General features: G+C 62.9%; 54 protein-coding genes and 1 tRNA gene. 28 read left to right on the forward strand and 27 right to left on the reverse strand.

Features of this window, described 5'->3' with window-relative positions; genetic code table 11:
- Window positions 1–199, reverse strand: a 199-nt coding sequence (locus QTL95_RS14690) for a hypothetical protein (protein WP_289720705.1), incomplete at its 3' end; no start/stop codon positions are given.
- A gap of 111 nt (window positions 200–310) precedes the next feature.
- Between QTL95_RS14690 and QTL95_RS14695 the strand changes: the two genes are divergently transcribed.
- Window positions 311–2251 carry a M23 family metallopeptidase gene (locus QTL95_RS14695; RefSeq protein WP_289720706.1) on the forward strand — a complete coding sequence of 647 codons (1941 nt, stop codon included), beginning with the start codon at window positions 311–313 and terminating at the stop codon, window positions 2249–2251.
- 266 nt (window positions 2252–2517) lie between these two features.
- Here QTL95_RS14695 and clpB read toward each other — a convergent pair whose 3' ends face one another.
- The 7 genes from clpB to QTL95_RS14730 form a co-directional block, all read right to left on the reverse strand.
- Window positions 2518–5115: an ATP-dependent chaperone ClpB gene (clpB, locus tag QTL95_RS14700; RefSeq protein WP_289720707.1), complete on the reverse strand. Its 2598-nt coding sequence runs from the start codon at window positions 5113–5115 to the stop codon at window positions 2518–2520.
- Between the two features lie 307 nt (window positions 5116–5422).
- Window positions 5423–6262, reverse strand: a complete 840-nt coding sequence (locus QTL95_RS14705) for a DUF4167 domain-containing protein (RefSeq protein ID WP_289720708.1) — start codon at window positions 6260–6262, stop codon at window positions 5423–5425.
- Window positions 6263–6606: 344 nt separating this feature from the next.
- The gene (gene prmC / locus QTL95_RS14710; protein ID WP_289720709.1) at window positions 6607–7488 is read right to left on the reverse strand and encodes a peptide chain release factor N(5)-glutamine methyltransferase; all 882 of its coding nucleotides are present in this window, start codon (window positions 7486–7488) and stop codon (window positions 6607–6609) included.
- The gene (prfA, locus tag QTL95_RS14715; protein ID WP_289720710.1) at window positions 7485–8567 is read right to left on the reverse strand and encodes a peptide chain release factor 1; all 1083 of its coding nucleotides are present in this window, start codon (window positions 8565–8567) and stop codon (window positions 7485–7487) included. Before prfA ends, prmC begins: the two co-directional genes overlap by 4 nt.
- 27 nt (window positions 8568–8594) lie before the next feature.
- Window positions 8595–10862, reverse strand: coding sequence for a phosphoenolpyruvate--protein phosphotransferase (gene ptsP, locus QTL95_RS14720; RefSeq protein WP_289720711.1), 2268 nt, complete (start codon window positions 10860–10862; stop codon window positions 8595–8597).
- Window positions 10863–10950: 88 nt separating this feature from the next.
- Entirely contained in the window at window positions 10951–12225 is a 1275-nt protein-coding gene (locus QTL95_RS14725; RefSeq protein WP_289720712.1) for an aspartate kinase, read from the reverse strand.
- Window positions 12226–12231: 6 nt separating this feature from the next.
- A complete protein-coding gene (locus QTL95_RS14730) occupies window positions 12232–12636 on the reverse strand; it encodes a hypothetical protein (protein WP_289720713.1) in 405 nt (134 codons plus the stop codon).
- Between QTL95_RS14730 and QTL95_RS14735 the strand changes: the two genes are divergently transcribed.
- Complete coding sequence (locus QTL95_RS14735; protein WP_289720714.1) at window positions 12605–14806, forward strand: CHASE2 domain-containing protein; 2202 nt, start codon at window positions 12605–12607, stop codon at window positions 14804–14806. The genes QTL95_RS14730 and QTL95_RS14735 overlap by 32 nt on opposite strands.
- Before the next feature lie 3 nt (window positions 14807–14809).
- Here the strand turns inward: QTL95_RS14735 and QTL95_RS14740 are convergent, their stop codons facing one another.
- Window positions 14810–15739, reverse strand: coding sequence for a FecR family protein (locus QTL95_RS14740; protein ID WP_289720715.1), 930 nt, complete (start codon window positions 15737–15739; stop codon window positions 14810–14812).
- A gap of 194 nt (window positions 15740–15933) precedes the next feature.
- On the opposite strand from QTL95_RS14740, the gene ubiG reads away from it, so the two are divergent.
- Window positions 15934–16680: a bifunctional 2-polyprenyl-6-hydroxyphenol methylase/3-demethylubiquinol 3-O-methyltransferase UbiG gene (gene ubiG / locus QTL95_RS14745; RefSeq protein WP_289720716.1), complete on the forward strand. Its 747-nt coding sequence runs from the start codon at window positions 15934–15936 to the stop codon at window positions 16678–16680.
- A 21-nt stretch (window positions 16681–16701) separates the two neighbouring features.
- Here ubiG and QTL95_RS14750 read toward each other — a convergent pair whose 3' ends face one another.
- From QTL95_RS14750 to QTL95_RS14770, 5 genes are read right to left on the reverse strand one after another with little or no spacing between them, the layout of a single operon-like run.
- Complete coding sequence (locus QTL95_RS14750) at window positions 16702–17283, reverse strand: DUF3291 domain-containing protein (RefSeq protein WP_289720717.1); 582 nt, start codon at window positions 17281–17283, stop codon at window positions 16702–16704.
- 1 nt (window position 17284) lies between these two features.
- Window positions 17285–17713 (reverse strand): DUF1178 family protein, encoded by a 429-nt coding sequence (locus QTL95_RS14755; protein ID WP_289720718.1) that lies wholly within the window; start codon window positions 17711–17713, stop codon window positions 17285–17287.
- Complete coding sequence (locus QTL95_RS14760; RefSeq protein WP_289720719.1) at window positions 17710–18567, reverse strand: carbon-nitrogen hydrolase family protein; 858 nt, start codon at window positions 18565–18567, stop codon at window positions 17710–17712. The genes QTL95_RS14755 and QTL95_RS14760 overlap by 4 nt, the downstream gene beginning before the upstream one ends.
- A gap of 10 nt (window positions 18568–18577) precedes the next feature.
- Window positions 18578–18835 (reverse strand): glutaredoxin 3, encoded by a 258-nt coding sequence (gene grxC, locus QTL95_RS14765; RefSeq protein ID WP_289720720.1) that lies wholly within the window; start codon window positions 18833–18835, stop codon window positions 18578–18580.
- Between the two features lie 31 nt (window positions 18836–18866).
- On the reverse strand, window positions 18867–19643 hold the full coding sequence (locus QTL95_RS14770) for a ComF family protein (protein WP_289720867.1): 777 nt from the start codon (window positions 19641–19643) through the stop codon (window positions 18867–18869).
- Between the two features lie 76 nt (window positions 19644–19719).
- On the opposite strand from QTL95_RS14770, the gene QTL95_RS14775 reads away from it, so the two are divergent.
- Window positions 19720–20604, forward strand: coding sequence for a methyltransferase domain-containing protein (locus tag QTL95_RS14775; protein WP_289720721.1), 885 nt, complete (start codon window positions 19720–19722; stop codon window positions 20602–20604).
- 8 nt (window positions 20605–20612) lie between these two features.
- Here the strand turns inward: QTL95_RS14775 and QTL95_RS14780 are convergent, their stop codons facing one another.
- From QTL95_RS14780 to QTL95_RS14805, 6 genes are all read right to left on the reverse strand, one after another.
- Entirely contained in the window at window positions 20613–20777 is a 165-nt protein-coding gene (locus tag QTL95_RS14780; protein ID WP_289720722.1) for a Flp family type IVb pilin, read from the reverse strand.
- A gap of 64 nt (window positions 20778–20841) precedes the next feature.
- A complete protein-coding gene (locus QTL95_RS14785; RefSeq protein WP_112536941.1) occupies window positions 20842–21159 on the reverse strand; it encodes a hypothetical protein in 318 nt (105 codons plus the stop codon).
- Window positions 21160–21282: 123 nt separating this feature from the next.
- A complete protein-coding gene (gene mutT, locus QTL95_RS14790) occupies window positions 21283–21696 on the reverse strand; it encodes an 8-oxo-dGTP diphosphatase MutT (protein ID WP_289720723.1) in 414 nt (137 codons plus the stop codon).
- A 3-nt stretch (window positions 21697–21699) separates the two neighbouring features.
- A complete protein-coding gene (locus tag QTL95_RS14795; protein WP_289720724.1) occupies window positions 21700–22476 on the reverse strand; it encodes a GNAT family N-acetyltransferase in 777 nt (258 codons plus the stop codon).
- 8 nt (window positions 22477–22484) lie between these two features.
- Window positions 22485–23726, reverse strand: a complete 1242-nt coding sequence (argJ, locus tag QTL95_RS14800; protein ID WP_289720725.1) for a bifunctional glutamate N-acetyltransferase/amino-acid acetyltransferase ArgJ — start codon at window positions 23724–23726, stop codon at window positions 22485–22487.
- A 66-nt stretch (window positions 23727–23792) separates the two neighbouring features.
- Window positions 23793–24683 carry a peptidylprolyl isomerase gene (locus QTL95_RS14805; RefSeq protein ID WP_289720726.1) on the reverse strand — a complete coding sequence of 297 codons (891 nt, stop codon included), beginning with the start codon at window positions 24681–24683 and terminating at the stop codon, window positions 23793–23795.
- A gap of 245 nt (window positions 24684–24928) precedes the next feature.
- Between QTL95_RS14805 and secA the strand changes: the two genes are divergently transcribed.
- The 7 genes from secA (at window position 24929) to QTL95_RS14840 (ending at window position 34017) form a co-directional block, all read left to right on the forward strand.
- Window positions 24929–27637 carry a preprotein translocase subunit SecA gene (secA, locus tag QTL95_RS14810; protein WP_289720727.1) on the forward strand — a complete coding sequence of 903 codons (2709 nt, stop codon included), beginning with the start codon at window positions 24929–24931 and terminating at the stop codon, window positions 27635–27637.
- Between the two features lie 198 nt (window positions 27638–27835).
- Entirely contained in the window at window positions 27836–28951 is a 1116-nt protein-coding gene (locus QTL95_RS14815; RefSeq protein ID WP_289720728.1) for a D-alanine--D-alanine ligase family protein, read from the forward strand.
- Window positions 28944–29138 carry a hypothetical protein gene (locus tag QTL95_RS14820; protein ID WP_289720871.1) on the forward strand — a complete coding sequence of 65 codons (195 nt, stop codon included), beginning with the start codon at window positions 28944–28946 and terminating at the stop codon, window positions 29136–29138. Before QTL95_RS14815 ends, QTL95_RS14820 begins: the two co-directional genes overlap by 8 nt.
- 124 nt (window positions 29139–29262) lie before the next feature.
- Window positions 29263–30675, forward strand: coding sequence for a lipopolysaccharide biosynthesis protein (locus QTL95_RS14825; RefSeq protein ID WP_289720868.1), 1413 nt, complete (start codon window positions 29263–29265; stop codon window positions 30673–30675).
- Between the two features lie 4 nt (window positions 30676–30679).
- Entirely contained in the window at window positions 30680–31957 is a 1278-nt protein-coding gene (locus QTL95_RS14830) for a GNAT family N-acetyltransferase (RefSeq protein ID WP_289720729.1), read from the forward strand.
- A gap of 81 nt (window positions 31958–32038) precedes the next feature.
- Window positions 32039–33265 carry a three-Cys-motif partner protein TcmP gene (locus QTL95_RS14835; protein ID WP_289720730.1) on the forward strand — a complete coding sequence of 409 codons (1227 nt, stop codon included), beginning with the start codon at window positions 32039–32041 and terminating at the stop codon, window positions 33263–33265.
- On the forward strand, window positions 33265–34017 hold the full coding sequence (locus tag QTL95_RS14840; protein WP_289720731.1) for a DUF5131 family protein: 753 nt from the start codon (window positions 33265–33267) through the stop codon (window positions 34015–34017). The genes QTL95_RS14835 and QTL95_RS14840 overlap by 1 nt, the downstream gene beginning before the upstream one ends.
- Here the strand turns inward: QTL95_RS14840 and QTL95_RS14845 are convergent.
- Window positions 34014–35660, reverse strand: coding sequence for an AMP-binding protein (locus QTL95_RS14845; protein ID WP_289720732.1), 1647 nt, complete (start codon window positions 35658–35660; stop codon window positions 34014–34016). The two genes, QTL95_RS14840 and QTL95_RS14845, sit on opposite strands and share 4 nt — an antisense overlap.
- 159 nt (window positions 35661–35819) lie before the next feature.
- Here QTL95_RS14845 and QTL95_RS14850 point away from each other — a divergent pair, with 159 nt between their 5' ends.
- Window positions 35820–36800: an aldo/keto reductase gene (locus QTL95_RS14850; protein ID WP_289720733.1), complete on the forward strand. Its 981-nt coding sequence runs from the start codon at window positions 35820–35822 to the stop codon at window positions 36798–36800.
- Window positions 36801–36805: 5 nt separating this feature from the next.
- Here the strand turns inward: QTL95_RS14850 and QTL95_RS14855 are convergent, their stop codons facing one another.
- The gene (locus QTL95_RS14855) at window positions 36806–37384 is read right to left on the reverse strand and encodes a TetR/AcrR family transcriptional regulator (protein WP_289720734.1); all 579 of its coding nucleotides are present in this window, start codon (window positions 37382–37384) and stop codon (window positions 36806–36808) included.
- Between the two features lie 126 nt (window positions 37385–37510).
- On the opposite strand from QTL95_RS14855, the gene QTL95_RS14860 reads away from it, so the two are divergent.
- Together QTL95_RS14860 and QTL95_RS14865 are read left to right on the forward strand one after the other, a co-directional pair.
- Entirely contained in the window at window positions 37511–38809 is a 1299-nt protein-coding gene (locus QTL95_RS14860) for an MFS transporter (RefSeq protein ID WP_289720735.1), read from the forward strand.
- 122 nt (window positions 38810–38931) lie between these two features.
- Window positions 38932–39016, forward strand: a tRNA-Leu gene (locus QTL95_RS14865).
- A 52-nt stretch (window positions 39017–39068) separates the two neighbouring features.
- Here the strand turns inward: QTL95_RS14865 and QTL95_RS14870 are convergent.
- A complete protein-coding gene (locus QTL95_RS14870; protein ID WP_289720736.1) occupies window positions 39069–39806 on the reverse strand; it encodes a hypothetical protein in 738 nt (245 codons plus the stop codon).
- 808 nt (window positions 39807–40614) lie between these two features.
- Here QTL95_RS14870 and QTL95_RS14875 point away from each other — a divergent pair.
- The 3 genes from QTL95_RS14875 (at window position 40615) to QTL95_RS14885 (ending at window position 43630) form a co-directional block, all read left to right on the forward strand.
- Window positions 40615–42357: a cation:proton antiporter domain-containing protein gene (locus QTL95_RS14875; RefSeq protein WP_289720737.1), complete on the forward strand. Its 1743-nt coding sequence runs from the start codon at window positions 40615–40617 to the stop codon at window positions 42355–42357.
- A 119-nt stretch (window positions 42358–42476) separates the two neighbouring features.
- Entirely contained in the window at window positions 42477–43073 is a 597-nt protein-coding gene (locus QTL95_RS14880) for a YqaA family protein (RefSeq protein WP_289720738.1), read from the forward strand.
- Window positions 43074–43117: 44 nt separating this feature from the next.
- Window positions 43118–43630, forward strand: a complete 513-nt coding sequence (locus QTL95_RS14885; RefSeq protein ID WP_289720739.1) for a disulfide bond formation protein B — start codon at window positions 43118–43120, stop codon at window positions 43628–43630.
- 49 nt (window positions 43631–43679) lie between these two features.
- Here the strand turns inward: QTL95_RS14885 and QTL95_RS14890 are convergent, their stop codons facing one another.
- Together QTL95_RS14890 and QTL95_RS14895 are read right to left on the reverse strand one after the other, a co-directional pair.
- Window positions 43680–44237, reverse strand: coding sequence for an HNH endonuclease (locus QTL95_RS14890; protein WP_018901511.1), 558 nt, complete (start codon window positions 44235–44237; stop codon window positions 43680–43682).
- Window positions 44238–44348: 111 nt separating this feature from the next.
- Window positions 44349–44993, reverse strand: a complete 645-nt coding sequence (locus QTL95_RS14895) for a DNA-3-methyladenine glycosylase family protein (protein WP_289720740.1) — start codon at window positions 44991–44993, stop codon at window positions 44349–44351.
- 143 nt (window positions 44994–45136) lie between these two features.
- Here QTL95_RS14895 and gluQRS point away from each other — a divergent pair, with 143 nt between their 5' ends.
- Window positions 45137–46018 (forward strand): tRNA glutamyl-Q(34) synthetase GluQRS, encoded by an 882-nt coding sequence (gene gluQRS, locus QTL95_RS14900; RefSeq protein ID WP_289720741.1) that lies wholly within the window; start codon window positions 45137–45139, stop codon window positions 46016–46018.
- Here gluQRS and QTL95_RS14905 read toward each other — a convergent pair.
- Window positions 45965–46897 carry a YihY/virulence factor BrkB family protein gene (locus QTL95_RS14905; protein ID WP_289720742.1) on the reverse strand — a complete coding sequence of 311 codons (933 nt, stop codon included), beginning with the start codon at window positions 46895–46897 and terminating at the stop codon, window positions 45965–45967. The genes gluQRS and QTL95_RS14905 overlap by 54 nt on opposite strands.
- A gap of 77 nt (window positions 46898–46974) precedes the next feature.
- Here QTL95_RS14905 and QTL95_RS14910 point away from each other — a divergent pair, with 77 nt between their 5' ends.
- The 7 genes from QTL95_RS14910 to QTL95_RS14940 all read left to right on the forward strand — a co-directional run bounded on the left by QTL95_RS14910 (window position 46975) and on the right by QTL95_RS14940 (window position 52476).
- Window positions 46975–47808, forward strand: a complete 834-nt coding sequence (locus tag QTL95_RS14910) for an SDR family oxidoreductase (protein WP_289720743.1) — start codon at window positions 46975–46977, stop codon at window positions 47806–47808.
- Between the two features lie 18 nt (window positions 47809–47826).
- The gene (locus tag QTL95_RS14915) at window positions 47827–48030 is read left to right on the forward strand and encodes a twin transmembrane helix small protein (RefSeq protein WP_037182265.1); all 204 of its coding nucleotides are present in this window, start codon (window positions 47827–47829) and stop codon (window positions 48028–48030) included.
- A gap of 19 nt (window positions 48031–48049) precedes the next feature.
- A complete protein-coding gene (locus QTL95_RS14920; RefSeq protein ID WP_289720744.1) occupies window positions 48050–48628 on the forward strand; it encodes a cob(I)yrinic acid a,c-diamide adenosyltransferase in 579 nt (192 codons plus the stop codon).
- 140 nt (window positions 48629–48768) lie between these two features.
- Window positions 48769–49557 (forward strand): rhomboid family intramembrane serine protease, encoded by a 789-nt coding sequence (locus tag QTL95_RS14925; RefSeq protein WP_289720745.1) that lies wholly within the window; start codon window positions 48769–48771, stop codon window positions 49555–49557.
- A gap of 171 nt (window positions 49558–49728) precedes the next feature.
- Complete coding sequence (locus QTL95_RS14930; protein ID WP_289720746.1) at window positions 49729–50475, forward strand: electron transfer flavoprotein subunit beta/FixA family protein; 747 nt, start codon at window positions 49729–49731, stop codon at window positions 50473–50475.
- Between the two features lie 23 nt (window positions 50476–50498).
- Window positions 50499–51428, forward strand: a complete 930-nt coding sequence (locus tag QTL95_RS14935) for an electron transfer flavoprotein subunit alpha/FixB family protein (protein WP_289720747.1) — start codon at window positions 50499–50501, stop codon at window positions 51426–51428.
- Between the two features lie 169 nt (window positions 51429–51597).
- A complete protein-coding gene (locus QTL95_RS14940) occupies window positions 51598–52476 on the forward strand; it encodes a 3-hydroxybutyryl-CoA dehydrogenase (protein WP_289720748.1) in 879 nt (292 codons plus the stop codon).
- Window positions 52477–52708: 232 nt separating this feature from the next.
- On the opposite strand, the gene tlpA is transcribed toward QTL95_RS14940, so the two are convergent.
- On the reverse strand, window positions 52709–53371 hold the full coding sequence (gene tlpA, locus QTL95_RS14945) for a thiol:disulfide interchange protein TlpA (RefSeq protein WP_289720749.1): 663 nt from the start codon (window positions 53369–53371) through the stop codon (window positions 52709–52711).
- A gap of 42 nt (window positions 53372–53413) precedes the next feature.
- Between tlpA and argH the strand changes: the two genes are divergently transcribed.
- The 3 genes from argH (at window position 53414) to lysA (ending at window position 56577) form a co-directional block, all read left to right on the forward strand.
- Entirely contained in the window at window positions 53414–54814 is a 1401-nt protein-coding gene (gene argH, locus QTL95_RS14950) for an argininosuccinate lyase (protein WP_289720750.1), read from the forward strand.
- A 287-nt stretch (window positions 54815–55101) separates the two neighbouring features.
- Window positions 55102–55296, forward strand: a complete 195-nt coding sequence (gene lptM / locus QTL95_RS14955) for an LPS translocon maturation chaperone LptM (protein WP_037182240.1) — start codon at window positions 55102–55104, stop codon at window positions 55294–55296.
- A 12-nt stretch (window positions 55297–55308) separates the two neighbouring features.
- Window positions 55309–56577, forward strand: a complete 1269-nt coding sequence (gene lysA, locus QTL95_RS14960) for a diaminopimelate decarboxylase (protein WP_289720751.1) — start codon at window positions 55309–55311, stop codon at window positions 56575–56577.
- Window positions 56578–56829 lie beyond the last annotated feature (252 nt).

The following is a 56829-nucleotide window of genomic DNA, read 5'->3' on the forward strand; positions in this document are numbered from 1 at the left end:
CGTTTGCGAAAAACTCGAAGTTTCTACTATCCAACTGAAAGGACTGCGGAATTTTCAGTCGCAGCTCATCGCCTGTTGAAATCAACGCAAATCCGGATGCTTCGCCTGTCGGCCACGCACGGGTTATTCTATAGATAGGTCGATAAATGCCCGTTACCACCCCTCTTGCCTTCACATCATCATAATCGGGTGGTCTCAAGGACCGGGATTTCGATCGGCGGCTTCTGCCGATTTGACTTCCTTCGGCAAACTATGCACTTTTCCGGCCAGCCGCCGAGGGGCCATCATAAAGGATGCGGACACGACTGCCATGATGACGGAGAAGATGATGATCCGCTCGTTCGGCAACGAGCCGCCGCTTCTCGCCGATGGCAGGCGCGCCCCCGATCGCCGCGAGATCTCGCTGCGCTGGCTTTCCGGCACATTCCTGACGGGCATCACCTCGAGCGTATTGATGGGCGTGGCGCTGTTTGCCGCGCTCGACGGCCGCCAGCAGCTGGCGATCCCGGCCGAAGCCTATGCCAATATCAACGAGCACGCCAATGACGACGACCAGGTCACCCGCGGCAGCCGCCTGATCGCACCCGCCATCGCCGCCAAGCCCTCCGACCGCAAGATCATGGAAGTCTCTACCGTCGTGCACGAGGGCGAGAAGGAAGTGGTGCGCCGCCAGCCCTTCGCCCGCGTGAAGATGACGCTCGCCGCCAACCACGTCGCGCCCGAGGATTATCCGAGCTTCAACCCGCTGACGATCTTCTCCGCCGACGAGGGCGAGCCGGCACCGGCTGCCCGCACCGGCCAGATCTACGGCTCCGACGTCGAATCCGAAGTCAGCCTGAAGACCGTCGCCTATCCGGCCGACCGTTCCGATCTCAAGGTCGCCGCCGGCATGACGCTCGACGAGGTCGAGGAGAACGTCCGCTCCAACGGGTCTGTGCTGACGGATGGCGCCGCCCAGGTGGCCGCGCTTTACTACGTCGACCCCCGCCGCTTTTCCAACGACGACAACGACGTCGACCTGACGTCGGGCCTGACCGCCCGCGTGCTCGAGCAGAACATGACGGTCTCGGCGCCGGAGCAGATCACGCCGCAAACCGAAGAGTTCGCCGACGACATCATCCCGGCCCGCCAGCCGACGCCGATCACCAAGGCGATGATGGATTCGGGCTATCCCGAGCCGCAGGCAAAGAACCTCGCCGGCAACCTCACCCCGCTTCTCGGCACGGACGCGCTTTCTAAGGGCGACGTGCTGCGCATCGGCATCCTGCAGAAGGGCGAACAGGCGAAGATCATTCGCGCCAGTGTCTATCGCGGCACCCGGCACCTGGTGACCGTGGCGCTCGACGACACCGATCATTTCGTTTCAGCCAGCGCGCCGCCCGAGCTCGACGCGGTCGCCACCGCCTTCGACGACACCGCGATGTCGGCGCCGTCGAACCAGAACCTGCCGCGCGTCTATGACGGCATCTATCGCGCGGCACTTTCCTACGGCATGACCAAGGACATGACGGCGCTGATCATCAAGCTGCTCGCCAGCAATGTCGACTTCCAGGCCGAGCTGCGCCCGACCGACACGCTGGAGGCTTTCTTCTCGGTGGCCGACAGCAGTGGCCAGGCAACCGCCGATTCCCAGCTGCTCTACGTCAACGCCCGTTTCGGCGACACGCAGACGCGCTTCTACCGCTATCAGGATCCCGAAGACGGTTCGGTCGACTATTTCGACCAGGACGGCAAGAGCATCCGCCAGTTCCTGCTGCGCAACCCGGTGCCGAACGGCATCTTCCGCTCCGGCTTCGGCATGCGCCGCCACCCGATCCTCGGCTTTGCCCGCATGCACACCGGCGTCGACTGGGCCGCCCCGCGCGGAACCGCGATCATCGCCGTCGGCAACGGCACGGTGGAAAAGGCCGGCTGGGACAGTGGCGGCTACGGCAACCAGACGATCGTGCGCCACGCCAACGGCTACGAATCTTCCTACAACCACCAGAGCGCCATCGCCAAGGGCGTGGTTCCCGGCGCCAAGGTCCGCCAGGGCCAGGTGATCGGCTGGGTTGGCACCACGGGTGAATCGACCGGCCCGCATCTGCATTACGAGATGATCGTCAACGGCACCAAGGTCGATCCGCTGCGCGTGCGCCTGCCGGGCGGCAAGTCTCTGTCGGGACCGGCGCTCGCCAAGTTCGAAGACGAGCGCAAGCGCATCGACGCGCTGCTCGGCAACCAGCCGCCGGCGCAGGTGGCGAGCAAGTAGGGCTTCTCCTCGGCCGCCGACTGCAAGAATAAAGTCCCCTCCCCAACCCCTTCCCACAAGGGGGAGGGGCTTGCTGGGCGCACTCTCTCCGCCAGACTGAAGCCTCTCAACGATCGCCAACGAGAAGAGCGTGGTGCAAAGAACGCCACGGATTAGCCCCTCCCCCTTGTGGGGAGGGGTTGGGGAGGGGTTTTCATGCGGGAACGCCACCCAAAAACAAAAACGGCGACCGAAGCCGCCGTTTCCACTCTCACATCTCGCGTCCGTTAAGCCGCTTCGCTGACACCAGCGCTCTTCGTGCGGAACAACAGCCGATCGGTGCCGCCTGATATCTTCACCGTCGATCCGTCAGGCACCTTGCCACCGAGAATATCCTCGGCCAGCGGGTCCTGGACGTACTTCTGGATCACCCGTTTCAGCGGTCGCGCGCCATAGACGGGATCATAGCCCTTGTTGGCGAGCCAGTGCGTGGCCTCGTCGTCGAGCTCGATCGTGATCTTGCGCTCGGCCAAGAGCTTGACCAGCCGCTGCAGCTGGATGTCGACGATCGCGCCCATCTCGTCCCGCTTGAGGCGGTGGAAGAGGATGATCTCGTCGATGCGGTTCAGGAACTCCGGCCGGAAGTGGCCGCGCACGACGTCGAGGACCTGCTCGCGGATTTCGTCCGTGTCATGACCGTCGGGAAGCTCCGTCAGCATGGTCGCACCGAGGTTCGACGTCATGATGATCATCGTGTTGCGGAAGTCGACGGTGCGGCCCTGGCCATCGGTCAGGCGGCCGTCATCGAGCACCTGCAGCAGCACGTTGAAGACATCCGGATGCGCCTTTTCGATCTCGTCGAACAGCACGACCTGGTAGGGCCTACGACGCACCGCTTCCGTCAGCGAACCACCTTCCTCATAGCCGACATAGCCGGGAGGGGCGCCGATCAGCCGGGCGACGGAGTGCTTCTCCATGTATTCCGACATGTCCATGCGCACCATCGCGGTCTCGTCGTCGAAGAGGAAACGGGCCAATGCCTTGGTCAGCTCCGTCTTGCCGACGCCGGTCGGGCCGAGGAAGATGAACGAGCCGAGCGGCCGGTTCGGATCCTGCAGGCCGGCGCGCGCGCGGCGCACCGCCCGCGACACGGCCTGAACCGCGTCCCCCTGGCCGATCACCGATTTCGCCAGCTCGTCTTCCATCCGCAGCAGCTTCTCGCGGTCGCCTTCCAGCATCTTTTCGACAGGAATGCCGGTCCAGCGGGAAACGACATGCGCGATGTTATCGGGGGTCACGACCTCCTGGACCATGGCGCTGCGATCATTGTCCTGCGCTTCGGCTTCCGAAAGCTTCTTTTCAAGCTCCGGAATGACACCGTAGGTCAGCTCGCCGGCGCGCTGGAATTCACCCTTGCGCTGGGCGATCGCCAGATCGTTGCGGGCGTCGTCGAGTTCCTTCTTCAGATCAGCGGCAAGGCCGAGCTTCTGCTTTTCCGCCTGCCAGCGGGCCGTCAGCGCATCGGCGCTCTCTTCCAGATCGGTGAGCTCGGTTTCGAGCCGCACCAGCCGGTCGGCCGAGGCGACGTCGGTTTCCTTCTTCAGCGCCTCGCGCTCGATCTTCAGCTGCATGATGCGGCGATCGAGTTCGTCGAGCTCCTCGGGCTTGGAATCGACCTGCATGCGCAGGCGCGCGGCCGCCTCGTCCATCAGGTCGATCGCCTTGTCGGGGAGAAAGCGATCGGTGATGTAGCGGTTCGACAGCGTGGCCGCCGCCACCAGGGCCGAATCCGAGATGCGGACCTTGTGGTGCTGCTCGTATTTTTCCTTCAGGCCGCGCAGGATCGAGATGGTGTCCTCGACCGTCGGCTCGTCGACGACCACGGGCTGGAACCGACGGGCCAGCGCCGGGTCCTTTTCGACGTGCTTGCGGTATTCGTCGAGCGTGGTCGCGCCGACGCAGTGCAGCTCGCCGCGCGCCAGCGCCGGCTTCAGGAGGTTCGACGCGTCCATCGCGCCATCGCCCTTGCCGGCGCCGACGAGCGTGTGCATCTCGTCGATGAAGAGGATGATCTCGCCGTTTTCGGACTGCACTTCGTTCAGGACGCTCTTCAGCCGCTCTTCGAACTCGCCGCGATATTTCGCGCCAGCGATCAGCGCGCCCATGTCGAGCGCCATCAGCTTCTTGTCCTTGAGAGACTCGGGCACATCGCCGTTGACGATACGCAGCGCCAGGCCTTCGACGATCGCCGTCTTGCCGACGCCGGGTTCGCCTATCAATACAGGGTTGTTCTTGGTGCGGCGCGACAGCACCTGGATGGTGCGGCGGATTTCGTCGTCGCGGCCGATGACAGGATCGAGCCGGCCATCGCGGGCTTCCGCCGTCAGGTCGCGGGCGAACTTCTTCAGCGCGTCGAAGCCCTGTTCGGCATTGGCGCTGTCGGCGGTGCGGCCCTTGCGGATCTCGTTGATGACCTGGTTGAGCGCAACGGCGGTGACGCCGGCGTTCTTCAAGGTCGTCGCGGTCGACGATTCCATCGCCAGCGCCTGCAGCAGGCGCTCGACGGTAACGAAACTGTCGTTGGATTTCTTCGCGGCTTCTTCCGCCGTCGAGAGAACCTTGGCGAGCGGCGCGGCGAGATAGATCTGTCCGTTGCCGCCGGAGACCTTCGGCATCTTCGCAAGGGCGGCGTCATTGGCAAGACGCGCCGCCTTTGCGTCGCCGCCGGCGCGCTCGATGAGCGAAGCGGCCATGCCCTGATCGTCGTCGAGCAGCACCTTCAGCACATGCTCGGGAGCGAACTGCTGGTGACCCTGCGCCAGCGCGTAGGTCTGCGCCGACTGGATGAAACCGCGCACCCGCTCGGAGTATTTTTCGATATTCATGAATGGACCTCCTTAAATCGCCCTGCCCTTATAAGGCACAGGCCGATGACCGAGATTGAGCTCCCTCAAGAGGCGAGCCCTTTTTCCGGCGGGCTTGACGATTTGCACCGCCGGAACATGCGCTGGATATGGTGGAGGATTTGCGGAGTTTAAAGGGGCGGCGAGCCGAAAAACGGACAGCCGGAGCGCGCCCGAAAATGCCGGCTGCGATCTCGGAATTGAAGCCGGAAACGCACAAGGGCCGCCCCATCGGAGCGGCCCTTGATCTTTGTCCTGCCCTTGCGGGCCAAAACCTTAGTAGGCAGCCTTATTCGGAAGCGGCATCCGCGAGAGCCGGAGCCTCGCTTGCGGCTTCGCCTTCGCCTGCCGCCTCGCCTTCGGCGCGACGCGGACGGCGCGGGCGGGCGGTGGTGCTGCGGCGGCGCGGCTGGCGCTCGCGCGGCTGGGCGCTTTCTTCGTCCATGGAAACCTCGGCCGGAATGCCTTCGATTTCCGGCTGCGGACCGGTTCCATCCATCACTTCCGGCTGCGTCGCGGCGGCGACAGGAGCAGGCTGTTCCTGCGGCTGGCGGCGCGGCTGGCGGACAGACTGATCTTCATTGCGCGGCTGGCGGGCCGGCTGCTCTTCGCCACGCGGCTGATCTTCGCTGCGGCGCGGCTGCTCGTCATTGCGACGCGGCTGGTCATCGTTGTTGCGGCGCGGCTGTTCGTTCGAACGGCGCTGCTGATGCTCCTGCTGGCGCGGCGGCTGCACGACGACGACATCGTCGTTCTCGTTGCCGTCGATGTCGTCACCGTCACGCTCGCCACCTTCGCCGAACTCACCACGGTCGTCGCGCTGGAAGCGTTCCTGCATCTGCGCCTGTGCGGCGGCAATGATGCGGTTGTAGTGTTCGGCGTGCTGCAGGTAGTTCTCGGCGATAACGCGGTCGCCGGAGCTCTGGGCGTCACGAGCGAGCTGCGCGTATTTCTCGGCGATGTGCTGGGCAGTGCCACGGATCTTTACGTCTGGGCCGGAGCTGTCGTAGCTCCGCGTCAGCGGATTGCCACCCTTGCGGTTGAAATTATTGTTGTTATTTCCGCCGCCGCCGCCGTTATTGTTACTGCCACGCCCGCGACCGCGCTTGTTCTGCTGTCCTGGCCTCATCGATCGTTCACCTGAATTCTCTGTTTGTGTGGAGTTATGGCATCGACCGCCGTAGCCGGTCCAACCGGCTCAGGGCTATCGTGCCGCAAGCATAATGCGCCTTTGCGCCGACCTGCCGCTTGTCATCAAGTCAGTTTGACTGATTCACGCATTGGGTCGTGTTCAACCTTTGAAACTCTCGTTTGAAAGAGCAGACCCCCGAGGCCGAGCTAGTATCGAACGAATCGTCGTTCTGTCCCATCTCTCCAACGCGTGGGGGCAACCTATATTGCTTCCCGTGGAAAACCAAGCCTTTTCTTCGCAATGACACCTGTGTTCCAACCCGTGTGGTAAACCGTCGCCCGTTACGGACGACTGAAGATCAGCACCCGGTCATTCTGGCCGTAATCCTTCACCGATTCTTGGAATTTGAAGCCTTCCTTCTCGAAGACGTCGGTTACAGCGATCCGCTGATCGTAGCCTATCTCAACTCCAATAATGCCATTGGGCTGCATGAACCTTGCGGCATCTTTGGCGATGGCTTTGTAAGCGTCAAGCCCATCCATGCCACCATCCAGTGCGGCGGCCGGATCAAATTTCGTTACTTCGGGCGCGAGACCGAGAACGATATTGGATGCGATATAGGGCGGATTTGAGACGATTGCATGAAACGAGCCCTGGATATTGTCAAACCAGTTCGATTGCACGGCCTGAAACCGTTCCTGCAATCCGTTTCTTTCCGCGTTTGATAGTGCCGTCTTCAATGCATCGGCCGATATGTCGCTGCCGATACCCGACGCTTCCGGACATTCGCTCAAGAGCGCCAGGCATATCGCCCCGGTTCCGGTTCCCATGTCGAGAATATGGATATGCCCTCCCGTATTTGCAAGATCGCGCAGATAAGGAAGCATGGTATCGACGAGGATTTCCGTGTCCGGCCTCGGCTCCAGCGTGTCCGATGAGAGCGACAGCGGCAGGCCGTAGAACTCGCGCTCGCCGAGGATCCGGTGGACCGGCTCATGCGCAAGACGGCGAAGGATCGCCGCCTCGACGGCATCGGCCTCCTCGGGCGTGACCGTTTCTCCGCCCTTGGTCAGCATCTCGGTATTGCTCAGGCCGAGCAGGCCGGAGATCAGGACGCGCGCATCGGCGGCAGGATCGGCGATGCCGGCAGCACTGAAGCGGCGCCGGGCTTCCGCCGCGAGCTGGGAAACCGTGGGCTCCGCCCGTTTCCCGCTCTCGGTCATGGCTGCTGTTCGCCGAGCTGCGCCAGCCGGCTTGCCTGGTAATCCGCCATCAGCGCATCGACGATCTCGTCGATCTCGCCGACCATCATCCGGTCGAGCTTGTAAAGCGTCAGGTTGATGCGGTGGTCGGTGACGCGGCCCTGCGGGAAATTGTAGGTGCGGATGCGTTCCGAACGGTCGCCGGAGCCGACCTGGCTCTTGCGGTCGGCGGAGCGCTCGCTGTCGGCGCGCTGGCGCTCGGCGTCGTAGAGACGCGACCGCAGAACCTGCATCGCCTTGGCGCGGTTCTGGTGCTGCGACTTTTCCGAACTGGTGACCACGATACCTGTCGGCAGGTGGGTGATGCGCACCGCCGAGTCCGTCGTGTTGACGTGCTGGCCGCCGGCGCCCGACGAGCGCATCGTATCGATGCGGATATCTTCCGCCCGGATCTCGATGTCGATCTCCTCGGCCTCGGGAAGAACGGCTACGGTCGCGGCCGACGTATGGATACGCCCGCCCGCCTCCGTCTCCGGCACGCGCTGCACGCGGTGCACGCCGGATTCGAACTTCAGCTTGGCGAACACGCCCTTGCCGGTGATGGTCGCGATAATTTCCTTGAAGCCGCCGGCTTCACCTTCGCTGGAAGAGAGAACCTCGACCTTCCAGCCATGCACGGCGGCGTAGCGCTCGTACATGCGAAACAGGTCGCCGGCAAACAGCGCCGCTTCCGAACCGCCTGTGCCGGCGCGGATTTCGAGGATGGCGCTCTTCTCGTCGGCCGCGTCCTTGGGCAGCAGCAGGATCTGAATTTCCTGCTCCAGCGCCTCGATGCGCTCCTTCACCTCGGGCAGTTCCATCTCGGCCATATCGCGCATCTCGCGATCGACCGACTTGTCTTCAAGGAGAGATTCCAGATCCGAAAGCTCGGCGAGCGCCTTCTCGTAAGCGCGGATCTTGCCCACGACCGGCTGCAGCTCGGCATATTCGGAGGCGAGCTTGACGTAAACATCGGCCGCGGGACCGGCCGACATGCGCGCTTCGATCTCGCCGAAGCGGCGTTCCAGCTCGCGCATCTTTTCAACGGGAAGCTTCGCCACCCTCACTCCAATTCTGTTTGTCTCTGGCTACAGAGGGATATTGTGGGTTTCGGCGAAATGGGCAAGCAGCTCGCGCATCGAGGTCGCCGTCTTGGTATCGTCGAGCGCCTCGTTCATCACCTTCGCCAGCGCCCCGACATCCAGCCCGAGCAGCATCGCCTTAACAGGACCGATGGAGGCAGGCGACATGGAGACCGAGCGGAAGCCGATGCCGAGCAAGGCCATCGCGGAGATCGGCTTGCCCGCCAGTTCGCCGCACAGCGTCACCGGCGTATTGTTGCGCTCGCCTGCGCGCACGATGTCGCGCAGGATGCGCAGGAACGGTTTGCCCAGCGTGTCGAAACGGTCCGAGACCCGCGCATTGCCGCGATCGACCGCCATCGAGAACTGGAACAGGTCGTTGGAACCGACCGAGACGAAATCGACGGCGGCCATCAGCTCGTCCAGCTGCCACAGAAGCGCCGGCACTTCCAGCATGGCGCCGAACTGCAGCTTGCGCGGCAGGCCGTGGCCGAAGCGGGAGAGATGCTGCACTTCCTTCTGCAACAGGTCGCGCACCGCGGCGATTTCCGAGACTTCGGTCACCATCGGCACCATCATCTTCAATTCGCCGCCGGCCGCCGCCTTCAGCATGGCGCGAAGTTGCGTGCGCAACAGGCCCGGCCGATCCAGAGACAGGCGGATTGCCCGCCAGCCGAGCGCCGGGTTTTCTTCCTCGTGGCCGCGGAAATAGGGAACGACCTTATCGCCGCCGATATCAAGCGTCCGGAAGGTCACCACGCGGCCGCCCGACTGCTTCAAGACGTTGCGGTAAAACTGTTCCTGCTCGTCCGCCTTCGGAAGCGTCGAGGCGATCATGAACTGCAGCTCGGTGCGGAACAGGCCGATGCCCTCGGCGCCGGATTCGGCAAGCTGAGGCAGATCGACGAGAAGGCCGGCATTCATCTGCAGCGACACGCGCTGCCCGTCCTTGGTCAGCGGCTCGACGGCGCGGAGCGCCCGGAACTGCTCCTGCCGGCGGGCACGGAAACGCACCTTCTCCTCGTAGGAGCGCTGATGCTCCGGCAGCGGCCGCAGGTGCACATGGCCGCCATCGCTGTCGATGATCACGGCATCGCCGTTTTCGGCGAGCGCCACGATCCCGGCCGCCTGGCCGATGACCGGAATACCCATGGCGCGCGCCACGATGACGACATGGCTGGTGACGGCGCCCTCTTCGAGCACCAGGCCGCGCACATTGGCGCGCGGATAATCGAGAAGTTCGGCGGCGCCCATGGCGCGCGCCAGAATGATCGCGTCGGTCGGGAAGCCGTCGCCGGAGGTGCGCCCGGTATAGCCGGTCAGCTGCCGGAGCAACCGGTTCGCCAGGTCCTCGAAATCGTGCATCCGCTCGCGCAGGTAAGGATCGGTCAGGCGCATCATCCGCGCCTTGGTGTCGCTCTGCACCTTCTCGACCGCGGCTTCCGCCGTCAGGCCGTTGCGGATCGCCTCTTCCAGCTTGCGCACCCATCCCTGGTCGTGCGCGAACATGCGGTAGGTCTCGAGCACCTCGCGATGCTCGCCCTCCATCGACATGTCGCGCTGCGACAAGAGATCGTCGATCGAGATGCGCAGCGAACCCAGCGCTTCGGCAAGCCGGCGGATTTCCTTGTCGGAATCCTCGTTGAGCAGATTGGTGACGACGATGCGCGGCTCGTGCAGCACGACATAGCCGAGGCCGATGCCCTCGTTATAGGTATCGCCGTCGATGGTGACGGAGCGGGTGAGGTCGAGTTCGAGGCCGGGCTTGGTGAGCTTCTTCAGCTCGCCGGTGGCGATCATCTCGGCCAGAACCATGGCCGTCGTTTCGAGCGCTTCCAGTTCCTCGTCGCGATAGTTGCGGCTGGCCTTGTTCTGCACAACGAGAACGCCGAGCGACCGGCCGGCGCGCAGGATCGGCACGCCGAGGAAGGAATGATAAATTTCTTCGCCGGTTTCCGGCAGGTAGCGGAAGGCCGGATGCGACTGCGCGTCGGAGAGGTTGAGCGGCTGGGCGGAGGCAGCGATGGTACCGACGAGGCCCTGGCCCATCTTCAATTGCGCCAGGTGGACCGCTTCGCGGTTCAGACCTTCGGTCGCGTAGAGCTCGAGCACGCCGTCGGAGCGCAGCACGTAGGCGGAGCAGACCTCCGCCACCATGTTGCTGGCAATCTGGCGAACGATCCGGTCAAGACGCTCCTGTGGCTCCAGCGGCTCCGCCATCAACTCGCGCAGCCGCTTGAGCAGCACGCGCGGACCGCCGGAAAGGTCTCTCATTGCGTCTCAAGCTCCAAAAACAAAGCAAAGTGGCCCGGCAGATGCCGCGCCACCTCTCAACTTGTACGCGGCGCGGGCCTGCTGGGAATCAATTCTTATCCAGACCGTAGCAGGAATGCAAAGTCCTGACAGCGAGTTCCGCATAAGGACCGTCGATCAGGATGGAAATCTTGATTTCCGAGGTGGTGATCGCCTTGATGTTGATCCCCTTGTCGGCCAGCGCCTTGAAGGCAGTGGCGGCAACGCCCGCGTGGCTGCGCATGCCGATGCCGATGACCGACACCTTGACCAGGCCCGCCTCGTTCTGCACGACGTCGTAACCGATCGAATCCTTGTGCTCGCCGAGCACCTTGATCGCCTTTTCGACGTCGCCCGACGGCACGGTGAAGGTCATGTCGGTCTTCGAGCCGTCTTCCGAGATGTTCTGGACGATCATGTCGACATTGATGTGGTTCTCGGCCAGCGGTCCGAAGATCGCGGCGGAGACGCCCGGCCGGTCGGCGAGACGGCGAAGCGAGATCTGCGCTTCATCCTTGGCATAGGCGATGCCGGTGACTACTTCCTGTTCCACGATTTCTTCCTCGTCACAAATCAGCGTTCCGGGCGGGTTCAAGAAATCACCCATGCCCGGAGCATCGGGATCTTCAAAAGACGAACGCACGAAGGTGCGCACCTTGTGCACCATGGCAAGCTCGACCGAGCGAACCTGCAGCACCTTAGCGCCGAGCGATGCCATTTCGAGCATTTCCTCGAAAGCGATCTTCTTCAGGCGGCGCGCCTGCGGCACGATGCGCGGATCGGTCGTGTAGACGCCGTCGACATCGGTATAGATGTCGCAACGGTCTGCCTTGACGGCTGCGGCGATTGCGACCGCCGACGTATCCGAGCCACCACGGCCGAGCGTCGCGATGCGGTTGTCAGGGCCGAGACCCTGGAAGCCGGCGATGACGGCCACCTGGCCCTCGCCCATCCGCTTGATCATCTCGGAGCCGTCGATCTCGAGGATGCGGGCGGCGCCGTGGGCGTTGTCGGTGCGGATCGGGATCTGCCAGCCCTGCCAGGAGCGGGCGTTGACGTCCATCGCCTGCAGCGCGATCGCCAGAAGACCGGATGTCACCTGCTCGCCGGAGGCGACGATAGCGTCATATTCGCGGGCGTCGTAGAAGGGAGAGCTGGCGCCGACGACCTTCGGCGTGTTCTGCACCCAGCCGACCAGCTCGTTTGTCTTGCCCGACATGGCGGAAACGACGACGGCCACTTCGTGACCGGCATCGACCTCGCGTTTGACGTGGCGTGCAACGTTCTTGATGCGGTCCAGATCAGCGACGGATGTTCCGCCGAACTTCATTACGATGCGTGCCATAAGCCTCTACCACAGCAAACCGCCGGGAGAGACGAACGCCAGACCCGGCACGACGAAGCCCTGAAAGCCGCAGGCCGAAGAGCCGGAATTGGGAGTTTCTGGAACCCTTCTAAAGCCCTGCGCCCAAGGGCTCAAGTTGCGGCGTCTCTTAGCGAGTTTGTCGGGGGGTGGCAAGGTGCGGAAAAGAGATTGGGAGCGCGCGCCGGCCGAAATATGACAGACGGGCCCGGCTGCCACGCGCGCCTTCGAAGTGCCCAAAAGGCTCAGTTGCCTCGCACTCCGGAAAGAGGCAATTTCATTCGGCCCGAAGACGCCGATCCCGGCACCATCGGGCACGCCGGCAAGCCGGCCATATCCAAATCGCTGGACCGATTGCATCATGACGAATGCGCAGAAAATCGGCGTCATCATCGGCCTCGCCATCGTCGCGGGGTTGACGCTTCTGCGCGCCAGCGATCCGCCGCTGATGCAGCAGCTGCGCGACATCACCTTCGACGAATACCAGCGCATCACGCCCCGCCCCTTCGAGGCGACGCCGGTAAGGATCATCGACATCGACGAGGCGTCGCTGAAGGAATTCGGCCAGTGGCCATGGCCCCGGGACCGGCTGGCGCTTCTGGTCGACCGGCTCTCCGATATGGGCGCGGCGGCCATCGCCTTCGACGTGCTCTTCGCCGAGCCCGACCGCCTCTCGCCGCGCACCGTCATGCGCGATGTCGCCGGTGTCGACCCGACGCTGGTCAGCCGCCTGCCGGACAATGACGAACTCTTCGCCAAGGCGATATCAGGACGCCCCGTTATCCTCGGCTTCGGCCTCTCGACCGAAGGCGATTACCGCCCGCCGATCAAGAGCGGCTTCGCCTTCACCGGAGAAACACCGCTCAATGCTCCGCCGCGCCTGACGGCGGCAACCCCGATCCGGCCGCAGCTGCAGATGAGCGCATCTGGCATCGGCCACATCAGCCTCAATCCCGGCAACAGCTCATCCGTGGTGCGCCGGATTCCGCTCTTCCTGACCGATGGCGAGCAACTTTACCCGAACCTCGCCATCGAGGCGCTGCGGGTGGCGCAGGGCGCCTCGACCTACGTGCTGGCTGCCGCCCCCGACGCGCCGGATACGCTGACCTCGGCGAAGATCGGCGGCTTCGTCGTACCGCTCACCAAAAGCGGCGAGCTCTGGCTCTACACCAGTCCCGATATTGCCGAGCGCTACATTTCCGCTTCGAGGATCCTTGCACCCGAAGGCGTCGCCCCCGAGGTCGCGGCGGCCATCGACGGTAGCATCGTCTTCGTCGGCACCTCGTCGGCCGGCCTCCAGGATATCCGCACCACCGCGCTCGGCCAGAACGTGCCCGGCGTTTCTATGCATGCCCAGACCGTCGAGCAGATCCTGACGGGCCACTTCCTCTCCCGTCCGGACTGGGCGAACGGCATGGAAATCCTCGCCATCGCCGTGCTCGGCACCGTCCTCGTCCTGCTGACGACCTTCGTCAGCCCGGCCGTCGCCCTCTTCTGCGGTCTTCTGATCACCGTGCTCGCGGTCGCGGCCTCGTGGTTCGCCTTCTCCCGCTGGGGCCTGCTCTTCGATCCGCTGGCGCCGATCATCGCCGGCACAATCACGCACTTTGCCGCCACCTCGTTCCGCATCCTGGTGATCGACCGGGAAAGGCGAGAGGTCCGCCGCGCCTTTGGGCAATATCTCTCGCCGTCGCTGCTCTACCGCATCGAGCATACGCGCAATGCGCTGAGACTCGGCGGCGACGATCGGGAACTGACGGTGATGTTCGTCGACGTGCGCGGGTTTACCGAGCTCAGCGAGCGCCTGCCGCCCGCCGAAGTCGTCCGTTTCCTTAACACGCTGCTCGACGCGCTGAGCCGCCACGTCACCGCCAACGAGGGAACGCTCGACAAGTTCATCGGCGATTCCATCATGGCCTTCTGGAATGCTCCGCTCGACGTCGCCAACCATCCGGCAAAGGCGGTGAAGGCGGCGCTCGCCATGCGCGAAACGCTCTCCGGGCTCAACACGGGCAACGCCTTCGGCTTCGGCCCGGAGTACCAGGTAGGGATCGGCATCGGCATCCACACCGGCCTTGCCTGCGTCGGCAACATGGGCGCCGAGACGCGCTTCAACTATTCGGCGGTCGGCGATGCGGTCAACGTCGCCGCCCGCATCGAATCCGCCTGCAAGGAGGTCGGCTTCGACATTCTCGTTTCGGAGGCGACGGCCGCCGAACTGCCGCACTTCGCGCTGCTCGACGCCGGCTCGCTCGGCCTGAAGGGCAAGAGTTCGAGGGCGCGGCTCTACGCCGTGATAGGTGGCGAGGAGATCAGGCAGTCGAGCGCCTTCGCAGAGATGCAGCATCTGCATGCAGACCTGACCGCCGCGCTGCGCAGCCGCGCCGAAGACATCACCGAGATTCTCACGGCAGCAAGAAGCAAGGCCGCGTCCCTGACGCCGGGCCTGCCGCGCTTCTACAAGAAGATGCCGCGCCGCGCCGAACATTTCCGGGATCTGGCGCCGCAGACGACCGACGCCGTCACGACGGACAGCGATGCACCATCACGATCCCCGGTTTAGGCTCTACCGATTATAGTGTTGCCAACCGCCGCGCGGCCCCTGCCAGCCCGGCGGGTTGCCGTTGCCGAAACCACCCGGATTCCAGCCACCGGGATGCCAGCCGCCCGGGTAGTGCCCCCAATGATGCGGATGGTGGTGGTGATGTGGCTTGTGCGGCTTCGGCGGCTCGGGCGGTTCCGGTGGCTGCTGTGGCGGCGGAGGCGGCGAAGGCGGTTCCGCCGCGCGTGGCGTGACGCGCTCGCGTCGCTCGATGCGCGCCGCCTGGAGGCCGCAGGTGGTTCGGATATTGCCGAGCGCGCCGGAAAGCTGCTGGTTGCCCGAAAGGAACGGCAGGGCGCGGTTGTTGCCGAGCTCGCGCAGCGTGGCGCGGTCGACGGGCGCCACATCCGACACCCCCCGGCGCGGCGTGGCGATTACGCAATCGCATTGCTGGCGCAGCTGCCGGCAGCCGCCGGCGCCGCAGAACTGCGCCGAGCCGTTGAGCAGCACCATCGCCGTCACCCCGTTCGGCGCCACATAGAAGTCGAACGCCGTGCCGCGCACGCCGATCGTGCCGGCCGGCGTGACGATCTGGTAGGCGAAGGAAGCGGAATTGCCGCTGATCCAGCGGAAGGTGCCCTTCGCCGCCTTGATCGAGAGCCGCTTGACCGTGTCCTCGTCGTCATAGACGAACTTGTCGATGGTCACGGACGATCCCGCTCCGACCGCGAGCTTCGTCCCGTCGCGAAACAGGAACTGGCCGAGCCCGGATGGCGATGTGCGGATGCGCTCGTCGCGGTGAACCGGCGCCTTGACGACCAGCGGGCCGTCTTCGCCCGTCACCTGCGTCTTGATCAGGGTCGCCTGACCCACGGGTTCGGCCGCGAAGACCGGCGTCCCGCCAAGGCATGCAACGATGGCACCAGCGGCTGCAGCGCCGCGCACGCGAGACATCACGCCCTCTCCCTCATAGAGAATTAGAACATTAACATATTGCTATGCGTCACGTCTGCTTATCCTCTTGATGTACAATCGGGGCGTTAGACTAATCGTTTTGGATGAAATCAGAAATTGCCGCGTCATTGCGCGCCCTTGACTTCGGCGCCGCTTCGTCCGACTTCACTGCTGACGAAGCAAGGAGCCTGACCATGACCGAAGCGGCAAAGAGCACCATCGACCAGAGCGAAGTAGACCGCTTCTCGGCCATGGCCGCGGAATGGTGGAGCCCGACAGGCAAGTTCAAGCCGCTGCACAAGTTCAACCCCGTTCGCCTCGCCTATATCAGGGACAAGGCGGCCGAGAACTTCGGGCGCGACCCGCGCGCCGCGCGACCGCTTGAAGGCCTGCGCGTGCTCGACATCGGCTGCGGCGGCGGCCTGCTGTCGGAGCCGATCGCCCGCATGGGCGCGACGGTGGTGGGCGCAGATCCCTCCGAAAAGAACATCGGCATCGCCTCCACCCACGCGCGGGCATCCGGCGTTTCCGTCGACTACCGCGCGGTGACCGCCGAACAGCTCGCCGAGGCGGGCGAGACCTTCGATATCGTGCTCAACATGGAAGTCGTGGAGCACGTAGCCGACGTCGAATTCTTCATGACCACCTGCGCGAAAATGGTGCGCCCTGGCGGCCTGATGTTCGTGGCCACGATCAACCGCACCGTGAAGGCGGCGGCCCTCGCCATCTTCGCCGCGGAAAACATCCTGCGCTGGCTGCCGCGCGGCACCCATCAATACGAAAAGCTGGTCCGCCCGGAAGAAATCGAAAAGCCGGTCACCGAAAACGGCCTCGGCATCATCGACCGCACGGGCGTCTTCTTCAACCCGCTGTCCAACCAGTGGAACCTGTCGAAGGACATGGACGTGAACTACATGCTGCTAGCCAGACGCGAGGCGTAGGGCCCTCGCCAAAGCTCGTCGCTACACCTTCAACGTCAGCACATGCGCGAGAAGATCACGCTGCGTCTCGGCGTTCTCCGCCGCCAGCGTCTTCACGCGTTCGCGGTCGATCCCGACCTCTGCGCCATCGGCGTCGAAAGGCTGCTTGAAGGTGAAGGCGCGCGGTGAAGGTCCGTTGCCCGCCAGATATTCGAGACGCTCGACCGCCTCGCTCCAGTCGGGCCGGTGATGGGGACCGACCCACCAGAGCACCAGCGGCGGCCATGACGGCCTGACGTTCCAGTTGCGGGCATGTTTCAGCGCATCGGCATGCACACCGTTGTAGCTGAAGGCCATCAGGGATTCGATATCCGCCCAGAGCGACAAAGACGACGGCGCGCTGTCGAAGCCGCTGCCCTTTATGAAGCGTGGAAAGACCTGCGGACCCCAGCTGCGCGTGCCGGGCTCGCCGGCATAGCCGGAACGGCCGATGAAGCCGCGGGCGCCCGCCGCCGCCTGGAAGTTGGCGGGCTCGCGGAGCCGGAAGCCCTCGACCGCATCGCTTTCGAAGGGCGCCACGTGCAAACCGAAGTTATACATCGCAAGGCGCGGCTTCGGTTCCATGTCAGTTCACATTGTCGGGGAGCACGGGCAGTGCCGCGATCTCGATGCCCTCGTCGATCAGTTCCTGCGCCTCGTCGATCGTCGCCTGGCCGATGATCCCGCGCGCATCGGCCTCGCCGTAATGGATCTTGCGGGCTTCTTCCGGAAACTTCTCGCCGACATCCTCGGAATTCGCCTTGATGCTGGCGACGGCTTCCTTGAGCTTCTCGAAGGCGTCGCGGCGAAGCGCATCCATCGCCACCGTCTTCATCTCGTCCTTCTTGCGGGCGGTCGAGACGGAGGGTGCCATCAGCGTCTTCGAGATTGCGGCGGAATGACAGACGGGACAGGTGAGGAAACCGGACGAGACCTGCCGGTCGAAATCGGCACTCTCGGAAAACCAGCCTTCGAATTCATGCGCACTGTCGCAGATAAGGGAATAGCGGATCAAGCGGCCACGCCTCCCGTCACCGCCCCCGGCACGGTCTCGATGGAGAATTCGCGGCCGTTCTTCAGGTTCGGAATCTTGTCGTGCGCCGCCTTCACGGCGGCGGGATCGATCTCGGCGACGACGATCGCCTCGCCGGTCGCACCTGCCGATGCCAGCACGCGCCCCCAGGGATCGATGATCATTGAATGACCGAAGGTCTCGCGGCCATCCTCATGCACGCCGGCCTGCGCCGCAGCGATCACGAACATGCCGTTCTCGATGGCGCGGGCCCTGAGCAGGATTTCCCAATGCGCCTCGCCGGTCTGCCGGGTAAAGGCCGCCGGCACCGTCATCACCTCGGCCCCGGCCACCGCTTGGGCGCGGAACAGCGCCGGGAAGCGCACGTCGTAGCAGATCGCAAAGCCCATCTGCGCGAAAGGCAGCGACACCACCCGCGCCTCCGATCCCGGCCGGTAGGCGGCGCTCTCGCGCCAGCTCTCGCCATTGTCGAGATCGACGTCGAACATGTGGATCTTGTCGTAACGGTTGAGAATCTTGCCGTCGGGGCCGAAGAGGTAGCCGCGATTGGCCATCTTGCCGTCCTCGAGCGCGATTGCCGTCGAGCCGACATGCATATGGATGCCGAGCTCGCGGGCGAGCTCTGAGGCGGTCTGCACAATAATATCGTTGCTCTCGTCGCGGAGCACGGCCTTGGCCGCCGTCCGGTCGCGCTGCAGCATGCCGGTCATCTCCGGCGTCTGCACGTAGGTCGCACCCTTGGCCGCCGCCTCGCGCACGAGGCGCGCCATCGCCTCGGCGTTCCCTTGCGGATCGACACCGGAGCACATCTGGATAGCGGCAGCCTTGAACGTCATCGTCGCTTCCTCAGGCGGCAAGCAGCGGGTCGAGCTTGCCCGCGCGGTCGAGTGCAAAGAGATCGTCGCAGCCGCCGACGTGCTTCTCGCCGATGAAGATCTGCGGGAAGGTCGAACCGCCGTTCGACTTGGCGATCATCTCCTGGCGTGCCTCGGGCTTGAAGGTGGCGTTGTGTTCGACGAAATCGACGCCTTTCTGGGAGAGAAGGGACTTGGCGCGGCTGCAATAACCGCAGCCTTCGCGGGTATAGATGGTGACGGGTACCATGGAGACTCCAGACTAAGCTTTCTTCTTCCTGTCATATAGTTTCGGCCAGGGCCATTGCAAAGGTCAAAACGGTGATGTCGGCGGCACCCGCCTTGCGCAGTGCCCGCGTCGCGGCCGCCACCGTCGCCCCCGTCGTATAGACGTCGTCGACCAGCACCACCCGTTTTCCCGCCACATCCGTCTCGCGGCCGGCCATGACGGCAAAGGCGCCGCGCACATTGTCCTCTCGCGCCCAGGCGCCGAGCCCGACCTGCTGCCGCGTGCGGCGGGTGCGAAGCAGCGTCGCCGGAAGCAGTGGCCGCCCGGAGAGCCTCGCCAGATGTCGCGCCAGCTCCGCCGACTGGTTGAACCGGCGTGAAAACATCCGGCTGCGGTGCAGCGGCACCGGCAGGATCGCGTCGCAGCGCTCGACCAGCCCGTCGCCGGCCCGCAGCATCCACCGCGCCATCATCGGCGCCAGATCCGTGCGATCGCGGTATTTCAGCCCGTGCACCAGCATCCGCACTGCCTCGTCATGCAACGCCACCGCACGCAACCGGTCAAAAGGGGGCGGATTGGCGATCGCCTCGGCCGAGAGGATGCCGCCGCCGAGATCGTGCGAGAACGGCACGCCGAGCACCTCGCAATAGGGCCGCTCGATGATGCGGAGACCGGACCAGCATTTCGGGCAAAGCCCCCGGTGTCCGCCGGTCGAAACCCCGCAGACGGCGCAGGCCGGCGGAAAGACCAGATCGAGCGCGTAGGCAAGCGGCCGCCTGAGCAACCTCTCCTGCACAGTCTTCAATGGCCCGACCAAGTGCAACCCCATGGCGAGACGATAGCCGGTTTCGCGCCAAAGGAAAATCGCCTTGCCGGTGAGGCCATGCGGGACTATGGACATCGCCATGGATATCATCTTCGATACGGCCCGGATCGAGGCCAACAGGCATCGCGCGCTGCGCAACAACGATCCGAAGGCGGCCTTCCTGCTCGATATCGCAGCCGAGGAACTGGGCGAGCGCCTCGCCGTCGTCGAGCGCACCTTCGAGAGCGCCGTCGAGCTGCACGGCGCCACCGGCGCCGCCGCCCGCGCCGCCAAGGCGACCGGCAAGATCGGCAGCCTGACGCGCGTCGAGAGCGAGAGCGCCTACTCCTCGGGCGACGATGCCTTTATCGAGGCGCCGCTGGAAGACGTGCCGCTGGAGCCACAATCGGCCAATCTGGTGCTGGCGCCGCTCAGCCTGCATCTCACCAACGACACGCCAGGTGTCTTCATCCGCATCCGCCGGGCGCTGAAGCCGGATGGACTGTTCCTTGCGGCCATTCCCGGCTCCGGCACCCTGCAGGAACTGCGCGAGGTCCTGCTTGCCACCGAGATCGAGATGACCGGCGGCGCCAGCCCGCGCGTCATTCCCTTCGCCGATGTGCGCGATGTCGGCGGCCTGATGCAGCGCGCCGGCTTCGCGCTGCCCGTGATCGACGCCGAAACCTATACGGTGCGCTACGATTCGATCTTTCCGCTGATGCGCGACCTGCGCGCCATGGGCATGACCAATCCGCTGGTTGCCCGCAGCCGCAAGCCGCTGAACCGCGCCTTCTTCATGCGCGCCGCCGAAATCTATGCCGAGCGCTATTCCGATCCGGATGGCCGGATCAGGGCGACGTTCTCGATCATCTATGTGTCAGGATGGGCGCCGCACGAAAGCCAGCAGAAGCCGCTGCGGCCCGGCTCCGCCAAGGTCAGGCTCGCCGACGCATTGAAGGTCGAGGAGCACAAGCTGAAGCAGTAAGGAGCGGTTCAGTTCGGGAAATGGCTGGAGACGCCGTTGAACAGCCCGCCGATATTGCCGCCGAGCGCCTGCACCGCACCCATGATGGCGACCGAGATGACGGCCGCGAGCAGGCCGTATTCGACGGCCGTCGCGCCGCGAACATCCGCTATGAACTGCTTGAATGCCTTCATTGCCCCACCTCAGCACTCGCGGCAGTGATCGATGCTTGCGGCAGCCGCGTCCGCAAGGCTTGTCTCAGCAGCCGGCGCCGCTCCCATAACCCTGAACGACGCACACCGAACCCGGCGTCTCCTGCAGCACGCTGCGGCGGATCGTATAGCGCTTGCCGTTCTCGGCCTTGGGAATGGAGCCGGTCGTGATTGTATCGTAATCGGACGGCGCGCTTGCGAAGACGCTGGACTTCGACTTGTCGGCCAGCATCGGCGTCAGGATCAACGTCAGCGCAACGACGGCCGTGCCGAACAAGAGCGCGATGTTGAGCACTCCCGTCCTGCTCGAGGCAGCCGAAGTCTGTTCCTTTTCCCGAACAGCTTTCCAGAAATCATCGTCCATGCGTCAAGCCTTCTACACACACGCCAGTTGCTTGATTGAGGCCGATATTTGGCAGAAGGTGTTAAACGATCGATTAATATCCACAGCCAAAATTACTTCGTCACGAATAATAATCAGCTATTTCTAAAGTAAGCCTTGGAGAATGGGGATCAGCGGCTCGTCGGCCGGCGGCATCGGGTAATCGCGCAGCGCCTGCGGCTTCACCCACTTCACCGCCTGCCCTTCCCTGCCGTGCGGAATGCCCTCGTAGCGACGGCAGACATAGAGCGGCATCAAGAGGTGGAACTTCTCGTAGGTATGGCTGGCGAAGGTCAGCGGCGCGAGGCATGCCACCTTGGTGGTGATACCGAGCTCTTCGTGAAGCTCGCGCACCAGCGTCTCCTCCGGCGTCTCGCCGGGCTCCATCTTGCCGCCGGGAAACTCCCAGAGGCCGGCTAGAGACTTCCCCTCGGGCCGCTGCGCCAAAAGGATCCGGCCGTCGGCATCGATAAGCGCGCAGGCGACCACAAGCAGGATGTTCCTCGGCGCATCGCTCATCGCCTACGTGTCCTGCCGCCAGTAGGAATAGCGATAGACTTCCTGGAACCCGAAGCGATCGTAGAGCTTCAGCGCGCCCTCATTCGTCGCCTTGACCTGCAGCCAGGCGGTGCGTGCGCTGCGCATCCGCGCCCAGCGCAGCGCCGAGGTCAGGATTTCAAGGCCCAGGCCCTCGCGGCGGCGCGACGGCGTGACCGACAGCGACATGATGCCGGCGAGATCGTTGTCCTGCACGCAGAGCACGGTCGCAACCGGTCCAGCCTTCTGGTCGTCGATCATGAACAGGCCAGACGGCGGCTTGATCGCGTTGATGATCTCGGCAAGCGCCGGCTTCAGCTTGGCGGAAACCTGGTCGGTCGCAAGGTTCGCGTCGACGAAGCGACCGATATCATGCGTCGGCAGGTGATCGAGCGTATCGGGCAGTTCGGCATGCGTGAGGTCGCAGGTCATCACGATCGTCTCGTCGAACGACTGCCAGCCCTCGGCGCGCACCAGGTCGATGAGGACAGGGGATGCCAGCGGCGTCTGCCTGAGCACGGCCGGGCGGCCATAGGCCTCGAACTTGCGGCTGGCCTTGGCAAGGCGGATCTCGACGTCGCGATGGTCGGACGGGTCGAGCGGCACGATCGAGTTCAGCCGGTTCGACGGGTGCCCTGCGGTCAGCCGCACCTGCCAGCTGCCGTCATAGACGACGGACGATGCCGGCCATGCCCTGAAACCAACGGCTTCGAGCCTGCGAACAAGCGGCAGATTTGCCTTCTTGGGGAATGCTTCGGTCAATGGAAAAATCAGCTCCGGTAGTCACCGTTGATGGCGACATACTCCTTTGTGAGGTCGCACGTCCATACCGTTGCCGTGCCGTTTCCGAGGCCGATTTCGACCTTGACCGGAATATCCTGCTTTTTCATGACGTTGGAGGCGGCCTCTTCCGAGTAGCTCGCGTCGCGTTCGCCGTTGACGGCAACGCGCACGTCGCCGAACCAGATGGCGAGGCGGTCGCGATCGGCCATTTCGCCGGACTTGCCGACGGCCATGACGATGCGACCCCAGTTGGCGTCCTCGCCGGCGGCCGCGGTCTTGACCAGCGGCGAATTGGCGATCGACAGAGCGATCGTCTTGGCGGCGGCGTCGCTTTCAGCGCCTGTCACGGTGATCTCGAGCATCTTGGTGGCGCCTTCGCCGTCGCGCACGACCTGCAGCGCCAGATCCTTGAGGAGATCGTTGAGCGCGGCACGGAACGATGAGAGACGCGGATCGTCGGCGGTCTCGACACGAACCTGCCCGTCTTCGGCGGCGGCACCCGTGGCAAACAGCATCAGCGTGTCCGAGGTCGAGGTGTCGCTGTCGACGGTCATCGAGTTGAAGGTCGGGTCGACGCCTTCAGACAGCATCGCCTGCAGGGCAGCCGGCGCGATGTCGGCGTCGGTGACGACGAAGGAGAGCATCGTCGCCATATCGGGCGCGATCATGCCGGCGCCCTTGGCGATGCCGTTTATCGAGACTTTGACACCACCGATCTCGGCCGTGCGGGTCGCGACCTTCGGGTAGGTGTCGGTGGTCATGATCGCCTTGGCGGCCTCGAACCAGAAATCGCCGGTGGCGTCCGAATAGAGGGTGTCGAGCACGCCGGAAAACTTGGTGGCGTCGAGCGGTTCGCCGATCACGCCGGTCGAGGCGAGGAAGATCTCGCTTTCGCTGCAGCCGACGGCGGCGGCGGCGGACTTGGCGGTGAGCGCGGTCGCTTCACGGCCCTTTTTGCCGGTAAAGGCGTTGGCATTGCCGGAATTGACGACCACGGCGCGCGCCACGCCGCCGGGCAGGTTGGCGCGGCAGAAATCGACGGGAGCCGACGGGCACTTGGAACGGGTGAAGACACCGGCGACGCTCGCCGGCTTGTCGAACACCATCATCAGCACATCGGTACGGTTCTTGTACTTGATCCCCGCCGAAGCGGTCGCCATGCGCACGCCGCGCAGCGCGGGCATCGATACGAAGGATTTGGGAGCGAGCGGGGAGACGGAACCGGACATGATCATCGACCTGGCATGGAAGGGATATGGAAGGGCCCGGAAAAACCGGGCCCTCGATGGATGCTGTTACTGCTGAGCCGGAGCTGCCGCGGGCGCATCGCCCGGCTGCGGCTGCTTGTTGGCGTCGTCATAGCCCTTGCGGAGCGCCTCGTCGGTGATCTCGACCTTCGACTTGTCCTTGGCGGCTGCGAGCAGCGCAAGATACTTGTCGCGCATGACGAGCTGACGAACCTGATCCTTGACCTGGTCGAAAGCCGGAGGAGCGGCATCGCGCTTGTCCTCGACGAGGATGACGTGATAGCCGAAATCGGTCTTCACAGGGGTCTTGGTGTAGGCACCCTTGTCGAGGGCGAAAGCCGCGTCCTCGAATTCCTTGACCATGCGGCCCTTGGTGAAATAGCCGAGGTCGCCGCCGTCAGCCTTGTTCGGGTCGGTGGACTTTTCCTTGGCCAGATCGGCGAAATTCTTGCCGGCGTCGAGCTGCTTGATGATGTCCTGGGCTTCCGCCTCGGTCTTCACCAGGATGTGGCGGGCATGAACTTCTTCCTGCTTCGGAAGCGCTGCGACTTCCTTGTCGTAGCGAGCCTTCACTTCATCGTCGGTCACGGTGTCGACGACGTGCTTCTTGAAGTAGGCGTTGTGCAGCTCGCGATCGGCGAGGTACTGCATGCGCTTCTTGAACTCGGCGGTCTGGTCGAGCTTTTCGGCGGTTGCGTCCTGTGCCAGAAGCTTGACGTCGATGGCGGCAGAAAGTGCCGCGACCTTCTTCTGGTCGTCGGGCAGCTGTGCCAGCTGCGGATCCAGGTTGGCGACGGCAAGATCAAGCTCGGACTGATGAATCTCGAGATCGCCGACCTTGGCAACGACCGCATCTGCGGTGTCCTGTGCCCGGACAGGCACCTGGAACGCAACGAAGGTTGCGAGTGCCATCACGGCGATTTTGTTGTAGTTCAACATCAAATAACCCTTCACAGTTAAACCAGCGGCTTCAACTTCGCGAATCCAGCCTGAAACAGGCAACAACACTGGAATGTGGCCTTTCTATATCGGCCAAATCCGTTGACATCATTCGACCCCCCTCTTATCTGTCACGCAACCTCGCGTCCAGAACAGTTTCCTGGCGTTTCGAGGCGTACGCCTGAAATTCGGCCGGGCGACGCAGCTGAAATGTCGTGGAGTAATCTTGAGAAAGGGCCAGTCATATGGTCAGCTTTGGCGGCATTGCCCGCAAACTTTTTGGCTCTGCCAATGATCGCCGCGTGCGGTCCTTCACGCCGAACGTCGCCGCAATCAATGCGATTGAAGAAAAGACCAAGGCCCTCTCCGACGAACAGCTCGCCGCCCAGACGGTCGAGTTCCGCAAGCTGCTGGCCGAAGGCAAGACGCTGGACGATATCCTCGTTCCCGCCTTCGCCGTCGTTCGCGAGGCATCGCGCCGCGTTCTCGGCATGCGACCTTTTGACGTGCAGCTGATCGGCGGCATGATCCTGCATTCGAACGCGATCGCGGAAATGAAGACGGGTGAAGGCAAGACGCTGGTCGCCACCCTTCCCGTCTATCTGAACGCGCTGTCTGGCAAGGGCGTCCACGTCGTCACCGTCAACGACTACCTCGCCCAGCGCGACGCGGCCACCATGTCGCGCCTTTACGGCTTCCTCGGCCTGACCACGGGTGTCATCGTCCACGGTCTCTCCGACGAGGAGCGCGCCGCCGCCTACAATTGCGACATCACCTACGCGACCAACAACGAGCTCGGCTTCGATTATCTGCGCGATAACATGAAGTACGAGAAGAACCAGATGGTCCAGCGCGGCCATAACTTCGCGATCGTCGACGAAGTCGACTCCATTCTGGTCGACGAAGCCCGCACGCCGCTGATCATCTCCGGCCCGCTCGACGACCGCTCCGATCTCTACAACACGATCGACGCCTTCATCCCGCTGCTCGTCGAGAGCGACTATGAAATCGACGAAAAGCAGCGCTCGGCCAACTTCTCCGAAGAGGGCACCGAGAAGCTGGAAAACCTGCTGCGTGACGCCGGCCTTCTGAAGGGCACCGGCCTCTACGACATCGAGAACGTCGCGATCGTCCACCATGTCAACAACGCGCTGAAGGCCCACAAGCTCTTCACCCGCGACAAGGACTACATCGTCCGCAACGACGAGATCGTCATCATCGACGAATTCACAGGCCGCATGATGCCGGGCCGCCGTTATTCGGAAGGCCAGCACCAGGCGCTGGAAGCCAAGGAACATGTGAAGATCCAGCCTGAGAACCAGACGCTGGCGCAGATCACCTTCCAGAACTACTTCCGCATGTACGACAAGCTCGGCGGCATGACCGGTACCGCGCAAACGGAAGCGGAAGAGTTCGGCAACATCTACGGTCTCGACGTCGTCGAGGTCCCGACCAACCTGCCGATCAAGCGCATCGACGAGGACGACGAGGTCTACCGGACCTTCGAGGAGAAGTACAAGGCGATCATCGCCGAGATCGCCGACGCGCAGAAGCGCGGCCAGCCGGTTCTCGTTGGCACGACCTCGATCGAAAAGTCCGAGCTGCTCGCCGAGCTGATGCGCAAGCAGGGCTTCAACAACTTCCAGGTCCTGAACGCCCGCTACCACGAGCAGGAAGCCTATATCGTCGCGCAGGCCGGCGTTCCCGGCGCCGTCACCATCGCCACCAACATGGCGGGCCGCGGTACCGACATCCAGCTCGGCGGCAACCTCGAAATGCGTGTCGAGCGCGAGCTCGGCGAAGTCGAGGAAGGTCCCGAGCGTGATGCAAAGATCGAGGCTATCCGCGAAGAGATCAAGCAGCTCAAGGAACAGGCGCTGGCCGCCGGCGGTCTCTACGTCATCGCCACGGAACGCCACGAAAGCCGCCGTATCGACAACCAGCTGCGCGGCCGTTCCGGCCGTCAGGGCGACCCGGGCCGCTCGAAGTTCTACCTGTCGCTCCAGGACGACCTGATGCGCATCTTCGGCTCGGACCGCATGGATTCGATGCTGACCAAGCTCGGTCTCAAGGAAGGCGAGGCAATCGTCCATCCCTGGATCAACAAGGCTCTGGAACGCGCGCAGAAGAAGGTCGAAGCCCGCAACTTCGATATCCGCAAGAACCTCTTGAAGTACGACGACGTCCTGAACGACCAGCGCAAGGTGGTCTTCGAACAGCGCCTCGAGCTGATGGAAGCGGCCAACATTTCCGAGACCGTTTCCGACATGCGCCGCGAGGTCATCGAGGATCTGGTCCAGAAGCACATTCCCGAGCGCGCCTATGCCGAGCAGTGGGATGCCGCCGGCCTCAAGGAGCAGACCAACGCGCTCCTCAATCTCGATCTGCCGATCGAGGACTGGGTCAAGGAAGAAGGCATCGGCGAAGACGACATCCGCGAGCGCCTGACGGAAGCGGCCAACGCCGCCTTCACCGAGAAGGCCGAGCGCTTCGGCGACGACATCATGCATTACGTCGAGCGTTCGATCGTCATGCAGACGCTGGACGCACTGTGGCGCGAGCACATCGTCAACCTCGACCACCTGCGCTCAGTCGTCGGTTTCCGCGGCTACGCCCAGCGCGACCCGCTGCAGGAATACAAGTCGGAAGCCTTCGAGCTCTTCACCTCGCTGCTCAACAACCTCCGCCAGGCGGTCACCGCCCAGCTGATGCGTGTCGAGCTGGTGCAGCAGGAGCAGCCGGAACCGCCCGCCATGCAGGCGCACCACTTCGACCCGAACACCGGCGAAGACGAATTCGGCTCGGTCTATCAGGCGTCCGAAGTCATCGTGGCCCCGGAAAACCGCAACCCCGACGACCCCGCAACCTGGGGCAAGGTCGGCCGCAACGAGGTTTGCCCCTGCGGCTCCGGAAAGAAGTACAAGCACTGCCACGGCGCTTTCGAGCAGGCCTGAGAGCGGTAGCACAAGATAAGAAGCCCTCGCGATGGAAGCATCGCGAGGGCTTTTTCTTGTTTGCAACGCTGCGCCGCCGGCGCCAAACCCCTGAACGTTGCCGACCCATCCGGTCCAGCCGCAAAACCGTCGTTTTGTTCGCGAAGCTTGCCGCGATATTCAACGCGATTGCCGCACCTGCTAGGGGATAATTCCATCATGCCGACCACGCCAGCCGTCAAGCCCGACGCTTCCACCGCCTCCCGCCTACGCGTTGCCGTGCTCTTCGGCGGCCGCTCGCCCGAACATGATGTCTCGATCCTCTCGGCCACCAATGTGGTCAACGCCCTCGACCCCGACCGCTACGACGTCCTTCCCGTCTTCGTGACGAAGGAAGGACAATGGCGACTGCTGTCTCGGGAAGCGGATCTGGCCGCGGCGGCGACCGCAGCCAATGCGCCAGAGGTGGTGCTGCTGCCCGGCGGTCGCGGCAGGCTGCTGGCGATCCCCGGCGACGCCCCGCCCTACGAACTGCCCGCCATCGATATCCTGTTTCCCGTCCTGCACGGCATGCACGGCGAGGACGGCTCGGTGCAGGGCCTGGCGGCAGTCGCCCGCGTGCCGCTTGCCGGCTGCGGCATCCTCGGCTCGGCCACCGCGATCGACAAGGACATCGCCAAGCGCCTGCTGCGCGACGCCGCGATCCCGGTGGCCAAGGGCCTCTGCATCGAGGACGGCGCAGCGCCCGCCTTCGACGCTGTCGTCAAGGAACTCGGCCTCCCGCTCTTCGTCAAGCCGGCCCGCCAGGGCTCGTCGGTCGGCGTCAGCAAGGTCGGCGATGCCGAAAGTTTCGCGAGGGCACTCGAAGAAGGCTTCAGGCACGACAGCAAGCTCGTCGCGGAAGAATTCATCGCCGGCCGCGAGATCGAGTTCAGCGTGCTAGAACAGGCCGACGGTTCGCTCTTCGTCTCGCTGCCGGGCGAGATCGCGCCGGCCGAAACCCATGGCTTCTACAGCTACGAGGCCAAGTACGTCGACGAGAACGGCGCCGCGCTCCGCGTCCCGGCACAGCTGCCGAAAGAGATCGAGGAAGAGCTGCGCCGCACCGCCGCCAGTGCCTTCAAGGCGCTCGGCTGCGACGGCATGGCGCGCGTCGATTTCTTCGTGGCGCCGGATATGTCCTTCGTCGTCAACGAACTCAACACCATCCCCGGCTTCACCAACATCAGCATGTACGCCAAGGCCATGGCGGCATCAGGCATCGGCTATGCCGAGGTTCTCGACCGGCTGATCGAACGCGCGCTTTCCGTCGCTCGTCTGCGTCAACATGGCTGATGTTGTGCCGGGCGATTTTGCGGTAGTGCTCCCTCACGACAGAGTGCCGAGTAACAGCCTGGAAATATTCAAGACGATGGACTGGTTCATTTTAGTTTTCCTCCCGTTCAAGCTACTCGTGTTGGCCACGGGCATGTTCTTCGCCATCAAGTGGCATCACGATCAAGAGAAGCAGAAGAAGAAGTAACGCAGCCGGCGGGCCGCAGGCGCCCGCGCGCCGGTTAAGCCCGGCAGCGCCGTCACAACCGTTTCTTAACGCTGTTCTGTCACAACCAAAGGCACGATTTGCCTGAGAGTTTTGCGTGTTCATGATGGCGGTCATCGAGACAGCGGAGAAGATGCTGCCGGCGAGGTTGCGCCTGGCGGGCGGCCGCGCCTTGCGCGCTTTCGCCTCGATTCTTGCCGCGCGCGGCGAGAAAGCCGTCGCCCAGCGCATGGCGTTGACGGCGTTTGCCATACGCATCGTCAGCGCAGCACTTGCCTTCCTGTCGCAGATCGTGCTGGCACGGCTGATGGGCGAATACCAGTACGGCATCTTCGTCTTCGTCTGGGTGCTGGTGGTGATGGTCGGTGACCTCTCCTGCCTCGGCTTCCACACCGCCATCGTCCGCTTTTTGCCGCAGTACAAGGCGACTGGCGCCTTCGCCGAGATCCGCGGCCTGACAGGTGCCGCACGCATCTTCGCACTGCTGTCCGGCACTCTGGTACTCGCCGTCGGCATGATCGGGCTGCACCTCCTGGGCGACAGGATCGAGACCTATTATCTCCTGCCGATCTTCATCGGCCTGCTCGCCATGCCGATGATAGCGCTCGGCGATATTCTGGAAGGAACCGCCCGCGCCAACCACTGGCCGGTCATGGCGCTGAGCCCTGTTTATATCATCCGCCCGGTCCTCATCATCCTTTTCATGCTGGCGGCGATCGGCTTCGGCGCGCCGCACACAGCCGTCACCGCCATGCAGGCCGCACTTCTGGCGACCTATGTCACCGCACTCGGGCAATATGTCGCCACGCTGATCCGGCTTCGCCGCCACTACCACCAAGGACCCCGCAAGGTCGATTTCCTTGCCTGGCTGAGCGTCGCCTTCCCGATCTTCCTCATCGAGGGCGTGAGCTTCCTGCTCACCAATTCCGATGTCGTGGTCGTCGGCATCTTTCTCGATCCGCACGAGGTCGCCATCTATTTCGCCGCCGCCAAGACCATGGCGCTGGTGCATTTCATCAACTTCTCCGTCAAGGCGGCGTCCGGCCCGCGCTTCTCCTCGATCATCGCCGAGGGAACCCGCCAGGAACTCGAGGTGGCCGCCATCGATGCGGCCCGCTGGACCTTCTGGCCGGCGCTCGGCGTCGGGCTTGTGGTGCTGGCGGCCGGCCACCTGCTGCTGTCGCTCTTCGGCGGCGCCTTCACGGCAGGCTATGTCCTGATGGCGATACTGCTCTCGGGCATTCTCGCCAAGGCGCTGGTCGGCCCGGCCGAGACGCTGCTGATGATGTCGGGCAAGCAGAACCTCTGCGTCGCGCTCTACGCCGGCGCGCTGACCGCAAACGTGACGCTGAACGTGCTCCTGATCCCCGTCCTTGGCATCGAGGGCGCGGCGATCGCCACGGCGTCGGCCATGGGCGTTGAAGCCATCCTGCTGCATCTCGCCGTGCGCCGCGCGCTCGGCATCACCCTCTTTGCCTTCGCCAAGCCGGCGATCTCCAAGCCAGACATGAAAGCCTGACAGAATGGTGCGCACTCCTCCCGCAAGCGAGACGACGGACGCCACGACGAACCGGATGGTTCACGAGCTCGCGGCGCTGGAATTCGACACGCCGAAGGCCGATGCCCGCGTCGAGGTCGGCCGCCCGGGCCGCGAGATCTGCGTCTATTCCGGCAAGCTCGGCTACGAACTGCAGGACGAACTGGACTTCCTCTCCAACCGCGCCATGGAGCCCAACGTCTTCTTCACCGGCCGCTTCTTGGCGCCCGCCATGCCGCGCCTCGACGACCGCGACGTCAACTTCGCGCTGATCCGCGACCAGAACGGCACGCGCAGCCGCATGCGCTTCCTCATGCCTTTCTCGGTGGAAAAGCCCGGCTTCTCCGTCGGTCCCTCGATCATCCGTGTCTGGTCGAACAATTTCGGCCCGCTCGGCACACCGCTGATCGACGCCGAGGACGCCGCCGAGACGCTGGACAATCTCTATGACGGCCTTGTCAACCGCGACCTGCGCCTGCCGTCTGTTCTTGTTCTTCCCGATGTCCGCCTGAACGGCCTTTTCGCCCGTATGGCCCGCGCCGTCGCCATCGGCCGTAACCTGCCTGTGACAGTGACCAACCCCTATCAGCGCGCCATGCTGGAGAGCGACGAGGATGCTGTCGAATATCTGCGCAACGCCGTCTCGTCCTCGCACATGCGCGAGATGCGCCGCCAGTGGCGCCTGCTCGAGGAACAGGGCACGGTGGTCTACAACGTCGCCCGCCAGCCGGGCGAGATCCACATGCGCTTCGAGGAATTCCTGGCGCTGGAGGCGGGCGGCTGGAAGGGCAAGAAGCGCAGCGCGCTCGTGACCGACCGCTATCACACCGCCTTTGCCCGCGAGGCAGTCTCCAACCTCGCGGCGATCGACGCCGCGCGCATCCACACCATCGATTTCAACGGCAAGGCCATCGCTTCCACCGTCGTCCTGATGATGGGCGGCGAGGCCTACACCTGGAAGACCGCCTATGACGAGGCCTATGCCCGCTACTCGCCGGGCAAGCTTCTGATGGGCGAGCTGACCGAATGGCATCTAGACGACGCCAACATCGTCCGCTCCGACAGCTGCGCCGCCCCCAACCACCCGATCATGGACCGCTTCTGGCGCGAGCGCGAGGACATGGGCACGGTCGTGATCGGCCTCAATCCCAACGGCGACCGCGACGTCCGCCAGGTCGCCGCCCAGCTCCACATGTACAGCAGCACCCGCAACATGGCGAAGATGCTGCGCCAGAAGATCATGTCGCTGGCGCGGCGGGGGTGAGGTTTTAGCGACTTACAGTACTGTAATGGCATCTCGGCGTAGACTAAGTAAGCGGCGAAGCACCGTTAAAGTTGCCGACCCATGAAATTATACCAAAAGCTTGCATATGTTCGCTTTATGTTCTATTGTTTGATTGAGCGAATCACCAATACCATCATTAGTTGTTTCAACAATAAAATGATGGCGCCGATGACAAGGAAGTTTTTTGAAGAACGCGGAGATCAATCCGCTGTAAAAGCCGAAATTGTGCAGAAATATTTCACTGCATGGGCGAACATAGTGCTTCCGACTACTCAACAATTTGGTGGTGGAAAGATTGCATACATCGACCTTTACGCCGGGCCGGGACGATATAAGGATGGAGCGGCATCCACACCTTTGCTTGTGCTGCAAAAGGCGATCGAAAGCCCTAAGATTAGTGCCGCCCTTGTGGCTCTTTTCAACGACATGGATGAAAACAATACCCAGAGTTTGCAGGCGGAAATTAATGCGCTGCCCGGAATCGAGCGCCTGAAGAATCCTCCGACGGTGAATTGTAATCCAGTCGACAAAGATGCCGAAGAATACTTCGCGAAGACGAAGATAATACCATCATTCACTTTTTTAGATCCCTTCGGCTACAAAGGTCTGTCGTTACGACTTGTGAATGGCGTTATCAAAGACTGGGGTTGCGACTGTGTATTCTTCTTCAACTACAACCGCATCAGCCTGGGCATATCGAACCCGTTGGTTGAGGAGCATATGGCCGCGCTGTTCGGCAGCAAACGATGTGCAGAATTGAAAGCCCGTGTGGAGGGCGCAAAACCTGCGCTCCGTGAACAGGTGATTCTTGAGGAGCTTTCGCAAGCACTAATTGAAATGGGTGGGAGCTTTGTTTTGCCATTTCGATTTCGAAACGATAAGGGGCGCCTCACACACCACCTAGTGTTTGTGTCCAAAAATTTTAAAGGATACGAGGTTATGAAAGATATTATGGCCTCTGCAAGCTCAAGCTCAGACCAAGGCGTGGCTTCCTTTGCGTACTCGCCCGCCGATTCATCGATGCCGCTGCTATTCGAATTAACTCGTCCGCTCGATGATCTGGAAGGCATGCTGAAGAAGGAATATGCTGGTAGGACGGTCGAAATGCGGACGATCTACGAGCAGCACAGTGTCGGACGACCTTACTTGAGCAGGCACTACAAAGGAGTCCTTGGCAAAATGAGCGACGAGGGCGTGGTAACAGTGTCCGATCCGGAGAATAAACCCCGTAGGCGCGGGACGTTTGCGGATCGCCTATTGGTTACGTTTCCCAAGGCTGTATTGTAATGGCGACAAATTCCAGAATCGAGTGGACGGAAGCTACTTGGAACCCCGTAGCAGGTTGCAGTATTATCTCGCCAGGTTGCACGCATTGCTATGCAATGCGTATGGCAGAACGCTTGGACTTGATGGGGCAAGAAAAGTACAGAGGCCTCACACGACGAAGTGGTGGTCGGCCTAAATGGAATGGGAAAATTAGGCTCGATGAAAATGCACTCGCGATTCCTTATGCATGGAAGACGGGGCGCATGATATTCGTGAATTCAATGTCTGACCTTTTCCACGAAGAGGTGCCAATTGAGTTCGTCTCCCGGGTTTTCTCCGTAATGAAAGACTGCTCAAGGCACACTTTCCAAGTTTTGACTAAGAGATCAGACAGACTATTCTCCATAGCGAATAAGCTTGATTGGCCGACCAACGTTTGGATGGGTGTGAGCGTCGAAAGCGCCGATTACAAGCATCGCATTGACGACTTGCGAGCAACTCCGGCGTCTGTAAAATTTCTAAGCCTCGAGCCTCTTGTCGGCGACGTCGGACGTCTAAATTTATCGTCGATCGACTGGGCGATTGCGGGGGGAGAAAGTGGACCGGGTGCGCGACCAATGGAGCCGTCTTGGGTGCGCTCTATACGTGATCAATGCGTCGATGCCGATGTAGCATTCCATTTCAAGCAATGGGGCGGTGTGAATAAAAAGCGAGCCGGACGTCTTTTAGATGGTCGAACTTGGGACGAATTTCCCATGGCTGCAGCCGCCTAGATATCTCTCCAACCAAACTCTGCCGCCGCCCGCTCCCGGAGCACCCGCCGGATCACCTTGCCCGTCGTCGTCAGCGGCAGTTCCGGGACGAACGTCACCTCGCGCGGATATTCGTGCATGGAGAGCCGCATCTTCACCCATGAAGCAATCTCGGCCGCCAGTGTATCGCTCGGCTCGATGCCTGGCGCCGGCACCACATAGGCCTTGACGATTTCGGTACGAACGGGATCGGGCTTGCCGACCACCGCAGCAAGCTGAACGGCGGGATGGCCGAGCAGGCAGTCCTCGATCTCGGACGGCCCGATGCGATAGCCCGACGAGGTGATGACGTCGTCGTCCCGGCCGAGAAAGGTCACATAGCCATCGTCGTCCTCTCTTCCGAGATCGCCGGTCAGCAGCCAATCTCCGGCAAACTTGCGCTTGGTCGCCTCGGAATCGTTCCAGTAGCCGAGGAACATCACCGGATCCGGCCGCGCCACGGCGATCTGCCCGGCCTCGCCCGATGGCAACGGCCGGCCGTCATTGTCGACGATGGAAACCCGATGCCCCGGCACGGCGCGGCCGATGGCGCCGGGCCTGCTCACCCCGAGCGCGGCATTCGACGAGAGCACGAAGTTGCACTCCGTCTGGCCGTAGAATTCGTTCACCTTGATCCCGAGTGTCCGCTTCACCCACTCGAAGGTCTCGGCACCCAGCGCCTCGCCCGCCGAGCCGATGGTGCGCAGCACCAGATCGTACTTCGCGCGCGGATCGGCAACCGACTTGAGCAACCTGAGCGCCGTGGGCGGAATGAAGCCGTTGCGCACCTTCATCTCCGCCATGATACGATAGGCCATGCCGGCATCGAACTTCTGCGCCGGCGAAGAAACGACGGGAACACCCAGCACAAGGCTCGGCAGCAGCGCATTGAGCAACCCGCCCGCCCAGGCCCAGTCCGACGGCGTCCACATCTTGTCGCCCGGCTGCGGATAGCCCTCATGCGCGAACTGGATGCCCGGAAGATGCCCGGCGACGACCTGATGCCCGTGCAGCGCCCCCTTCGGCGGCCCCGTCGTGCCCGAGGTAAAGATCATCAGCGCCGGATCGCGCGGGTCCGTCGGCACGACGGTAAACCGGGCCGAATGCGCGGCGAGCAGCGCGGCGAAGGACAGCGCCCCCTCCTCCCCGCCATCGACCGAGACGACCGCGCGAAGCTCCGGCAGGTGCTGCCTGATCTTCGCGATCCGCTCCAGCCCGAACCGGTTGGTGACGACGACGGCCGCACCCGCCGATTTCAATCGGTACTCCAGCGCCTCGACGCCGAAAAGCAACGCCAGCGGCAGCGCGATCGCCCCCATCTTGTAGATCGCCGCATGGGCGATCACGGTCTCGAAGGATTGCGGCAGAAGCAGCGCCACGCGGTCCCCGCGTTTGATACCCATCGACACCAGCGCATTGGCAAACGCCGACGAGCGTTCGGCGAGCATCCCATAGGTCATCGACAGATGGTTGCCGTCGGGGCTGAAATGCTCGAGGCAGACACGATCGGGCTCGCGCGCCGCCCAGTCGTCGCTGATGGCGCGGCCGATGTTGAAATCCTCGGGTATCGTCCACGAAAAATCGCGATAAAGCGCGTCGTAATCACCGCGCGGCGGCAGTCTCATAGGGGCAAAGTCCAGTAAATGCTGCGGCAGCTAACACCTTGTTTAGCGATTGCGCAAGCGACAGCCCGGCTTCACATCATGGAGAGCATTGCGGACTTTGGCCCCAACCGCCCTAAGTGAGCAGACGCCCCCACCAATAAATAGACCAGGAGCAGTTTCATGGATTATGTGAAGTTCGCAGGCACAGGCTTGGAAGTCTCGAAGATCTGCCTGGGATGCATGACCTTCGGCGAGCCGGACCGCGGCAACCATGCCTGGACGCTGGGCGAGGAGGAGAGCCGGGCGCTGATCAAGCAGGCGCTGGAGGCTGGCATCAACTTCCTCGACACCGCCAACACCTATTCTGATGGTTCCTCGGAAGAGATCGTCGGCCGCGCCATCAAGAGTTTCGCCCGACGCGAGGACATTGTTCTCGCCACTAAGGTCTTCAACCGCATGCGCCCTGGCCCGAACGGCGCCGGCCTGTCGCGGAAGGCGATCTTCGACGAGATCGACAACAGCCTGAAGCGCCTGGGCACCGATTATGTCGACCTCTACCAGATCCACCGCTTCGACTATACCGTGCCGATCGAGGAAACGCTGGAGGCGCTGCACGACGTCGTGAAGGCGGGCAAGGCGCGCTATATCGGCGCCTCCTCCATGTATGCCTGGCAGTTCGCCAAGATGCTTTACACGTCGAGAGCCAACGGCTGGACGCCCTTCGTCAGCATGCAGGACCACCTGAACCTGCTCTACCGTGAGGAGGAGCGGGAGATGCTGCCCTTCTGCGAGGACCAGAAGATCGCCGTCATCCCCTGGAGCCCGTTGGCGCGCGGGCGCCTGACGCGGGACTTCGACGAGAAGACCGCGCGCAGCGAAAGCGACGAATTCGGCAAGACGCTCTACAAGCAGGCCGAGGACGCCGACCGCGCGATCATCGACACCGTCGGCAAGCTGGCCAAGGAACACGGCGTCTCCCGCGCCCAGATCGCCACCGCCTGGATCCTGCAAAAAAGCGCCGTTACCGCCCCGATCATCGGCGCCTCGAAGGCGGCACACCTCGACGATGCCGTCGCGGCGCTCTCCGTGAAGCTCGGTGCGGAAGAGATCGCAGCGCTGGAGGTGCCCTACGTGCCGCACAGCATTGAAGGCTTCAAATAAGATATCTAGCGACCGGCCCGCGGCGACAGCGCGTCGCGGGCGGTGAACAGGAAGCTGTCGGAGAGTTCGCGGCTTTCCACGGCGCGCGCCAGGATGACGGCGCCCATCATCGACGACAACGTCGTGAACCCCTTCTCGCGCCGCTCCTCCGGCGTCTCGCCGTCAACGATCGTGCTCAGGATATCGACCAACGCCGACAGCCCGTCGTTGAAGGTCGAGCGCACCGCGCCGTGGCTGCGGCTCACCTCCTGCACGAGTGAGGCAAAGACGCAGCTGCCGCCGGGATCGTCGACGCTGCAGCGGGAGAGATAGTGATTGAGGAGCGCATCGAGCGGCGCATCCGGCGCGCCTGCTATGATCTCGTTCCAGCGGATCTTCACCCGCTCGATCAGCGCGCGGCTGACTTCGAGCGCCAGATCTTCCTTTGATTCGAAATGGCCGTAGAAGCCGCCATGGGTGAGCCCCGCCGCCTTCATGATCTCGGCCACGCCGGTGGAATCGAACCCCTTCTCGCGAAACAGCACGCCCGCGACACCGAGGATCCTCTCCCGGTTTTCCGCGAATTTCTCCCGGCTGACACGCATGGCAAGGCTCCCAAAAAACAGCGCTTGACAATTTATATGACGTCCATCATCAATAATCAACAATTATGATGATAGTCATCTAAAACCCCGGTGTACGCTCGTCGCCAACCCAAGCGGAATAGCCCCATGGTCTCCACTGCACTTGCCTCCACGCTGGCGCGGCGCAACATCCACTACGGATGGGTCGTCGTCGCCGCCACCTTTCTCACCATGCTGGTCACGGCGGGCGCCATGGGCGCGCCGGGCGTGCTGATAAAGCCGCTGCAGGACGAGTTCGGCTGGGAGACGTCACAGATTTCCTCCGCGCTCGCCGTCCGCCTGTTGCTCTTCGGCCTGATGGGCCCCTTCTCCGCCGCCTTCATGAATTATTTCGGCGTCCGCAAGGTCATCGTCTTCGCCATGATCCTGATCTCCAGCGGCTTCGTGGGCTCGCTGTTCATGACCGAGATCTGGCAGCTTCTGCTGCTCTGGGGCATCGTCGTCGGCCTCGGCACCGGCCTGACCGCCATGGTGCTGGCCGCCACCGTCTCGGCCCGCTGGTTCACCAGGCATCGCGGCCTCGTCGTCGGCATGCTGTCGGCGAGCTCCGCCACCGGCCAGCTGGTCTTCCTGCCCTTGATGGCTGAGCTGACAGAGAGCTACGGCTGGCGCGCCACCGTCTTCTTCGTCTGCGGCATGATCCTCTTCGCGGCGCTGGTCGTGCTCGCCTTCATGCGCGACCGCCCCTCCGATCTCAACCTTCCCTCCTTCGGCGAGGACCGCGTCACCCCGCCGCCGGCGCAGAAGGGCGGCCTCATGACCATGCTCGCAGCCCCGATCGTGGTCCTCAAGGACGTCTCGAAGACCTCGACCTTCTGGATCCTGTTCGCCACCTTCTTCATCTGCGGGCTGAGCACCAACGGCCTGATCCAGACCCATTTCGTCACGCTTTGCGGTGATTTCGGCATCTTGCCGGTGGCAGCCGCCAGCGTGCTTGCCGTCATGGGCATCTTCGATTTCTTTGGCACGATCGGCTCCGGCTGGCTGTCCGACCGCTTCGACAACCGCTGGCTGCTATTCTGGTATTACGGCCTGCGCGGCCTGTCGCTGCTCTTCCTGCCGTTCAGCGATTTCTCCTTCTACGGCCTGTCGATCTTCGCCGTTTTCTACGGTCTCGACTGGATCGCCACCGTGCCGCCAACCGTCAAGCTCGCAGCCGAGCGTTTCGGCAAGGAAAAGGTCGGCATCGTCTTCGGCTGGGTCTTCACCGGCCACCAGCTGGGCGCGGCCACGGCCGCCTACGGCGCCGGCCTCTCGCGCACCGAGCTGCAAAGCTATCTGCCCGCCTTCTTCATCGCCGGCGCCTTCTGCCTGCTCGCCTCCATCCTGGCAATCACGATCAAGAAATCCGGCATCCCCACCCCGGCCGTCTCCGCCGCCCACTGAAGACACCCTTCCGGCCGAAACCATTCGGCCGGAAGCCCCACGAAATCAGCCCGATAACTTCGCCCGCCGTCTTGCGCCATCAGTCAAACGCATGCTAGACACCCGCCTCGTCGGTATCCGTTGCCCCATTGGCGGAATTGGTAGACGCGCTCGACTCAAAATCGAGTTTCGAAAGAAGTGCTGGTTCGACTCCGGCATGGGGCACCACTGGACTGTAAGGCCCGCCGAAACCGAACTCCCGTCATCTCGGTTGCCTTTTCTAGGCCGCACGCTTGAACGTTTCGATCGCGCTGTCCAGCTGGATGATCTTGGCCGTACGCCCAAGAAGCGGCAGATGCGGTGTGTTCTCACTATCCGTAATGACCGCAACGCGTACTGGCGATTGTTCGCCAAGGTCCTTGATGTCGAGAAATTTCGACACGGCGGCGTGCACGGACGACGCATGAGGCACGACCAGATCGAATAGCGACGTGTGCCCTCCGATCTCAATCATAGCATCGAAATTCCAGGGCGAACTCGCACCTCGAACCATGACCTCACGCGCGACATGCGCCTGAGGAAAGGCCGCCGCCAACCGCGACCAAAGCTCGGATCGCTGATCCATAGCACGCTTCTCGGATATCCGCGCGGCCGTATGATCGACGGCTTCCTTGGACGCGTTGGCAACGGCAATTGCCGCAGCAACCAGGGCTTCGCGAGGAACCTCGATATCGAAGACCATATCGCTGTCGAATCTGACGCCAAACCGCTCTGCGGCCGCCTTGGCTATCCTTGTGAAAACAAGACTTCCGTCCATCAGGTCGGCTTCGCGCCGTCCCGCCCCTAGGTCAGAGACGAAGTATCCCTCTTCACTTTCCTGAAAGCTAAGTACGACGCGGGCGCCGCCTGGATAAAGCAGCGGCGTAACCACCATGGCCCCGTCATTTCCACCGCGGGAATAGGAGAGCGCACGGGATACCTCTTCGGCAATCGCGTTTATCGAGATTTTATCGATCATATCGCAAGCTCCCATTCCAATCAGGCGCAGGCAAATCGTCAAGGCCGGATATGTTGAAATGCATTCCAATCGCTGCACAGATTTCTCTGAAAGACTGTGGCTCTGTATCCAGCGCCCGAGCATTTGGCAAATTGCCTACGGGAACGAATGCATCGACCCCGATCCTGACATTATCCTCGCATGTGTGGATATGAGAACCGTTAATTTCCGGCGGCAAGTGATACTGTCGCCAGTGTCTATTCGTATGCGGCGCGGGCGGAGCAAAGTCGACCCTGCTGACGCACACCCACCGAACTGAGTCATGTATCTCAAAAGTTGCCGTGACATCTTCCATTGGTCTATTGCGCCAGACGACAATCCGAATGCGAACGTCTTCCATTGCGATATCGCTACTGTCAGAAACCGTGACGATCATCTCCGACCGCAATGCCAGATCGGAGAACAATGGAAGCCTCCCCGCTTCCGCAGCATGTTTCCTACCTTCACGATATATTGGCCCTTCAGACCATGAAGGCCAATTGAAGATGCCCTTTGGTTCGGCGACGATTGCCTGCCAAGCTTCCAATTTAGGCGGACGTGAAGAACTCACCAAACCTCCCGAGCGGCAACAGCTTACACGCCTTTGCTTAATATTAATTCTCCGTTACTCGCCATATTGGTGTCAACAGTACCACCTGTTGATATTTGGGGCCTTGGCATGGTCCGGCGTTCGATTAGCCGGTACTGCTGCCTCCAAACCTAAATCAACGGTTTAATTTCCCCCGCACTTCGGTCAAAGTGCCCGCTCCCAAAAGGAGAACACATACACGTGCATCACGAAGTCCCGCTCATCGCCACCATTGCCGTCAGCTTCGTCTGCGCGGCCGTTCTCGGCTATGTCGCCGATCGGCTGCGGCTGCCGCCGCTGGTGGGGTATCTGATGGCCGGCGTTTTCATGGGGCCGATCACGCCTGGGTTCGTGGCCGATAGCGGGCTCGCCGGGCAACTGGCGGAGATGGGGGTCATTCTCCTGATGTTCGGCGTCGGCCTGCATTTTTCCGCGGCCGATCTTCTGGCCGTGCGGGGGATCGCCGTGCCCGGCGCCATCATCCAGATTCTCGTTGCGACGGCGCTGGGCTGCCTGCTTGCGGAGTGGTGGGGCTGGAGCCTCGGGGCCGGCATCGTTTTCGGTCTCAGCCTTTCGGTCGCCAGCACAGTGGTCTTGTTGAAAGCGCTGGAAGAGCGAAATCTCATCAATTCGGCGAGCGGCCGCGTCGCCATCGGCTGGCTGATTGTCGAGGATCTGGCCATGGTGCTGGCGCTGGTGCTCCTGCCGGCGCTGGCCGAGCTTCTCGGCGGCCATGCCGCCGCCGATGCGCATGGCGCAGGCATGCCGCTCTACCTGACGATCGGGATCACGCTCCTGAAGGTCTGCGGCTTCGCGGTCCTCGCCGTCGTTCTCGGCCCGAAGGTGGTGCCATGGCTGCTGACGCTGGTGGCAAAGACGGGATCGCGCGAGCTCTTCACGCTGACGGTCCTTGCCATCGCACTCGGCATCGCCTTCGGCTCGGCGCAGCTCTTCGGCGTGTCCTTCGCGCTCGGCGCCTTCTTCGCCGGCGTCGTCATGAGCGAATCCAACCTCAGCCACAGGGCGGCAGCCGATTCCCTGCCGCTGCAGAACGCCTTCTCGGTGCTGTTCTTCGTCTCGGTCGGCATGCTGTTCGATCCGTCGATCCTGATGCGCCAGCCGCTGGAGGTCTTCGCGGCGCTGCTGCTGGTCATCCTCGGCAAGGGCCTGATTTCCTTAGTGGTGGTCACGCTTTTGCGTTATCCCGTTGGCATGGGCCTGACGGTCGCCGCCGGCCTGGCGCAGATCGGCGAATTCTCCTTCATCCTGGCAGGCCTCGGCATCACGCTCGGGCTGCTGCCGCAGGACGGGCAGGATATCATCCTGGCAGTGGCGCTGATATCGATCACCCTCAACCCCGTCGTCTGCGCGCTCGCGGAGTTCCTGCACGGCAAGGTCCAAAGGAAATGGCCCGAGCTCGGCGACCGGTATGGCCGTCGCAAGCATGAAGCGTTGGGCCGCGAGCTCGAGAAGATCCGCGCGCTCGGCGAGGCCCGCCAGCGCGCCCACCAGCTCGAAATGGAGGAGCTGATCGCCACCTTCCCGCTGTTTGCCATGGTCGACGAAGACTCGCAGGAGGAACTGCTGCTGCTCTTCCGGCCCAAGTCGGCGCTGCCGGGCGAGCGCGTCATCCGCAAGGGCGACCGCGGCGACGGCCTCTACTTCCTCTCCTCCGGCGCCGTCGAGGTGCAGCTGCCTGGTGGAGACATCCCGCTGGAGCCGGGTGCCTTCTTCGGCGAGATGGCGCTGCTGTCGGGCGGGCGCCGCACCGCCGATGTCATCGCCGTCGATTTCTGCCAGTTCCTGGTGCTGGAACGGCGCGATTTCAACATGTTCACCGCTAAGCACCCGGTGCTGCGCCAGGCCGTCAGCGACATGGCCAAGGAGCGGCGCGAGATGAACTACATGCGCCAGAAGCACGTCCACCCCTCCGAGGTGGAATAGCGCGACACAGGCAATCACGAAGTTTTTTGGGACGCCCGTCTCACGAACGACACAGCAAGCATTTACAGCGCGCGACGAGCCCAATAATGCTCGTTGGATCGTGACCTGAAAGGACCCGAATGCTTCGCAGACTGTACGATTGGACCATGTCGCTGGCCGCGCGCAAATCGGCCGAAGTCTGGCTCGCCGTTATCGCCTTCGTCGAAAGCTCGGTCTTTCTGGTTCCCGCCGACGTTCTCTATCTGCCCATGGCGCTTGCCAAGCCGGAGCGTGCCTATCGCTACGCGCTGGTGGCGACCGTCGCCTCGGTGCTCGGCGGCATCGCCGGCTGGATGCTCGGCTATTACGCCTATGACACCATTGCTCGCCCGGTCCTCGAATTCTACGGCAAGCTCGACGCTTTCGAGCAGATGCGCGTCTACATTCACGACGAGTGGGAAATCCTGCTGCTGCTTCTGGTGACGTCGGGCCTTGCCCACCTGCCGCCGATCAAGGTGGTGACGATCCTTGCCGGCGTCATCCACATGAACCTCGGCTTCTTCGTCATCTCGGCGATCGTTGCCCGCGGCGCCCGCTTCTTCTTCCTCGCCTGGCTGCTGCGCCGCTACGGCGAGCCGATCCGCCACTTCATCGAGAAGCGCCTCGGCCAGATCACGGCAATCGTCGCCGGCCTGCTGATCGCGCTCGGCGTCGCCTATAAGCTGCTCGCTCACTGATATCGCCCTGGCGCCCCCATGCGCCGATTGCCCGGAGCCCCCGCATGACTGCCTCCTTCTCCCTTCGCCGCCCGACTTTCGTCTATTCGATCCTGCTTGCGATCGGCATGGCCATCGTCATCGGCTCCGCGCTCGGCTTCCAGTATATCGGCGGCTATATTCCCTGCGAGCTCTGCCTGATGCAGCGCCAGCCCTATTATTACGGCATCCCGCTCGTCATCATCGGCGCCATCACCTCGGCACTCGGCCTGCCGAACTGGATCGGCCGCACGTTCCTGCTGGCGGGTGGCCTTCTGATGGTCGTAGGCGCCGGCATGGGCGTCTATCACGCTGGCGTCGAATGGCATTTCTGGGCCGGCCCCACCGCCTGCTCGACCAGCGCCGGCAGCATGACGCAGAATGCCGGCGATCTCCTGACCGAGCTCAACACCATCAAGGGTCCCTCCTGCACGGAAGCGGCTCTCCGCGTGCTCGGTCTGTCGATGGCCGGCTGGAACGTGATCGCAAGCCTCATCCTCGCCGCCTTCGCCTTCATCGGCGTGCGCAAATCGGCCTGATCAGGAAAGCCTGATCAGTTAGGCGTGAAGCGATCCTGGCCACAAACGATCAGGGCTGCAGTTCGCTATCCCAGTAGAGATAGTCGAGCCAGCTGTCGTGCAGATAGTTCGGCGGGAAGAGCCGGCCATTGTTGTGCAGGTCCTGCACGGTCGGCTGGTAGGGCTTCTGATGCGGGAACATGCCTGCCTGCTTCGGTAGCTTGCTGCCCTTCCTGAGATTGCAGGGAGAGCAGGCCGCCACGACATTCTGCCACGTCGTCTCGCCGCCATGGGCGCGCGGAATGACGTGATCGAAGGTCAGGTCGTTGTGATCGCCGCAATACTGACACTCGAACTTGTCGCGAAGGAACACGTTGAAGCGCGTGAAAGCCGGATTGCGCGAAGGCTGCACATAGGTCTTGAGGCAAACGACACTTGGAAGCCGCATCGAATAGCTCGGCGAGGAAACCGAATGTTCGTACTCTGCGATGATGTTTACGCGGTCAAGAAAAACCGCCTTGATCGCGTCCTGCCAGGACCAGAGCGACAAGGGATAATAACTCAGTGGCCGATAGTCAGCGTTCAGAACGAGCGCTGGCAGGGCCTGAGGTGAAACAGCAATCGTCAAGGCACTCTCCTGATCGATTCGGCATCTGCACTCTTATATTAGGCCGGTTGTGACGGCATTGTGAAGTCCAATAAATTCAAGGACGACCATGGCTTTTGTAAGTGTTGCCGTTCAGACGACCGGAACCAGCCCACGGCCGAGCTTTACCGCATAATAAGCCCAGAAAAGCCGGGCCGCCACCGATCTCCAGGGCGACCAGATTTCCGCCATGGCGGCCAGCCCTTTCGCCGCCGGTCGGTCCGTGAGGCCGAATGCCGCGGCCACGGCGTTCTGGAGCGCGATATCGCCGGATGGAAAGACGTCGGCGTGGCCGCCCGAGAACATCAGATAGACCTCGGCGGTCCATGGTCCGACGCCCTTCAGCGCCGTCAGTGCGGCAAGCGCCTCCTTCGGCGGCAGGCCGGAGAGCGCCTGCAGGTCGAACCTGCCGGCGGCAATCGCCTCAGCGATCCGCGTCAGGGTCTCGGCCTTCGCCCGCGACAGGCCGAATTCGCGCCATGCCTCGGGGTGGAGCGCCGCGTAGGTCTCCGCCGTCAGCACGGCCTCGCCGGGCCGCATCCGCCGCCAGATGGCTTCGGCACTCGCCCGCGACACCATCTGCGACACGATGATATGCGCCAGCCCCTCGAAGCCGGGCTCCCGAAGCCGGAGCGGCAGCGGACCTGCATCGGCGGCGATCGAAACGAGCCGCGGGTCGATGACGAGCAGTTCCTCCAGCCCTTGTCTCACATCCTCGTCATTGCGAATGATATGCACGCTTCCTCGCGATATTCAAAGCATGTCTCCCGAAAGTGGTCACCGGTTTCGGGAAAAAGACATGCGAAAAAACAAAGATCTAGAGCGCAACAAGCGCATCTGAAAGATCGCGACGCGCTCTAGATTCCGTGGCAGAAGAAAGCATGATCGCGATTCCCCGTCAAAAGCCCGTCTTCCGGTTTGCCCCGAGCCCCAACGGCCCGCTGCATCTCGGCCACGCGCTCTCAGCCCTCCTCAACCGCGACATGGCGGATGCGGCGGAGGGGCGCCTGCTGCTGCGTATCGAAGACATAGATCTGACCCGCTGCACACCCGAATTCGAAGCGGGCATCCATGTCGACCTGCAATGGCTAGGCATCAATTGGGAAAAACCGGCGCGCCGACAGTCGGAACATTTCGCGGACTACCAGGCGGCGCTGAAGAGTTTGATCGATCGCGGCCTCGCCTACCCCTCCTTCCTCACCCGTAGCGAGGTCAAGGCGCGCGTGCAGGTATCGGAAGCGGCGGGCACGCAGTGGCCGCGCGACCCCGACGGCTCGCCGCTCTATCCCGCCGATGATCGGGAGCGCTCGCACGACGAGCGCGAAGCGATGCTCGCGACCGGCCGCAAACATGCCTGGCGGCTGGACATGGCAAGGGCGCTGGAAACGATCGGCGAACCGCTCGTCTGGAGCGAAACCGGCGACGGCGAGCGCGGCGCGATGAAGGCCGACCCCGCCGCCTGGGGCGATGCGATCCTGTCGCGCTCCGACGCCCCCTCGAGCTATCACCTCTCCGTCGTCGTCGACGATGCACTGCAGGGCGTGACCCATGTTGTGCGCGGCCTCGATCTCTTTCATGCCACCGCCGTGCACCGCGTTCTGCAAGCCCTGCTGGGCCTCCCGGTGCCGGTCTATCATCACCACCGGCTGGTCACCGACGCGGATGGGCGCAAGCTGTCGAAAAGCGCTGGCGATACCGGACTTGCTGAGTTACGAGCCCGAGGTTTCTCGGCGGGAGATATCCGCGACCTTGTCGGTCTTTGACGGTTCCTGGCCCTGACCGCTCAGGAAATTGTGCGAGAAGATCGCCCGCACCCGGAACTTCAGCAGTGCGGCATTCAGTTCCGCGCCGATGATGAAGATGACGCCGACCATATAGAGGAAGATCAGCACGATCATTACCGAGGCGAGGCCGGCGTAGGTGGCGGCATAGTTGGCGAAGGTCGCCAGATAGTAGGCGAAGATCAGCGCCCCCACGAGCCACAGGATCAGTGTCAGGAGCACGCCGGGCACAACGTCGAACACGCGCCGGCGGCCGGCCGGCAGCCAGAGGTGGACGACGAGCAGCCCGACCGTCAGCACGAAGAGCGTGCCGTAGATACGCCAGTCGAACACGATATCCAGCGTATCGGCAAACAGCGGAAACCACTGCCGCGCATAATCGAGCGCCAGCGGCACCGCGACAAGCATGATGCTGATCGCCGCGAAGATCGTGACCGCGATGACGACGAAGCCGAGGCTGGCGAGGCGGGTGAAATACCAGGGCCGCGTTTCCTGGACGCGATAGGCGCGGTTGAGCGAGATGCGCAGCGCCTCGACGCCGTTGGAGGCGAAGTAGGCGGCGGCCAGCACCGACACCGTCAGCAGGCCGCCGCGCGGCACGGTGAGGACCTGCACCACCTGATCGACCAGCGGCTTGGCGATCGCTTCCGGCCAGGTATCGAAGATCAGGTGGATCGCCCGGTCGGAAAACTGGTCGGCGCCGAGAAAATTCGCCAGTGTCGTTCCGAAGATCAGGAAGGGAAAAACCGCAAGCAGGCTGGACAGCGCCACATGGCTCGCCATGGCGAAGCCGTCGTCGTCGAGGAAATGCCAGATCGCATCGTAAACAACATCGTACAAGACGCGAAAAAGTCTCGGCATTCCGTCTCCCGGCATTCCAGATTGTGTCCTTCGTGCGAATATGGGAAACGAGTCGCATTTTGTACAGGAAACAATCCATGCCGGATCAGCGCACCATCATCGTGACAGGATGCTCCTCCGGCATCGGCGCCCATTGCGCCCGCGCGCTGAAGGCCGACGGCTGGCGGGTGTTCGCTACCGTGCGCAGGCACCAGGATCTCGCGGCACTCGAGCGCGACGGCATCGAAGCCTTCTTCATGGATTATACCCGAAGCGAAACGATTTCCGATTTCGTGCGGGATGTAACGGAGCGCAGCGGGGGCCGAATCGACGCGCTCTTCAACAACGGCGCCTATGGCCAGCCGGGCGCGGTCGAGGATCTGACGACCGACGTGCTGCGCCAGCAGTTCGAGACCAATGTCTTCGGCTGGCACGAGCTCACCCGCCAGGTCATTCCGCTGATGCGCAGGCGCGGCCGGGGCCGCATCGTCCAGTGCTCGTCGATATTGGGCGTCGTGCCCTACCGCTATCGCGGCGCCTACACCGCATCCAAGTTCGCGATCGAGGGCCTGAGCGTGACGTTACGCATGGAATTGCAGGGATCGGGCATCCATGTCAGCCTCATCGAGCCCGGACCGATCACCTCGCGCTTCACCGCCAATGCGCTTGCCAAGATCAAGGAGAACATCGACGTCACCAATTCCGTGCATGCGGCAGATTACCGCCGCCAGCTGGCGCGGCTTGACGGATCGGGCGGAACCAACCGACATAAGCTCGGACCGGAGGCGGTCTATGCCGTTCTGAAGCACGCATTGACCTCGTCCAAGCCTAGACCACATTACCCCGTAACCACGCCGGCGAAGCAGGGCATGCTTCTGAAGAGATTTCTGCCCGCAGATCTCTTCTATCGCCTGATGCGCTGGACGGACTGACAGAAAGCGTAAAGCAGCATGGCCAGCGTCACCTATGTCCTCACCTTCATCGTCATCGGCCTTGTCGGCATCGTGCTGATCCGCGGGCTTTTCAACATGATGAAGGGCGGCGATGCCAATCTTTCCAACAAGCTGATGCAGCTGCGCGTGCTGCTGCAGGCGGTCGCCGTGCTGTTGATCATGCTGACGCTGTGGCTGACGGGCGGCGGGCGCCCCAGCTGATCATTGAGGAGGAGCAGCCATGGTAAAGCTCAACAAGATCTACACCCGCACCGGCGACGACGGCACCACGGCGCTCGTTTCCGGCAGGCGCCGCGCCAAGGACGATCTGCGCGTCGAGGCCTTCGGCACCATAGACGAGGCAAACTCGGCGATCGGCATCGCCCGCCTGCACATGCAGGGTATGCCTGATCTCGACGCCATGCTGATGCTGATCCAGAACGATCTCTTCGACCTCGGCGCCGATCTCGCGACGCCCGATACCGGCAAGCCGTCGGAATACGAACCGCTGCGGGTCATCGAAACCCAGGTCGGGCGCATCGAAAGCGACATCGACACGCTGAACGCCGATCTGCAGCCGCTCACCTCCTTCGTCCTGCCCGGCGGCCACTCCGCCGCAGCCCACCTGCATCTCGCCCGCACCATCGCCAGGCGCGCCGAGCGGCTGATGGTGTCGCTGTCGCGCGAAGAGGGCGAGATCGTCAGCACGGCCGCGCTGAAATACGTCAACCGCCTGTCCGATTTCCTCTTCGTCGCAGCCCGCCACGCCAATGATCGCGGCCATGCGGATGTGCTTTGGGTTCCGGGAAAAAACCGATAGCTTCGTCCCATTGGAGCAATTCCAGGAAAAGTGCGAAGCGGTTTTCCTGGAATTGGTTGAAAATAAAAGGATAGAGCTGTTCCGCGATTCGACGAAAAGCGGAATTGCTCCAGTGACGCGAACGCCCGGGGGCAGGCTTCATGTTCATACCGCTGCACGACGCCAACACGCTGAAGCACATCAAGGTTCAGTGGGTGACGATGGGACTGATCGCGCTCAACGTCGCCATCTGGCTGTTCACCGGCGTGATCGCCGATACCGACATATCGCAGGCCGCGACCGTGGGGCTCGGCTATATCCCGGCGGTCGCCTTCCATTACGCGACGCTGGAGCCATCCCTCATCCTCGTGCCGGAATCCTGCACCTACGTCACCTACGCCTTCCTCCATTCCGGCTTCTGGCACCTCGCCTCCAACATGATCTTCCTCTGGGTCTTCGGCGACAATGTCGAGGATGCGATGGGCCATCTGCGCTTCCTCGTCTTCTACCTTGCCTGCGCCGCCGCCGGCGCCCTGTTGCATGGGCTGGTCGGCACGACGTCTGAGGCGCCGCTGATCGGTGCGTCCGGCGCCATCTCCGGCGTCGTCGCGGCTTATGTCATGCTGCATCCGCGCGTGAAGGTATGGGTTCTGGTCTTCATGCGCGTGCCGCTTCCCTTGCCGGCTTTCGTGCCGCTGCTCTTATGGATCGGCCAGCAATTCGCCATGCTGGTGCTCGATCCTGATGGCGGCGTCTCCTGGGGTGCGCATGTCGGCGGCATCATGGCTGGCGCGCTGCTGGTGCTGGTGATGCGCCGCCGCGGCGTCCCGCTTTTCGACCGCGAGGTCGTCACCCCCAAGGCCGTGCGCGACCGCGCCATCCCCAATCCCGCCATGGCCACGGCGCCCGGCCAGCAGCCGCGCGCCCGCCTGCCATGGGACAAGCCATAGCAGCAATATTGACGTTCACGTAAACGTAATATATTTCAGGACGCAATGCGCCTGTTTGCGTCATGGAAGCGTTGTGTTTGGAGGAAAAACGCGTATCCATGTCGCCATTCGACAATCGGAGCAGCGCCGAAACGCGCATTTTCTTGGCGAAAGAGTTGAAGGAAGGACCCCATGAAGATTCTCGTCCCCGTGAAGCGGGTGGTTGACTACAACGTGAAGATCCGCGTGAAGCCGGATGGCACGGGTGTCGAGCTTGCGAATGTGAAGATGTCGATGAACCCCTTCGACGAAATCTCCGTGGAAGAAGCGCTGCGGCTGAAGGAAGCCGGCAAGGCTGAGGAAGTGATCGTCGTCTCGATCGGCCCGGCCAAGGCCGAGGAAACGCTGCGCACCGCGCTTGCCATCGGCGCCGACCGCGCCATTCTCGTCGAGACCGACGACCAGGTCGAGCCGCTCGCCGTCGCCAAGATCCTGAAGGGCGTCGTCGATGCCGAACAGCCGGGTCTCGTCATCGTCGGCAAGCAGGCGATCGACGACGATTCGAACCAGACCGGCCAGATGCTGGCGGCACTCCTCGGTACCGCGCAGGCGACCTTCGCCTCGAAGATCGAGATCGGCGACGGCAAGGCGACCGTGACCCGCGAAGTCGACGGCGGCCTGCAGACCATCGAGGTCAAGCTGCCGGCTGTCGTTACGACCGACCTGCGTTTGAACGAGCCGCGCTACGCCTCGCTCCCGAACATCATGAAGGCCAAGAAGAAGCCGCTCGACAAGAAGGCGCCTGCCGATTTCGGCGTTTCCACCGCGCCGAAGCTCAAGGTCCTGAAGACCGAGGAGCCCTCCGGCCGCAAGGCGGGCGTCAAGGTCGCATCGGTCTCAGAGCTCGTCGAAAAGCTCAAGTCCGCTGGCGTCCTCTAAGATCTGGAAAGGGAGATTACACCATGGCCATTCTTCTTCTGGCTGATCACGACAATGCAAGCCTTTCCGACCAGACCGCCAAGACGCTGACGGCCGCAAGCCAGATCGGCGGCGACGTGCATGTTCTGGTAGCCGGCAAGGGCGCCAAGCCCGCAGCCGAAGCCGCCGCAAAGCTGTCGGGCGTCTCCAAGGTCCTGCTCGCTGAAAGCGACGAGCTCGCCAACAATCTGGCCGAGCCGCTGGCCGACCTGATCGTCTCGCTGGCAGCCAGCTACGACACCATCATCTCGGCGGCCACCTCGGTCGGCAAGAACGTGCTGCCGCGCGTTGCAGCCCTTCTCGACGTCGCTCAGGTCTCGGAAATCATTGAGGTCGTCTCTTCTGACACCTTCAAGCGCCCGATCTATGCCGGCAACGCCATTCAGACGGTGCAGTCGACCGACGCCAAGAAGGTCGTCACCGTGCGCACCGCCTCCTTCGCGGCGACCGCCGAAGGCGGTTCGGCTGCCGTCGAGGCGATCCCCGCCGTATCGGATCCCGGCCTTTCGACCTTCGTCAAGGATGCGCTGTCGGCCTCCGACCGTCCGGAGCTGACGTCGGCCAAGATCATCATCTCCGGCGGCCGCGCGCTCGGGTCGGCGGAAAAATTCCAGGAAGTCGTCCTTCCGGTTGCTGACAAGCTCGGTGCCGCAGTGGGTGCGAGCCGTGCGGCGGTCGATGCCGGCTATGCCCCGAACGACTGGCAGGTGGGTCAGACCGGCAAGGTGGTCGCCCCCGATCTCTACATCGCCTGCGGCATTTCAGGTGCCATCCAGCACCTCGCCGGCATGAAGGATTCGAAGGTCATCGTCGCCATCAACAAGGACGAGGAAGCCCCGATCTTCCAGGTCGCCGACTACGGCCTCGTCGCCGATCTCTTCGACGCGCTGCCGGAATTGCAGAAGGCGCTCTGATCGCCCCAAACAGTCTTCTTTCGCACGTGCGCTCTCTTCTTTTCGCACGTGCGAATGACTGGAAAATTATCTTTTTAGGCGCTACTACTGCTGCCGGGCAATGTCTTGCCCGGCAGTTTTGTAAGTCATGATGCGGCAGCGCTGCAGCGATTGCCGAAGGGGGTAGGAGATGAGCGCCTTGAAGACGATCGGTATTATCGGTGCGGGCCAGATGGGCTGCGGCATTGCGCAAGTCTCGGCCGACGCCGGCTACAAGGTTCATATCTACGATCTCACGCAGGACCGCATCGAGCGCGGCCTCGCCACAATCAACGGCAACCTCGCCCGCCATGTCACCAGCGGCAAGTCCACCGACGAGGAGCGCGCCGCGACGCTGGCGCTGATCTCGGGTTCCGCCGACATCAACGACCTTGCGGCTTCCGATCTCGTCATCGAGGCGGCGACCGAGGACGAGAGCGTCAAGCGCAAGATTTACGCCCAGGTCTGTCCAATCCTGAAGCCCGAGGCCATTCTCGCCACCAACACCTCGTCGCTGTCGATCACCCGACTGGCGTCGGCCACCGACCGCCCGGAACGCTTCATGGGCATCCACTTCATGAACCCGGTCCCCGTGATGAAGCTGGTGGAGCTTGTGCGCGGCATCGCGACCGAGGAAGGCACCTTCAGCCGCGCCAAGGAATTCGTGGCTTCGCTCGAAAAGACGGTGACCGTCGCCGAGGATTTCCCCGCCTTCATCGTCAACCGCATCCTGCTGCCGATGATCAACGAGGCGATCTACACGCTTTACGAAGGCGTCGGCACCGTCGATGCCATCGACACAGCCATGAAACTCGGCGCCAACCACCCGATGGGCCCGCTGCAGCTCGCCGACTTCATCGGATTGGACACCTGCCTGTCGATCATGCAGGTGCTCCACGACGGCCTCGCCGACAGCAAGTACCGCCCGTGCCCGCTGCTGGTCAAATACGTCGAAGCCGGCTGGCTTGGACGCAAGTCGGGGCGTGGGTTTTATGACTACCGCGGCGACGTTCCGGTTCCGACGCGGTAATTTTTGCTCCGAGCGAGCAGCCCCCTCATCCGCCTGCGGGCACCTTCTCCCCGTTGGGGAGAAGAGACTTGTGGCGGGCCGCTCGCCTAACCATCAGCGAAGTTTTCTATCCAAAGGCTTGAGAAGCGCAAAACGCCGCGCCCAGCCCCTTCTCCCCAGCGGGGAAAAGTGCCGGAGCGTAGCGAGGCGATGAGGGGGCCACCGGCGCAAACGTCGCGGCCACCCCCACAAACTAAATCCCCACAGCCCCCTTGATCAGCGCCTTGGCATCCTCGCTATCCCAGGCCGCCGGCCCGTTCATCGCCGAGATCAGGCACCCCTTGTCGTCGATCAGCAACGTCACCGGCAAGCCGAACGCCAGCCCCTGCTTCTTCAGACCGTTGAACACCGCGATCGTGTCGTCGCGGTAGAGCTTCAGCGCATCGACGCCCGTCTCCGCAAGAAACGTCTTCGGCTTCTCGTCGTCGCCGGTGTCGATGTTGACCGGCACCACCTGGAACCTGTCGCTGCCAAGCTCCTTCTCCAGCGCGTTCAACGCCGGCATTTCCTCGCGGCAGGGCACGCACCAGGTGGCCCAGAGGTTGAACAGCACCGTCTTGCCGGCGAAATTCTCGAGCGTGACGGGCTTGCCGTCGGCGTCCTTGAAGGCGATCGACGTCATCCGCTGCGGCTGGTCGGTGGCGACCATGGCGGCGACTTCTCCTTTGAGGAGCGGCTTGATGCGGGTCGCGATGTCCTTGCTGGCCTTGCATTCGCCCGCCGCCATATCGGCGGCGCCATTGCCAGACCCTGTTTCCTTGATGTAAACCGCTGCCGCACCGGCAATGATGCCTGCGACGACCGCGATCCCGATCAGTTTCAGGGATGGCAGGCGCAAGGGCGTTCTTGTTGTCATTTCATTCTCCCGGACACGCGTTCTTCAAGGCAGGCATCTTTCATGGCCGACAGCACGGACACCAAATCCTCCAACCAGATGTGGGGCGGACGTTTCGCTTCCGGCCCAGATGCGATCATGGAGGAGATAAATGCCTCGATCGGTTTCGACAAGAAGCTGTTTGCGCAGGATATTCGCGGATCGATCGCCCACGCCACCATGCTCGCCCACCAGGGCATCATTTCAACCGATGATAAGGACAAGATCGTTGAAGGGCTAAACACGATCCTGTCAGAGATCGAAAGCGGCAATTTCGAATTCTCCCGCAAGCTCGAGGACATTCACATGAATGTCGAGGCTCGCCTTGCGACCCTGATCGGCCCTGCCGCCGGCCGCCTGCACACGGCCCGCTCGCGCAACGATCAGGTGGCGCTCGATTTCCGCCTGTGGGTCAAGGAAGAGCTTGAGAAGACCGAGCAGCTGCTGACCAGCCTGATCGCAGCCTTCCTCGACCGCGCCGAAGAGCATGCCGATACCGTGATGCCCGGCTTCACGCACCTGCAGACCGCCCAGCCCGTCACCTTCGGCCATCACTGCATGGCCTATGTCGAGATGTTCGGCCGCGACCGCCAGCGCGTGCGCCACGCCATCGAGCACTTGGACGAGAGCCCGATCGGCTCCGCGGCGCTTGCCGGCACCGGCTATCCGATCGACCGCCACATGACCGCCAAGGCGCTCGGCTTCCGCGAGCCGACCCGCAATTCGATCGACACCGTTTCTGACCGCGACTTCGCCATCGAGTTCCTGGCGCTGGCCGCCATCTGCGCCATGCACCTGTCACGTCTGGCAGAAGAGATCGTCATCTGGTCGACGCCGCAGTTCGGCTTCGTGCGCCTGTCGGACGCCTTCTCCACCGGCTCCTCTATCATGCCGCAGAAGAAGAACCCGGATGCCGCCGAACTGGTGCGCGCCAAGACCGGCCGCATCAACGGCTCGCTGATCGCGCTGTTGACGATCATGAAGGGCCTGCCGCTCGCCTATTCCAAGGACATGCAGGAAGACAAGGAACAGGTCTTCGACGCCGCCGAGAGCCTGGAATTGGCCATCGCTGCGATGACCGGCATGGTCCGCGACCTGACGATCAATACCGAGCGCATGAAGGCGGCTGCCGGCTCCGGCTATTCGACGGCGACCGACCTCGCCGATTGGCTGGTGCGCGAGGCGGGCCTGCCCTTCCGCGACGCCCACCATGTGACCGGCCGTGCCGTGGCGCTGGCCGAAAGCAAGGGCTGTGATCTCTCGGACCTGTCGCTCGCCGATTTGCAGGCGATCAATGCCGCGATATCAGACAAGGTCTACGACGTCCTGACCGTCGAGGCCTCGGTCGCCAGCCGCAAGAGCTTCGGCGGCACCGCGCCGTCCGAAGTGCGCAAGCAGATCGCGTACTGGCGCGGGAAGAACTGAGCCCGGCGAGATATTTTGTGTATGCCGACAGGCAGGTTTTTGCAGATATCCAGCAAGCCCTCTCCCCACCCTCTCCACAAGGGGGAGGGCTTAAACCAGTTGCATCGCCTCAGCCCGATCGGAACGAGCGGTTGCCCCGAGTCTTCTCCCCCCTTGTGGGGGAGATGCCCGGCAGGGCAGAGAGGGTCCTGAAACAAGTGCGATCGCTCTCCAACAATCAGGGTGCACAAGCGGAATAAACTTCGCTATGAAGGTGTCCATCCGTGCCGCTTCCCAAGAGGAATTCCATGCAGACCAGCTTGCCGCAGTTCATCCGCCTGACGGTGGTTTTCGCCGTGATCGGCCTTGCCGTTGCCGGATGCGGCCGCAAGGGCGATCTCGATCCGCCGAGCGCGCAGGCAACGAAGGGTGGCGACGCGTCGAAGCCGACGAAACAGCCGGGCACCGTGGACCGCCCCTTCATCCTCGATCCGCTTCTGTAACAGGTTACTCCAGTGAACCATTTCGAGTATCGCGACGGCATCCTCTACGCCGAGAACGTTCCCGTTCCCGAGATCGCCAAGGCCGTCGGCACGCCCTTCTACGTCTATTCCACGGCAACACTCGAGCGCCACTACAAGGTCTTCTCGCAGGCCTTCAGCGATGTCGATAGCATGGTCTGCTACGCCATGAAGGCCAATTCGAACCAGGCCGTATTGAAGACGCTCGGCAACCTCGGCGCCGGCATCGACGTCGTCTCCGAAGGCGAACTACGCCGCGCGCTGGCAGCCGGCATTCCGGCCAATCGCATCATGTTCTCCGGCGTCGGCAAGACTGCGCATGAGATGGACTATGCGCTCGAAGCCGGCATCTACTGCTTCAACGTCGAATCCGAGCCGGAACTCGAGATCCTCAACCAGCGTGCCATCAAGGCCGGCAAGAAGGCTCCCGTCTCCTTCCGCATCAATCCCGATGTCGACGCCCGCACGCACGCCAAGATCTCGACCGGCAAGAAGGAAAACAAGTTCGGCATTTCCTGGGAACGCGCCCGCGCCGTTTACGCCCGTGCCGCCACTCTCGAGGGCATCGAAGCCACCGGCATCGACATGCATATCGGCAGCCAGATCACCGAATTGCAGCCCTTCGACGACGCCTTCAAGCTGTTGCGCGAGCTGGTCAGCACGCTGCGCGCCGACGGCCATGACATCCATCATGTCGATATCGGCGGCGGCCTCGGCATCCCCTACAAGGAAGACAACAACCCGCCGCCGCTGCCCGACGCCTATGCCGCGATCGTCAAGAACCAGTTGCGCGAGCTCAACTGCAAGATCGTCATGGAACCCGGCCGCCTGATCGTCGGCAATGCCGGCATCCTGGTGACCGAAGTGCTCTATGTGAAGGACGGCGGCGAAAAGACCTTCGTCATCGTCGACGGCGCCATGAACGACCTCATCCGCCCGACGCTTTATGAGGCATGGCACGAAATCCGCCCGGTGGTGATCTCGGCCGCCAACGCGCCGCGCATCAAGGCCGATGTCGTCGGCCCGGTCTGTGAGACCGGCGACTATCTGGCGCTCGACCGCGAGATGGCCATGCCGAAATCCGGCGATCTGATCGCCGTCAGCTCCGCCGGTGCCTACGGCGCCGTGCAGGCCGGCACCTATAACAGCCGCCTGCTGGTGCCCGAAGTGCTGGTCAAGGGCAGCGATTTCCACGTCATTCGTCCGCGCCGGACCTATGAAGAGCTGATCGCGCTCGACAGCGTCCCCGCCTGGCTCGCCTGAATATAACAATCACTTTTTGGCGAAGACACGGGAAAAACCGGCATTGACTGGCCCCTGCCCTCGTCTTCGCCACAAAGAATGTTATCTTTCCCGCAGTGCGAATTGCCCCAGCAATCGCCGGAAGCGCCCTCTGCCTAAAGCAATTCCAGGAAAAGTGCGAAGCGGTTTTCCGTCCGGAATTGTTTGAAAACAAACGGATAGAGTTATTCTGCTATTCGAGGGAAAGCGGAATTGCTCTGGAAACACCAGATC

The organism is Rhizobium sp. S152 (assembly GCF_030380735.1).
Classification (GTDB): Bacteria; Pseudomonadota; Alphaproteobacteria; order Rhizobiales; family Rhizobiaceae; genus Rhizobium.

Bases quoted from the DNA above. Each gene is read 5' to 3' on its own strand.
- QTL95_RS14880 (WP_289720738.1), top strand. From the start codon at position 42,477: ATGCTTCGCAGACTGTACGATTGGACCATGTCGCTGGCCGCGCGCAAA.
- secA (WP_289720727.1), top strand. From the start codon at position 24,929: ATGGTCAGCTTTGGCGGCATTGCCCGCAAACTTTTTGGCTCTGCCAAT.
- QTL95_RS14695 (WP_289720706.1), top strand. From the start codon at position 311: ATGATGACGGAGAAGATGATGATCCGCTCGTTCGGCAACGAGCCGCCG.
- QTL95_RS14840 (WP_289720731.1), top strand. From the start codon at position 33,265: ATGGCGACAAATTCCAGAATCGAGTGGACGGAAGCTACTTGGAACCCC.
- QTL95_RS14760 (WP_289720719.1), bottom strand. From the start codon at position 18,567: ATGACGTTCAAGGCTGCCGCTATCCAGATGTGCTCCGGTGTCGATCCG.
- lptM (WP_037182240.1), top strand. From the start codon at position 55,102: ATGCAGACCAGCTTGCCGCAGTTCATCCGCCTGACGGTGGTTTTCGCC.
- QTL95_RS14730 (WP_289720713.1), bottom strand. From the start codon at position 12,636: ATGATGACGCCGATTTTCTGCGCATTCGTCATGATGCAATCGGTCCAG.
- ubiG (WP_289720716.1), top strand. From the start codon at position 15,934: ATGACCGAAGCGGCAAAGAGCACCATCGACCAGAGCGAAGTAGACCGC.
- QTL95_RS14870 (WP_289720736.1), bottom strand. From the start codon at position 39,806: ATGATCGATAAAATCTCGATAAACGCGATTGCCGAAGAGGTATCCCGT.
- gluQRS (WP_289720741.1), top strand. From the start codon at position 45,137: ATGATCGCGATTCCCCGTCAAAAGCCCGTCTTCCGGTTTGCCCCGAGC.
- QTL95_RS14770 (WP_289720867.1), bottom strand. From the start codon at position 19,643: ATGGGGTTGCACTTGGTCGGGCCATTGAAGACTGTGCAGGAGAGGTTG.
- QTL95_RS14825 (WP_289720868.1), top strand. From the start codon at position 29,263: ATGGCGGTCATCGAGACAGCGGAGAAGATGCTGCCGGCGAGGTTGCGC.
- QTL95_RS14815 (WP_289720728.1), top strand. From the start codon at position 27,836: ATGCCGACCACGCCAGCCGTCAAGCCCGACGCTTCCACCGCCTCCCGC.
- QTL95_RS14820 (WP_289720871.1), top strand. From the start codon at position 28,944: ATGGCTGATGTTGTGCCGGGCGATTTTGCGGTAGTGCTCCCTCACGAC.
- grxC (WP_289720720.1), bottom strand. From the start codon at position 18,835: ATGGTACCCGTCACCATCTATACCCGCGAAGGCTGCGGTTATTGCAGC.
- QTL95_RS14905 (WP_289720742.1), bottom strand. From the start codon at position 46,897: ATGCCGAGACTTTTTCGCGTCTTGTACGATGTTGTTTACGATGCGATC.
- clpB (WP_289720707.1), bottom strand. From the start codon at position 5,115: ATGAATATCGAAAAATACTCCGAGCGGGTGCGCGGTTTCATCCAGTCG.
- ptsP (WP_289720711.1), bottom strand. From the start codon at position 10,862: ATGAGAGACCTTTCCGGCGGTCCGCGCGTGCTGCTCAAGCGGCTGCGC.
- argJ (WP_289720725.1), bottom strand. From the start codon at position 23,726: ATGTCCGGTTCCGTCTCCCCGCTCGCTCCCAAATCCTTCGTATCGATG.
- QTL95_RS14805 (WP_289720726.1), bottom strand. From the start codon at position 24,683: ATGTTGAACTACAACAAAATCGCCGTGATGGCACTCGCAACCTTCGTT.
- QTL95_RS14780 (WP_289720722.1), bottom strand. From the start codon at position 20,777: ATGAAGGCATTCAAGCAGTTCATAGCGGATGTTCGCGGCGCGACGGCC.
- QTL95_RS14925 (WP_289720745.1), top strand. From the start codon at position 48,769: ATGTTCATACCGCTGCACGACGCCAACACGCTGAAGCACATCAAGGTT.
- tlpA (WP_289720749.1), bottom strand. From the start codon at position 53,371: ATGACAACAAGAACGCCCTTGCGCCTGCCATCCCTGAAACTGATCGGG.
- QTL95_RS14930 (WP_289720746.1), top strand. From the start codon at position 49,729: ATGAAGATTCTCGTCCCCGTGAAGCGGGTGGTTGACTACAACGTGAAG.
- QTL95_RS14935 (WP_289720747.1), top strand. From the start codon at position 50,499: ATGGCCATTCTTCTTCTGGCTGATCACGACAATGCAAGCCTTTCCGAC.
- QTL95_RS14910 (WP_289720743.1), top strand. From the start codon at position 46,975: ATGCCGGATCAGCGCACCATCATCGTGACAGGATGCTCCTCCGGCATC.
- QTL95_RS14740 (WP_289720715.1), bottom strand. From the start codon at position 15,739: ATGTCTCGCGTGCGCGGCGCTGCAGCCGCTGGTGCCATCGTTGCATGC.
- QTL95_RS14835 (WP_289720730.1), top strand. From the start codon at position 32,039: ATGAAATTATACCAAAAGCTTGCATATGTTCGCTTTATGTTCTATTGT.
- QTL95_RS14915 (WP_037182265.1), top strand. From the start codon at position 47,827: ATGGCCAGCGTCACCTATGTCCTCACCTTCATCGTCATCGGCCTTGTC.
- QTL95_RS14735 (WP_289720714.1), top strand. From the start codon at position 12,605: ATGACGAATGCGCAGAAAATCGGCGTCATCATCGGCCTCGCCATCGTC.
- QTL95_RS14940 (WP_289720748.1), top strand. From the start codon at position 51,598: ATGAGCGCCTTGAAGACGATCGGTATTATCGGTGCGGGCCAGATGGGC.
- prmC (WP_289720709.1), bottom strand. From the start codon at position 7,488: ATGACCGAGAGCGGGAAACGGGCGGAGCCCACGGTTTCCCAGCTCGCG.
- QTL95_RS14860 (WP_289720735.1), top strand. From the start codon at position 37,511: ATGGTCTCCACTGCACTTGCCTCCACGCTGGCGCGGCGCAACATCCAC.
- mutT (WP_289720723.1), bottom strand. From the start codon at position 21,696: ATGAGCGATGCGCCGAGGAACATCCTGCTTGTGGTCGCCTGCGCGCTT.
- QTL95_RS14785 (WP_112536941.1), bottom strand. From the start codon at position 21,159: ATGGACGATGATTTCTGGAAAGCTGTTCGGGAAAAGGAACAGACTTCG.
- QTL95_RS14725 (WP_289720712.1), bottom strand. From the start codon at position 12,225: ATGGCACGCATCGTAATGAAGTTCGGCGGAACATCCGTCGCTGATCTG.
- QTL95_RS14920 (WP_289720744.1), top strand. From the start codon at position 48,050: ATGGTAAAGCTCAACAAGATCTACACCCGCACCGGCGACGACGGCACC.
- QTL95_RS14885 (WP_289720739.1), top strand. From the start codon at position 43,118: ATGACTGCCTCCTTCTCCCTTCGCCGCCCGACTTTCGTCTATTCGATC.
- QTL95_RS14705 (WP_289720708.1), bottom strand. From the start codon at position 6,262: ATGAGGCCAGGACAGCAGAACAAGCGCGGTCGCGGGCGTGGCAGTAAC.
- QTL95_RS14845 (WP_289720732.1), bottom strand. From the start codon at position 35,660: ATGAGACTGCCGCCGCGCGGTGATTACGACGCGCTTTATCGCGATTTT.
- QTL95_RS14750 (WP_289720717.1), bottom strand. From the start codon at position 17,283: ATGGAACCGAAGCCGCGCCTTGCGATGTATAACTTCGGTTTGCACGTG.
- argH (WP_289720750.1), top strand. From the start codon at position 53,414: ATGGCCGACAGCACGGACACCAAATCCTCCAACCAGATGTGGGGCGGA.
- QTL95_RS14855 (WP_289720734.1), bottom strand. From the start codon at position 37,384: ATGCGTGTCAGCCGGGAGAAATTCGCGGAAAACCGGGAGAGGATCCTC.
- QTL95_RS14775 (WP_289720721.1), top strand. From the start codon at position 19,720: ATGGATATCATCTTCGATACGGCCCGGATCGAGGCCAACAGGCATCGC.
- QTL95_RS14850 (WP_289720733.1), top strand. From the start codon at position 35,820: ATGGATTATGTGAAGTTCGCAGGCACAGGCTTGGAAGTCTCGAAGATC.
- QTL95_RS14830 (WP_289720729.1), top strand. From the start codon at position 30,680: ATGGTGCGCACTCCTCCCGCAAGCGAGACGACGGACGCCACGACGAAC.